Origin of the sequence: Dietzia sp. B32 (assembly GCF_024732245.1) — a bacterium.
GTDB lineage: Bacteria > Actinomycetota > Actinomycetes > Mycobacteriales > Mycobacteriaceae > Dietzia.
Window position 1 is genome coordinate 797,259 of the sequence record NZ_CP093845.1, and the last position, 57,671, is coordinate 854,929.

Consider the following 57,671-nt stretch of genomic DNA (forward strand, 5'->3'; position numbering starts at 1 on the left):
ACGGCACCGTCGTCACCACCGACGACGGCCCCCGCGCCGGCACGACCTACGAGAAGGTCTCGCAGCTCAACCCGGTGTTCCGCCCCGACGGCACCATCGCGGCCGGCAACTGCTGCCCGCTCAACGACGGTGCCGCCGCCCTGGTGATCATGTCCGACACCAAGGCCAAGGAGCTGGGCCTCACCCCGCTCGCGCGCGTCGTCTCCACCGGCGTGTCCGGCCTGTCGCCCGAGATCATGGGCCTGGGCCCGATCGAGGCCGTCAAGAACGCCCTGCGCATCGCCGGCAAGTCGATCTCCGACATCGACCTGTTCGAGATCAACGAGGCGTTCGCCGTGCAGGTGCTCGGTTCGGCCCGCGAGCTCGGCATCGACGAGGACAAGCTCAACATCAACGGCGGCGCCATCGCGCTGGGCCACCCCTTCGGCATGACGGGCGCCCGCATCACCGCATCGCTCATCAACAACCTGCAGGCCGAGGACAAGCAGTTCGGCGTCGAGACCATGTGCGTCGGCGGCGGCCAGGGCATGGCGATGGTGCTCGAGCGCCTCAGCTGATCCCACGCCCCCTCTCGCGGGGCCACGCGAAGAGCGTTCCGACCACGATTCCCCAGAGGAACGTGGTCGGGACGCTCTTCTCGTTGTGGCGGCGGTGTCGCCCGATGGCCGTCGCGTCGGAGCTTTCCGATGGACGTTCGCACAGACCGGGCGGGCGGAATGTCGCAGGTGCGTATTACTCTTTTGTCAGTCACCGCCATTCACATCGGAGTCCCATGTCCCCGCGTTCTTCCCTCCCCCACCGCGCCCTCGGCTCCAGCGCACTCGCCCTCGCCCTCGTCGCGGGCTCGGTCATGCCGGCCGTAGCCGAGGACGGGCAGGCCGGATCCTCGTCCTCCGTGGGCGAGGTGGCGTTCGACGCGGTCGCCGGGAGCCTCGAGCAGACTCCCGTCGGCTCCACCGCCGAACTGTTGGGCTCGGTCGGATCGGCGAACGTCCCGATCGTCCCCGCGTCCGTCGAGGAGGTCGGCGTCCCGACGAGGGTCGACCCTTCCATCAGGACGACCGAGTTCCTCGGCGTCGATCGCTACGACGGCCCGGACAACGTGTACGAGTACTGGTCCGTCCAGTCCGCAGCCATGCAGCGGGTGGTCACCGTGGAGGTCGTCAGGTCCCGCGGCACGGGGCCGGCACCTGTCCTGTACATGCTCGACGGCGTCGGGGCACCCGAGTACAGCACGGGCTGGAACCACGTCGCGGACATCCACGAGGTGATGGCGGACGAGAACGTCCATATCGTCAACCCGGCGGGCGCGTTCGCCTCCTTCTACTCGGACTGGGAGAAAGTGGACCCGGTGCTCGGCAACCACAAGTGGGAGACTTTCCTCACCGAGGAGCTGCCGCCCATCGTCGCGGAAGAGCTGGACACCAACGGCAAGTCGGCCATCGCGGGCAACTCGATGGGCGCCCAGGCGGCGATGCATCTGGCCGCCCAACATCCGGATCTGTACGACGCGGTGATGGCATTAAGCGGCAACTACTCGACAATGGACCCGCTCGGATATCAAACGGTGCGGCTGAGCGTCGTGACCCGTGGCGGCGATCTCGACAACATGTGGGGGCCGTACGGAAGTGAGCGGTGGCGGTATCACGACACCATCTCGCACCCGGAGAAGCTGCAGGACACGGCCGTCTACATGTCGGCCGGCACCGGTGACATCGGTCCGGCGGATCCGGGCGAGTACGGAAGCGAGAAGTTCGCGATGTGGTTCGGCATCGTCCTCGAGCGTGGCGTGCACGAGGCGACACAGGCGTTCTCGCGGGCGTTGACGGACGCCGGGGTCGACCACCGTGCGGACTACGGAGACAACGGCCTGCACAACTGGGCGACCTTCATGCGGCACTTCGACGCCGGATGGGAGTACATCGAGCCCGCACTCCGGGACTGACCCGGGGCGGCGGCGCACGGGTTTTCTCGGGCCGCGCCGGAACACTGCTCCCGAAATGCCGACGGCCCCGGCTCCCCTCGCGGGGGCCGGGGCCGTGGTGTTCGCGGGTCAGACCCGCGCCAGACGCGAACTCAGTCGCGGAAGTAGCTCATGAGACGCAGGATCTCGACGTAGAGCCACACCAGGGTGACCGTCAGGCCGAGCGCAACGCCCCACGCCATCTTGGACGGGGCGCCGGCGCGCACGAGGCGGTCGGCGTTGTCGAAGTCCATCAGGAAGCTGAAGGCGGCCAGGCCGATGCACAGGAGGCAGAAGCCGATCGCGATCGGGCCACCGTTGTACAGCGGGTTGGTGCCGGTGAACAGGCTCAGCACGATGCTGCCCAGGGCCGCGAACAGCACGCCGATCAACGCCGCCGACATGAAGCGGGTGAACTTGGGCGTGACGCGCACGGCGCCGGTCTTGTAGACGAAGAGCATGCCCACGAACACGCCGATGGTGCCGAGGATCGCGGCACCCACCGCGCCGAGGACGCCGCCGGTGCCCTGCAGGTCGATGGTGAACAGGTACGTCGCCGCTCCGACGAACAGGCCCTCGAGGGCACCGTAGGTCAGGGTGACGGGGGCCGAGTCCATCTTGCGCGCGAAGGTGGCGATCAGCACGGTGACCAGGCCACCAATACCGCCGACCAGGATGAACGGGAACAGGAGTCCCGGGTTCATGGTGATCAGGTAGAAGGCGATCGCGCCGACGATGCTGAGCAGACCGAGGGTCATTCCGGTCTTCGCGACGACGTCGTCGATCGTCATGGGCCGCGTGTCGGCGGCGAACTGCGGGTGCGCCTGCGGTGCACCGTAACCGGCCTGGCCGCCGAAGCCCTGCTGGCCGTACTGGCCCTGCTGGAACGCGCCGCGGCCGGCACCACCGAGGTGAGTGGCGCCACGGGCGCTGTCCGTGGACAGTGAACTGAAGACCGGGTTGCTGCTTGTGCGCATCGAGGTCCCTTCGGAATTGTCGGGGAAGGTCGTTGATCGAGAGTCCCCGCCGGGTCACCGACGAATCACTCGTACCAGTGCAACGCGCGGGCCCACCTGTGTGTTCCCGGCGCCGGAACCCATCCTGCCGCACGAGCACGACGGGCGGATGGTCCTCTATCGAGACCTGCGCTAACGATATGTCGTTGACAGTCTTTGTCATGGCGTGGATACTCGTCGCAAGAGGACTCGACTCCCGAGTCCGCACCCCAGAGGAGACGACGATGCGTGACTACGACATCAGTCATGACCCGGGCGAGTACGACCGTCCGGGACCCCGCGGACACGGAGGCCACCCCCGCCGCGGCGCAAGGCCCGGCCACCACCGCGGCCACCAGCGCGACCGTCGACACGACCACGGGCACGGTGGAGGCCCGTTCGGTCCGGGCGGCCCCTTCGGCCCCGGGGGTCCGTTCGGCCCGGGCGGCCCCTTCGGACCCGGAGGTCCGTTCGGTTCGTTCGACCAGCCACGAGGGTCGCGGCGCGGCCCCCATCAACGACGACGACGAGGAGATGTCCGACACGGCGCTCTCCTGCTGATCGCCGAGAGCCCCCGCAACGGTTACAGCATCATCCGCGAGCTGGCCGAGCGCAGTGGCGGGACCTGGCGACCCAGCTCCGGCGCCGTGTACCCCGCCCTGTCACTGCTTGAGGACGAGGGGCTGATCGAACCCGCAGAGGACGCCGGCCCCAAGCACTACCGACTCACCGACGCCGGTCGGGACGAGGTCGACGCACTCAAGGACCGCCCGGCGCCCTGGGAGGACGCCACCCAGGAAGCCACCGCCGGACTCGGCGGGAGCGTGGAGTTGTGGAAGGCGCTCGGCGATGCCGCCGTGGCCGTGCGGGCCGTGGTGCAGACCGGGGACGCTGCCGCCGGCTCCGCCGCGACCGACGAACTGGTCGCACTGCGCAAGCGCCTCTACGGCCTGCTGGCGGACGCCGGCGAGTAGGCCCCGGCGTTCTCGCGCACCGCCGTCACTCGCAGGCGACACCGTCGTTGTCGCGGTCGAGCTTCGAGGCGTACCCGGGCTGGCCGCGGTAGAGCGGGGCTGCCCCGGCCGCGCGGGCCGCGGAGCAGTTGGGGTAGTAGGTCGCCTGCTGGACCGGCTCCGCCAGCGGGGCGGGCGCGTAGGTCTGCGGCGGCGCATAGGTCGGCTCGGGGGCGGGCTCCGGAACCGGCGCGTAGGTGGACTGAGGGACGCCGGTCGCGACCGGCGTCGCCGATTCCGGTGAGCTCGCCGGGGCCTGGCTCAGGGTGGTCGGCGCGGTTGTGGTCGGCGCGGTGGCCCGGGCCGTGGTGGTGACGGTGCTGGTCGCGGCCACCGGACTCGAGGCCGGGGTCGCTGCCGGCTCGGGAGTGGGCATCAGCGCCGCGCCGAGGACGAGCATGGCGACCGAGACCGCGCCGACCACCGGCCAGCGGCGGACGAACGGGGCCAACGGGGTACTCCAGGTCAACGGGCTCAGCGCATCCGGGGAGACGTAGCCGGACATCGACCGGGCGGCCTCCGCCGACTGCCGGTCGAGCAGGAAGTCCTCCTCGGCGCGCGTGCGGTCCTCGCGCTCGCAGTGGACCCACCAACCGCCGGGCACTGCCATGGCCAGGCCGATCAGCGCCATCGCGACCGACTCGATGACGCCGCTGCCGAGCGTGCCGAGCGCCGCCACCACGACGAGCCCACCCACGACCAGGCCGGCCCAGGCCAGGACCGGCTTCCAGGCCGGGGGCGCGACGTAGGCCGGTTCGGTGAGGGTGGGACGCGCCATGGAGGGCAGGACGATCGGCATGTTCGCGGACTTTCGAGGGAGGTGAGGGGCCCGCGGTAGCGAGAGGACGACGCGCGGTGAGAATGTGAACATTACTCCACCGCGCGCCGTCCGCCAAAGATTCCTTATCAACCCGGACGCGTCAGCCCATCCCCGTCAGCAGCCCATCCCTGTCAACCGAGGGCCACCTTGCGGTTCCACGACCGCGCGGTGCGCCACAGGCAGTACGCCGCGAGCGCCACCAGCGAGACCACGAAGCCGATCGGCATGACCTCGCTGGTCGCGTTCCCCGCCGCGAGCTCGCCGACCAGGTCGAACCTCACCAGGCCCAGCGTCTCGCCGTCGGCCTCCCCCACCCCGAACGGCAGCACGAGCATGCCGAGCAGGGCGAGCGCCTGGGTCGCCAGGTAGACCACCACGAACACCACCACGGGTCCGCCGGCGCCGAGCCCGGCCAGTCGCCGCTCGTGCCCCACCGAGATCGAGAAGTAGTAGTACACCGGCCACACCAGGACCGAGGCGACCAGCAGGACGACGCCCGCCACGATCATCCACGCCGGGGACACGGCGGTGAGGGTCGCCCACGCGTCGCCCAGTATCGACCACGACGGCGGGGCACCCCCTGACCGCTGCGCGTTCGCCCACCACGCAAGCACCACGAGTACGACCGTCAGAACGATCGCGACCAGCGAGACGAGCATCGTCCACGCCAGCTTGGCCCAGAAGATGCGGGACCCACGGACCGGGATGGAGTGCGTGAAGTACCCGGTGCGGCCGTAGCCGGACCGCCAGTAGTCGGCGGCGAGCGCCAGCTGGACGGCCGGGACCGCGACAACTGCCGCGAGGATGCCCGCGGCCAGCCCGAGCTCGGACAACAGCGGCCATCCCGAGGCACCGAGCAGGCTGCCCACCACCCCGACCAGGCTGACCAGGCCGAAGAGGGTCGCGAGCGGACCGCGCGTGCGCAGCCACTCGTGCTTGAGGAGTGTTGTCGTCGTCGCTCTCATCGGTAGGTCTCCCTGAAGATCTGGTCGAGGCTGGCGCCGCGGCTGCCGCGGAGGTCGTCGGCGTCGCCGGAGAGCAGGACGCGGCCGTGGCGCATCATGACGGCGGCGTCGAGGATCGGCTCGAGGTCGTGGACAAGGTGGGTGGTGATGAGCAGGAGCGAGTCCTCGGAGAGGTTGCGTACGATCCCGTCGAGGATCACCTGACGCGCGGCCGGGTCGACGCCCGAGATGGGCTCGTCGAGGAGGAACACGCGCGCGTCGCGGGACATGGCCAGTGCGATCTGGACCTTCTCGCGCATGCCCTTGGACATCTGCTTGAGCCGCGCGGACTCGCTCAGGCCGAAGAAGCCGATGAGGTCGCGCGCCTTCTCGGGCTGGAAGTCGGCGAAGAAATCCGTGTACAGCTCGAGGCAGTAGCTCACCCGCGCGGCGTCGGGCAGGAAGCTGGTGTCGGGCAGGTAGGACACCAGTGCCTTGGACTCCGGACCGGGGACGTGACCGGCGATCCGCACGTCGCCGGAGTACCCGGCCAGGACGCCGGCGAGGATCTTGAGCAGCGTGGTCTTGCCGCAGCCGTTCTCGCCCAGCAGGCCCACGATCTGCCCCGGGGCCAGGGCCATGTCCAGGCCGTCGAGAGCGGTGGTGGCGCCGTACGTCATGCGGAGCCCGGTGGCCTCAACGAGTGTAGTGGCGGGGCTCGCGGTGGAGGCATGATCGGTGGCGCTCATGTCAGGCACCTCCGTCGTGCTCATCGGTAGTGGTGTGTTCATGGGTGTCCCATCTGTGGTCGAGCAGCGTTCGGGCTTTGTCGTGCGCCATTCCCAGGCCGCGGACGCGTCGGATATAGGCGTCGGCGGCGTCGGTGGCGAGGTCGGCGCGGACCTCGTCTATCCGCTCGGAGTCCAGCGTCACGAACCGCCCGGTCGCCCGCTCGGACCGGCACAGTTCGAGCCGTTCCAGTTCCGCGAGGGCCCGCTGGGCGGTGTTGGGGTTGACGCCGAGATCGGCCGCCAACTCCCGGACGCCGGGCATCTTGTCCCCGGCCTCCCATTCCCCGGTCACGATGCGTCGCGAGAACTCCTCGACGAGCTGCACCCAGATCGGGGACGAGTTGTCGAACTGCATCATCGCCCCACTTCCGTGTTGCTGTATTAGGTGATTAATACAGTGACATCCACCGGTGGTGCTTGTCAATAAATGGTTTCTGACGAGCCGTTGTGCGAGGCTCGGCCGAGGCGCAGACTGAGTTCAGGATCTGCGGAAAGGGCCAGCCATGAGCGCGCTCGTCGTGTACGAATCCGCGTGGGGGAACACCAGGCTCGTCGCCGAGGCGATCTGCGACGGCCTGTCCCCCCACCTGCCGGCGGAGGTGGTGGCCGCACACGAGGCCCCGCCACTGGCCGACCTACACGTGGACCTGCTCGTGGTGGGCGCGCCGACCCACGCGTTCGGACTGCCCAGGGACGGCACCCGCGAGGACGCGCACGCCCGCGGCGGCGAGTTGATCCCGTCCGGAGTGCGCGAGTGGCTCGACGCCGCCGGCTCCGCCTCCCTGGCCGTGGCCACTTTCGACACCCACGTTCGCCACCCCGATCTGCCCGGTCACGCCGGCAGGAAGGCCGCCAAGAAGCTGCGCAAGCTCGGGTGTCACCCGGTGGCGGATGCCGAGACCTTCTACGTGGACGGCTACGAGGGCCCGCTCCTGCCCGGCGAGCTGGAACGGGCGCGAGCATGGGGCGACGGCCTAACCCGCGGCGACTGGTGAGCTGGACCGGACGCGGCGAACCGGCAGGGTTGACCGATACCCCTAGGGGTATGTAATCTCGGGGCATCAGCCAGTCGGATCATCGGCCGGCGGTCGGCGCGATTCACGCCGACGACAACCCCACCCCCTGAGGAGTCTCATAATGTGCCGTCCCGCCACCTGCAAGAAGTGCGGCAAGACCACCTGGGCCGGATGCGGAATGCACGTCGACCAGGTGATGGCCGGTGTGCCCAAGGCCGACCGCTGCCCGGGCCACGAGTCGGACGTCCCCGCCGTCAAGGACGGCTTCTTCGCGAAGATGTTCAGCAGGTAGTCCCGGCCGCCGCCGCCGTCGAGCCTGGCGGAGTTCGATCCGTCTTCGATCCGCCCCCTGGATTTCGACCTGCACTCGATCCGCCCCTCGGATTTCGATCCACGCTGCGGCCCCCGCGAGCGGACGAACATCCGAGGGGCGGATTAATGCGTGCTGCCAAGGGCTCCGCGTCTGGTCGGCCGGGGGCCGTCAGTCGGGGCTCGTCAGCTGGCAATACCGAACCGAGAGGCCAGGTACGGGATCAGGCCCATGCACTCCGGTGTGAGAGCGAGGCACGCGGAGTCATCCGGCCCGGGGCCGAACAGAAAACGCAGCGGATTCTCGATCGAGCCGGCGGGAAACATCTCATCGGTCCTCTCGTCGTCAACGGGCGGGTCCACTAGGGCAATCGCGTGTGAGGTCGATCCTGTTATCGCCCTGCCAGCGTCGTCAAGGGCCCTTCTGCCGACACCGGCCCGATGCAGCTGTCCGGGATCGTGGCCAGCGAGCACCACGCCGCCGGCAGCACCGGACGGTATCCGTCGGGCACTCCCCCGCCCGCGATGATCTCGCGGTAGGCGTCGACCCCCGACGTGGGTTGGCGTGTCAGGGTCGGGTCTCCGAGCACGTCCACCCGGTACAGCCCGAAGCGGGCGGAGTAGTCGCCCCATTCGTAGTTGTCGACCAGCGACCAGTGGTTGTAGCCGATCACCGGGTACCCGTCGGCCACGGCCCGCTGGAGCCAGAACACCGTGTCGCGCAGGAAGTCGCCCCGCTCGATCCCGTCGGCGCGCCCACCATTGAGAGTCGGCATTCCGTTCTCGACGATGTAGATCGGTTTTCCCGGGTAGGCGTGGGCGTAGTGCGTGATCGCCTCGTAGATCCCCTCCGGCTGTGGCCGCACGGCCGCGAAGTCGTCCCACGCCGCGTTGATGGCGGTGAGGTTGTTCAGCGCGACGCCGTAGTAGTAGTCGATGCCCACGTAGTCGACCGCGTCGGCCACCCGGTCCCCGATCAGCGTGTCGGTGAACCCGGTGGCCATCGGAAGGTAGGCCTCGTTCATCGTGACCATCGCGTCCGGGTCGGCCCGGTGGGCGGCCGCATAGCCGAGTCGGTGGGCGGCCTCGATGGTGGCGAGGAAGCGGGAGAAGTCGGCGAACTGAACCCGTCCGATGGTCATCTCGTGCTTGAAGAACACCAGCGGCTCGTTGAACGTCACCCACATGGTGCCGTCGCCCGCCCACCGGTCGGTGATGAGGTCCGCGAAGCGGCCGAACGATTCCACCGCGTTGTCCGCGAGCATCCCGCCCCGGTCGGCCAGCCACCCGGGATAGACGAAGTGCACCATCGTGATCATGGGGGTCATGCCATGTCGGCGGACCGTGTCGATGATCCGGTCGTAGTGTCTGAGGGCCTCGTCGTCGTACTCCCCCGGCGCGGGTTCGATCCGCGCCCACTCCACGCTCAGCCGGAAGGTGTTCACGCCCATCGCCGCGGCGTTGGCGATGTCCTCCTCATAGCGGTTCCAGAAGTCCACCGCGTCGCCCACCGGGTCCGTCTGACCCCTTGGCGAGGTCGCGCCGACGTAGCGCTTCCAGTTGGAGTCCGGATTCGAGCCCTCCACCTGGAAGCCCGACGTCGCGACGCCCCAGTGGAAGCCGGAGCCCGGTTCGGCCGGTCCCCCACCAGGCTGGGCCGCTGCGCCCGGCTGCAACTGGGGGGCCACCGCCACGGCGAGCACGAGCGCCAGCAGCAGTGGAAGTGCCCTCCGGATGATCGTCGGATGTCCTGCCCGTCGCGCGCGCCCGCTCATGGGGTGAACCCTAGGAAGCACCCACGCGGACGGCAGCGGAATGATCCAAGTGCGCGAACCGCGAGCGCTCCCGCCGGTGGCATTCCCCGCACTTATGGCCACCTGGCCAAACCGAGTTGGCCAGATGGCCAACCCCGTGCCAGGATGGCTCTCGCCGGGCGCAGAACACCCCGGCATCGCTGCGTGCACACCGTCCCGCAGTCCGACCGCCCTGGAGAGGCGCCCGTGTCCCCCGTACGCCGCTGGACGGCCCTGCTCGTCCTCGTCCTTCCCGTTTTGCTGATCTCGATCGACATGTCGGTTCTCGGCATCGCCGTGCCGGCGCTGTCCGCCGATCTGCAGCCGACGTCCAACCAGCTGCTCTGGATCATCGACCTCTACTCGTTCCTGCTCGCCGGCCTGCTGATCTTCACCGGTTCGCTCGGGGACCGGATCGGTCGCAAGCGCATCCTCATGATCGGCGCACCGCTGTTCGGTGCCGCCTCCCTGGTCGCCGCCTTTGCCACCAGCCCGGAGATGCTGATCGTCGCCCGTGCACTGCTCGGCATCGGTGGCGCCACCCTCATGCCCTCCACACTCGGTCTGATCCGCGCGATCTTCCCGGACCGCACCGAGCGCCGCACCGCGATCGCCGTGTGGGCGACCGCGTTCTCCGGCGGCGCCGCCCTGGGCCCCGTCGTCGGCGGGTTACTGCTGGAGCATTTCTGGTGGGGCTCGGCGTTCCTCCTGAACGTGCCGGTGATCGTGCTGTTCCTCCTCTCCGCCCCGTTCCTGCTGCCCGAGGCGAAGGACCCGAACCCGGGACCGTTCGACCCGACCTCCGTGATCCTCTCGATCGTCGGCATGATCTCCCTGGTCTTCGCCCTCAAGACCGGTGTGAAGGGAGTCGATGCGGCGGTGCTCGCCGCCCTCGTCCTCGGTGTCGCCGCGCTGACCTGGTTCGTGTCCCGCCAGCGCCGCCGAGAGAACCCCATGATCGACGTCTCGCTCTTCGGGAACTTCGCGTTCACGTCGGCGGTGTCGATCAACGTGATCTCCGTGTTCGCGTTCATGGGGCTGATGTTCTTCCTCCCGCAGTACCTCATGCTCGTGCGCGGCATGGGTACGGCCGAGGCCGGCCTGTGGATGCTCCCGCTCGCGGTGGCCGCCGTCGTCGGCACTCTGCTGGCCCCCGCCCTGGCCCGGCTGGTCTCGGTGCGGACCGTGATCATGACGGGCCTGTCCCTCGTGATCGTCGGGTTCGTGATCGGCACCCGACTGGACACCGCCGAGACGATGCTCCTGTTCACGCTCCTGTCGGCCCTGTTCGGCATCGGCGTCGGCCTGGCCGAGACCCTCACGAATGACGTCATCCTCACCGCCGCCCCGAGCGACCGCGCCGGCGCCGCCGCAGCGATCTCGGAGACCGGCTACGAATTCGGTGGCGCGATGGGCACCGCCGTACTCGGCACAGCGGGGATGGCCGTCTATTCGAGCCGCGTGGTCGAGACCGCGTCCCTGCCCGGCATGGATGTCGACTCCGCGATCGCCGCCTCCCAGACCCTGGCCGGGGCCCACGAGATCGCGAGGACGCTGCCCGACGGGGGTATCAGCCTCCTCGAGATCGCGGACTCCGCCTTCCTGGCGGGCATGGACCTGGTGGCCGTGATCGGCATCGGCACGGCGGCGCTCACCCTGGCGTTGGCCTGGCGTGGCATGCGCTCGGAGTCGCGAGCGGCCCGGCCGCCGTCCGCGCCGGAACACGCCACCGCGTCCACCGCGTCCACCGCGTCCACCGCGTCCACCGCCGTTGCGGAGGTGCGCCGTGGCTGAGTCGCGCCGCGCACAGGTGCCGATCGAGCAGCGCCGCCGGGAACTCACCGAGACCGCGGTGACGGTGATGGCTCGGGACGGGGCGTGGGCGCTCACCACGCGGGCCCTGGCCAAGGCGGCCGGGGTGCCCCACGGGTCCGTGCACTACGCGTTCTCATCGAAGGACGAGCTGATGCGTTCGGTGCTGGGTCTGGACCTGACGCATCTGTCGGACCTGGTGCAGACGCAGCAGGACCGGCCGGTACACGGACGCGACGACGTGACGGCAGCCGTGGCCGAGCTCTTCGCGGCCTATGCGGATTCCGTCCTCGCCGATCCGACGACGGAGATCGCCTACTTCGAGTTGTCTCTGATGGCGGCCCGCGACGAGCAGCTGCGCGCTCTGTCCGTGCAGTCCCACCACGAGTACCGCCGGATCATCGTGACCCTGCTCAGCGATCTGGCCGAGCGTGCGGGCCTCCGGTGGGACGCCGACGTCGTGCTGGTGGCCGAACAGACCATGACGCTGATGTTCGGTGCAGCCCTGGGCTGGCTCGAGCAGCGAGACGACGCCCTGTTCCGGGCCGTGCTCGACGATGCCGCCGGCATGGTGGGCCGCCGACTCGTCTGAGCCCGAGTCGAACCAACCGTCCACGCGCCGCACCCGGTGCGCCGGGCTCCGCCCCCGGTGTCGGAACCACCACTCGGTGACGAGGATGACAAAGAGTACGACGACGACGAGGTCCTGCCTCGGCCGGCTCGACCCGCGATCGTGCCGGAGGACGTCCCCGGCAGTGGCCACGGCCGCGACCCCGAGGGACAGACCCATCACCGCCATCGCGCATCAGCCGATCTGCGGGATGAGCGGCGAGAACACCTCGGCGGAGATGCGCAGGGCCGGCCGTCGGCCAATCTGCCCGGTATCTCGACCGGTTACGCCGAGGCGGTCTCCTCCGCCGTGGCGGTCTCGGACCCCTCGGACTGCGGCACCGACGCGGGCCCCTCGGTCTGCGCGCTGTTGCGGACGAACCACACGCCGACCACGGTGATGAGCGAGATGCACGCGCCCAGCAACAGTGCGTTGTGGACGCCGGTCATCTGCGCGGCGACGTCGCCCAGGCCGGACTCGGCGCCGGAGACGATGCCCAGCGTCATGACGGTGATGAACAGCGCCGTACCCGCGGCGGCGGCGACCTGCTGCAGGGTGTTGAGCAGCGCCGAGCCGTGCGAGTACAGGTGCGGCGGCAGGGAGCCGAGCGCGGAGGTCATGAGGGGCGAGAACAGGAACGCCAGGCCCACGCTGAGCACGATGTGCCAGACGACGACCGTGACCAGCGAACTGTCGGCGGAGAAGAACGTGTACATCCCCCACAGGCCGGCGGACGCGAGGATGGAGCCGGGGATGATGAGCGGCCGGGGGCCGATCCGGTCGAACGCGCGGCCGACGAACCAGCCGAGCACGCCCATGATCAGGCCGCCGGGCAGCAGTGCCAGCCCGGAGTTCAGGGTGCTGGTGCCCACGACCTGCTGCATGTAGAGCGGCAGCAGGATGAGGGTGCCGAACAGCGACATCATCGAGATGAGCATGAGGGCCAGGCTCACGGTGAAGGTCGGGAACGCGAACGCCCGCACGTCGAGCAGCGCGTAGTCCTTGAGCGAGAGCTGGCGCCAGACGAACACGGCCAGGGCGACCACACCGATCGCCACGGGGATCCACGGCGAGATGAGGGCGTTGTCGCTGGCGGCCTCGCCGATCGAGCTGAGACCGAAGATGAGGCCGGCGAACCCGATCGCCGAGAGGACGCCGGAGAGGATGTCGAGCGGGATGCGCCGGGGCTCGGTGACGTTGCGGATCAGCACCGCTCCGGCCACGAGTGCCAGCACACCGATGGGCAGCACGGACCAGAACATCCAGCGCCAGCTGAGCACGTCCAGCACCAGGCCGCCCACGGTGGGTCCGATGGCCGGGGCGACGGCGATCACGATGGAGATGACGCCCATGGTGCGGCCGCGACGGTCGGCGGGAACCACGTTGAGCACGGTGGTCATGAGCAGCGGGATCATGATGGCGGTGCCGACCGCCTGGACGACCCGGCCGGCGACGAGCATGGGGAACACCATGGCCAGCGACGCCAGCAGGGTGCCCGCGGTGAACGTGCTCATCGCGATGACGAACACGGACCGCAGCGGCAGGCGCACGAGCAGCCACCCGGTGAACGGGATGACCACCGCCATCGTGAGCATGAACGCGGTGGTCAGCCACTGCGCGGTGGCGGCGGTGACCGCGAACTCGCCCATGAGCTCGGGCAGTGCCACGGACATGATGGTCTCGTTGAGGATCACCACGAACGCGGCGCCGACGAGCAGGGCGATGAGCCGCACGGTGGCGGCGGGCATCGGCGGGGAGGCCTGCGGGGCCCGGGCCGCCTGTGTGGAATGGGGGGTGGCGGAGACTTCAGACGTCACGGTCGTCCTCTGGGATTGCGGTGTGAGCAGAGAGCAGAATCCGGCGCCGGCGGAGCCGCGCACGGGAACCCTATGAAGCTACCGGAACCACGGTTCGGATGGCGGGTCAAGTGACCGGCGTTACCTCGGGGATGAGACGGGGGACGAGCCGAACGAGGACGACCATGGCGACGAGCTCGACGAGGGTCTGGGTGACGACGACGAGGGCTGCCAGATCGAACGCCGCGGGCAGTGCCAGGACCAGCGGGAGGACGACCAGGGAATTTCGGGTCGCGCCACTGAACGCGATCGCCCGCCTGCCCGGCACATCGAGGCCCGCCAGCCGCCCGGCCGCCATGCCCGCCGGCACCGTGACCATGACGAACGCCACATACACCGGGACCACCTGCACCAGCGCGCCGAGCCGCTCGCTGACCGCGCTGATCTGGGAGGCGACCACGAGAGCCAGCGTGGCGACCATGAGCGGGACCATCGCCGCGGCCGCGCCCTGCGCCACCGCCCTCGCGACGCGGGCACCCCGCCCGGCGAGATACTGCGTCAGCGCCGCGGCGCTGAGGGGCAGCGCGATGAGCAGCACGAACGCCTCGACGAATGGCTCAAGCTCCACCGCCGCAACCAATTCGGATCCGACGAACATCCACAGGTACAGCGGCAGTAGCGACATCTGGGCGAGCATGAGCAGCGGGGTCGCGGCCAGGAGCCGGTGCACGTCGGCTCCGGCGAGGCCGGCAAACACGAGGACGTAGTCGATACACGGGGTCAGCAGGACGAACAACACGCCCACCAGGAGCACCCGGTCGTGGTCGACGATCCGCGTCAGCAGCCAGACGATCGGCGGCACCAGCAGAAAGTTGACCGCGAGGATCGTGCCGAGGAAACGCCAGTCACGGAACGCCCCGCCGATGCGCGCGAACGGGATGCCGAGGAACGTCGCGTACAACAGCAGCGCGAGCACGGGCTGGATCGCGAGCCCCGCCGGGCGGGCCACCGCGGGCGCGAGCACCCCGACGACCCCGCCCACGAGGAGGCCCGCCAGGTAGAGCGACACCTGGTGCCGCTCCATCCACTCCACGCTCGCGCGCATGCTCCTCCTCACGCCGGCCGCCGGGTCCCCGCCGGTCAGATCAGGTCTACCCTGGCCGCGTGGAGACGCGCACACTGCCCGTGTACGAGGCGGGCGCGGTGGTGATGCCGTTCGTCATCACGGGCATGGCCGAGCGCGTGGACCGCGACACCGTGTGGAAGCCGCACTCGCACCCCACGCACGAGCTGCTGTGGAATCGCGCCGGGGCGTCGACCGCGACCATCGGCGCGCGCACCTGGACAATCACCCCGTCGATCGGTCTGTGGATCCCCGCGGGGGTCCTGCACTCGGCCACGGCCCCGGCAGGCACGTGGTACCGCACGGCCCACGTCGATACGCGGACCCGCTCTCCCCTGCCGGAAGAACCCGTGGCGGTGGAGGTGACCCCGCTGCTGACCCTGCTGCTCGAGCGCCTGGTCGACCAGACACTCCAACCGGGCTCGCGGGAGCTCACCGAGCAGATGGTGTTCGACCTGCTCGAGCCCTCACCGCACGCCCTGCTCGTGCAGCGCCCGGACTGCGCGCTGCTGCGCCCGATCGTCGACGCACTCGAGGTGAACCCCGGCGACACCCGCTCGCTCGGTGAGTGGGCGGCCCGGCTCGGGGTGAGCGAACGGACCGTCACCCGGACGTTCCGCGCCGAGACGGGGCTGAGCTTCGGTGCGTGGCAGGCGGCGCTGCGCGCGCAGCACGCCGCCGTGATGCTCGGCGGCGGGATGCCTGTCGACGAGGTCGCGGTGCGGGTCGGTTACAGCTCCGCCAGCGCGTTCGGCGCCGCGTTCCGCCGGACCACCGGCCTCACCCCGGGGCATTTCCGCGGGGCGGGCGACCCCGCCGGGGCCCACGCCGCCTCCGCCCTGTCCGAATCGCTATACCCGGCGTCCTGATCAAGCGATTGCGCCGCCCACCAGCCGGGTCGTAACGTCTTAGGCCAGCCTCACCTAACGCCGATGGTGGTGTCGGGTGGGCCGCCCTGTCGACCTTTTTGAGAGTGAGAGAGCCGCCCTGATGCGTTCTCGCGGTATTGCCTCTGTCCTGATCGCCTCCACGGCCGCGCTGGTGTTGACCGCGTGCGGGTCGTCGTCCGAGGCCGATTCCCCCGGCGGTGCCGCCGCGTCCGGCGACTCCGGGGCGTTCCCCGTCGTCGTCGAACACGCCCTCGGCACCACGACCATCGAGCAGGCACCCGAACGGGTGGCCACCGTCGCGTGGGCCAACCACGAGGTGCCGCTCGCCCTCGGCGTCGTGCCCGTGGGCATGGCCGCCGCGAACTTCGGCGACGACGACGGCGACGGCCTGCTCCCGTGGGTCGAGGAGAAGCTCGAGGAGCTGGGCGCCGAGACCCCGGTGCTGTTCGACGAGACCGACGGGATCGACTTCGAGGCCGTCGCCGACACCGACCCGGACGTCATCCTCGCCGCCTACTCGGGCCTGACGCAGGAGGACTACGACACGCTCAGCGAGATCGCGCCGGTCGTGGCCTACCCCGAGGAGGCGTGGGCCACCTCGTGGCGCGACGTCATCCGCTTCAACTCCCAGGGCCTCGGGATGCAGGCCGAGGGTGACGAGCTCATCGGACGGATCGAGGGCGAGATCGCCGAGGCGACCGCCGAGTACCCGCAGCTGGACGGCACCGCGACCATGTTCATGACGCACGTCGACCCCACCGACCTGTCCACGGTGAACTTCTACACCGCCGCCGACACCCGGGCCGCGTTCTTCGAGGATCTGGGCCTGGCCACCCCGAAGGCGGTGGCCGAGGCGTCGGCCGGCGGGAAGTTCTCGGGCAGCGTGAGCGCCGAGCAGCTCGACATGTTCGACGACGTCGAGCTCATCGTCACCTACGGCGACCAGTCGCTGGTCGACACGCTGCGCGCGGACCCGCTGCTGTCGCAGATGCCGGCCGTGAAGAACGACGCGATCGTGTTCCTGGACGGCAACGGCCCCATGGGCACTGCGGCCAACCCCACGCCGCTGGCCATCTCGTGGGTGCTCGACGACTACGTCGCGCAGCTCGCGGAGGCCGCCGGCAGGTGACCGCCGACCCGGCCACGGCCCCGGACGCAGCCCCCGCGTCGGGCGTCGCGAGGTCAGCCGTCCAGGCCGTGCGACGCCCGGCGCGCGTGCGTCTGCTGTGGCTCACGGTGACGATCGCGGTCCTCGTCGTCGTCGTCATCGCCTCGGTCACCATCGGCTCCCGCACCGTCTCCCCCGACGAGATCGTCGCGGCGCTGGGCGGCTCCACCGACGGCCTGGGCGAGGCCGCGGTGACCAAACGCGTCTGGCGCACCGTCCTCGCCGTGCTCGTGGGCGCGGCCCTGGGCGTGGCCGGCGCGGTGATGCAGGGCGTGACCCGCAACCCGCTCGCCGACCCCGGGATCCTCGGCGTGACCATGGGCGCCTCGCTCGCGGTGGTCGTGGGTATCGCGTGGTTCGGACTGTGGAGCTTCACCGGCTACATCTGGACCGCGATCGCCGGCGCCGCCGTCACCGCCGTGTTCGTCTACGTCGTGGGCTCGCTCGGCCGAGGCGGCGCGACACCCCTCAAGCTCGCGCTGGCGGGGGCGGCCACCTCGGCGGCGGCGTCGTCGTTCATCAGCGCGGTGGTGCTGCCGCGCGGGGACATCGCCGGCGGCGTGCGGTCCTGGCAGATCGGCGGCGTCGGTGGGGCGAGCCTCGAACCCATCGAGCAGGTGCTGCCGTTCCTCGCCGTGGGCGCACTGATCTGCTTCCTCGCCGCCCGGCCGCTCAACTCGCTCGCGCTGGGCGACGACCTGGCCGCCGGGCTCGGTGAGCACGTGCTCGCCACCCGCGCCGTGGCCTCCCTCGGTGCGGTCCTGCTGTGCGGCGCCGCGACCGCGGTGGCCGGGCCCATCGCCTTCGTCGGCCTCATCGTCCCCCACGCCTGCCGGCTGCTCGTCGGCGTGGACCACCGCTGGCTGCTGCCGTTCTCCGCGCTCACCGGCGCCGTGCTCGTCACCGCCTCCGACGTCCTCGGCCGGATCGTCGCCCGGCCCGCCGAGATCGACGTGGGCATCATCACCGCACTGGTGGGGGCGCCGTTCCTCATCGCGATCGTGCGCCGGCAGAAAGTCAGGGAGCTGTGACCGCCGTCGTGGGTCGCGGCGCGCGGGCTCTCGCCCCCGTGCACTCGTCCGCCGCCGAGGTGGTGGCCGCGGGCCGGCGTGCCCGCGGTCGCCGGCGTCGGCTGGTGATGGGCCTGCTCGTCGTGGCGGCCGTCGGCCTGGTCGCTGCCTCCCTCATGGTGGGCAAGACCTTCTACTCCCCCGCCGAGGTACTTGGCGTGATCCTCGGCCACGACGTCGACGGGGCGACCTTCACCGTCGGACGCCTCCGGCTGCCCCGCGCGGTGCTGGCCGTGCTCACCGGCGCGTGCTTCGGGCTGGGCGGCATGACGTTCCAGACCATGCTGCGCAACCCCCTGGCCTCCCCGGACATCATCGGCATCAGCTCCGGCGCGAGCGCCGCAGCCGCCTTCGCGATCGTCGTGCTGGGCCTGGGCGGCGCGCAGGTGTCGGCGTTCGCGATCGTCGCCGGCATCGCGGTGGCACTGGGGATCTACGGGCTCGCCTACCGCGGCGGCGTGGCCGGCACGCGGCTGGTGCTCATCGGCATCGGGATCGCCGCCACCCTCAACGCGGTCACCGACTACATCCTCAAGACCGCCCCGCAGTGGGAACTGCAGGAGGCCATGCGGTGGCTCACCGGCAGCCTCAACGGCGCGTCGTGGGAGCAGGTCCGGCCCGTGCTGGCCGCGACCGTGGTGTTGGCGCCCGTGCTGTTGCTGCTCGCGCGCGACCTGGGGCTGCTGCGGCTCGGCGATGACACCGCCTCCGCGCTGGGGGTGCGCACCGAACGCACCCGGATCGTGCTCATCATCGCCGCCGTTGGCCTGATCGCCTTCGCCACAGCGGCTGCCGGACCCATCGCCTTCGTCGCGTTCCTCGCCGGCCCCATCGCCGCGCGGCTGGTCGGTCCACACGGCTCGCCGCTCATCCCGGCCGCGCTGGTCGGCGTGGTGCTGGTGCTGGCCGCCGACCTGGTGGGCCAGTACGCGTTCGGCTCCCGCTACCCCGTCGGCGTGATCACCGGGGCCCTGGGCGCCCCGTACCTCGTCTACCTCATCGCCCGCACCAACCGCACCGGAGGCTCACTGTGACCGCCGACCACTCGCTCGAGGCCACCGGGTTGGACCTGGGCTACCGGGACCGCGCCGTCATCCGCGACCTGGACCTGCAGGTGCCGCCGGGGACGATCACCGCGATCGTCGGCGCCAACGCGTGCGGCAAGTCCACCCTGCTGCGCTCGATGTCCCGACTACTGCGGCCCCGCGGCGGGCAGGTGCTCCTCGACGGCGAGCAGGTCCACCACATCCCCGCCAAGAAACTCGCCCGCACCCTGGGGCTGCTCCCCCAGTCGCCGATCGCGCCCGAGGGCATCACCGTCTCCGACCTGGTGGGGCGCGGTCGGAACCCGCACCAGGGGATCTTGTCGAGGTGGTCGAGGGACGACGACGAGGCCGTGGCCGCAGCCCTCGAGGCGACCGACACCCTCGAGCTGGCCGACCGGGCGGTGGACGAGCTGTCGGGCGGTCAGCGCCAGCGCGTGTGGATCGCCATGGCCCTGGCCCAGAACACCGACCTGCTCCTGCTCGACGAGCCCACCACGTTCCTCGACGTGGCGCACCAGGTGGAGGTGCTGGACCTGCTGGTGGACCTCAACCGCGACCGCGGCACGACCATCGTCATGGTGCTGCACGACCTCAACCTCGCCGCCCGCTACGCCGACCACCTGGTCGCGCTGGCCGACGGCCGCGTGCACTGCAGCGGTGCGCCCGACGAGGTGCTCACGCCGGAGATGGTGCGCGCGGTGTTCGGGCTCGACGCGGTCGTGATCGAGGACCCGACCTCGAGCCGGCCGCTCATGCTGCCGCTCGGGAGGCACGGGGTGAGGGGCGCTGCGGGCGCAGCCGGGCCGGGCCGGGCCGCGCCGCAGCCCTCAGAGCTCCGGCAGCCGGTCGGCGCCCCAACTGCCGTGGATCAGGTCGGTCACCCGCGAGATCTCCTCGGCCGTGACCGATGCGGTCTCGCCGGGTTCGAGGGTGTCGAAGTGGAAGATGTACAGCCGCGAGACGAACTCCTCGAACGGCAGTGACGACTCACCGAACCGCTCGCCGCTCCCGGCGGTGCTCACCACTACGCCGTTGCCCCAGTCCTGCCCGCTGTCGTTGTTGGGGTTGAAGAAGTAGACGCGCATGGTCTCGTCCGGGTCCAGCGCGACCCGCAGGATCGTGATGGCGTGCCACCCCACGAACCTCGCGGAGGAATCGGTGACGGCCACGCCCGCGGGCTGCGGGTGGATCAGCGGCTGATTGCCGTTGTGGAAAGGGTGGTAGCTGCCGTAGAAGTGGCGCAGGAAGTCCTCGAGCCCGGTCAGCCTGCCGGTCTCCACGTCCACGTTGATGCGGAAGCCCCGGGCCGACCACCAGCCGTGGAACTCGGGGTTGACCCACCGGTGGGGGTCGCCCGGGCGGTCCGCACACTGCCGACCCATCTCGGCGTAGATCCGGTCCAGGTGCGGCACCACGAGCAGCGAGACGGGGTCCAGGTCCACGGGCAGCGTGGTGGCCAGGCCCGCGTCGAGTTCGCGGGAGGAGATCGGCCGCCCCTCGAAGTGCATGACCACCTCGTTGTCCCGCGCGGCCCACGCGATGATCTGCAGCAGGTAGTCGGGGTCGTTGTACGCCCAGATCGACAACGCCCGGGCGGACTGGCAGGTGGGGTTGTCGCCCTGGCCCACGCCCAGCGGCTGGCCGAGCATCGACATGGTCCCGGCGAGCAGCCACACGCGCCCCTCGTGGGCGGGGCCGCAGGAGAGTGCGAGCCGCTCGGCCGCGTAGTCGGACAACGGAAGTGCCGACAGCCGCCACAGCGCCGGCGCGACGGGCGGCTGGAAGAGGATCCCCCGCTCGAGCAGCAGCGCCAGCCCGTACACGGATTGCGCGGTCTCGGGGTGGACGGCCGCGTCGATGAGGGCGTCGACGAGAGCGTGGAAGCAGAGCAGGCTCTCGCGCCCCGTGCTGGACAGTCCCAGCGCCTCGCTGAGCAGGAAGCTGCCCTTCTCCCGGAGGAACCGGACCAACACCGGGTGGTACGGGGAGACGAGCCCGGTGTCGTGCATGGACCGGGCGAACCCGGTCGCCTCGTACTGCAGCGAACCCTCGTCCATCGACTCCAGCCGGGAGAGGTAGACCTCCACCCCGGGATCCTCACGGCTCGCGTCGGTGGTGCCGTAGATGCTGCTGATCAGCCGGTCGATGCCCACGCCGCCGCCGCTGGTGTCGACCTGCGGGTCCCGGCGCGCGATCGCGATCTGGGTGATGGTGTGTTTGATCTGGTCCACCTGGATGGGGCGTTGCCGCAGGATGCGCCAGATCTCCTCGACCAGTTGGTCGAGCACGCCGTCGAGGCCGATCTCCGCGGCGATGTGCGCCAGCGCGGCGCGGGTGACCGTCGCCATGCGGCCCTGCTGGCTGCGCTCGGCCTCGGTGGCGACGGTGAACAGCAATGAGGCGTTGACGGCGAGGACCTCGGTGAGGTGCTGCCGCGCCTGCTCGGGTGTCACCTCCGGGTGCTCGTACTCGCCCAGCGCCACGGCGACGAGCCGCAGGTCGCTGACGATCTCGATGACGACCTTGTCGGAGTCGGGACTACGGAGCGTGCCCGCACTCAGTGCGGGGATCAGCGACGCCGGCGACGCCCAGTCGGTGCCGTCGAAGAAGCCGGCGGCCTCGAGGTCGTGCGCCATCGACTGCACGGCCCGCGCTCCCCCGCCCCGGAGAAGCACCAGACGCACGCCGTCCAACACCCGTCGCAGTCGCGACGCCTTGGCCACGTCGCCGGCCTCGGCGAGCGATCGGGCGGCGTCGACGAGCGAGGCCACCCGCTTGTCGAGCACTCGCGCCGCGTCGGGCTCGTCGTCTCCCACTGGTCCACTCTCCGTCCTTCGCGGCGGCGTCTGCCACGTCGCCCGACCTCTGACCACGTCCGCTCGCCGGTACCGTACCCGCGCGGGCACCCGGCCGAGGCGTCACACGTAGAAGTCGAGGTCCTCCTGGCGCCGCAGCACCGAGCGCATCTCGTAGGCGTCGTCGCCGTGGAAGTAGACCAGGCCCCAGTGGGTGCCGAAGGCGGTGCGTTTGGTGACGGTCTCCTCTACGGGTGCGGTGAGCTCGTGGGATTCGAAGTACTCGTGGTCCTCCGTCTCCTCGGGGATCGCGAGCGTGGAGACCACCCGACGCCGCGGGTAGACCCCGAAGCAGCCCGCGTGCCCGGACGCGTCGACCACCTCGCGGGGGAAGAACGCCTCGATCTCCTCCTCGGTGGTCCTGGGGTCGAACGCCAACACGAGGCCCTGGTAGGCGTTGAACCCGTAGACGCGCTCGAGCAGCTCGAAGACCTTGAACCCCGGCGGCCGGTAGGCCACCTCGCCGAAGTACATCTCGCCGTCGCTGGTGACGAAGTACTCGGGGTGCACGAACCCGAACTTGATGTCGAAGGTCTTGATGAGCTTCTCGATCTGCCGGGTGATCTCGGGCCTGTACTTCTCCAGCTCGGGCGAGGCGGGGACGAACACCGAGTACCCGAGCGTCACGTACTCGGAGATGTTGAGGAAGACGATCTTCCCGTTGTGGATCCAGGCCTCCACGGCGAACTCCCAGCCGTCGAGGTGGGACTCCATGAGCACCGGGAACTCTTCGTCGGGGATCGTGTCGACCTCGTCGGGCGTGCGGATGACGCGGTGGCCGAGGCAGCCGGCCTTGTCGAACGCCTTGAGGTGGATGGGGTCGTTGGGGTCGCCGTCGAGCTTGAGCAGCGTCTGGTTGACGCGCTTGAGGAACCGGATGACGTCGTCCCGCTCGTGCGCCTCCTCGAAGATCCCCACTCGGATGCCGCCGAGCTGCGCGCGACGCTTCATCAGGGCCTTGTCGCGCAGCAGCAGCGACTGCCCGTACAGCGTCGGGTTGTCCATGAGCATGGAGTTGATGGCGCCCGCCCACTCGACGGTCTCCTCGAACAGCGGTATCGCCACGTCCACGCCCATGTCGCGGAGCGTCTCGGCGATCTCCATCGAGCGGTCGTTGAGGCGCTCGAAGTCCCACGGGACGAACGGGATCTGGTGCTCGCGGCAGTAGTCGGCCGCCCAGATCGGGGCCACCACCACGTAGCGCCGGTCGAAGCGGCTGAGCGCGTCGACGGCGTTGGGCACCCAGCCGAGCAACGCCACGTAGCCCTTGTCCGGGTCGCGCAGGCGCTCGTGGGGGTCCTGCACGGGATGGGCGGCCGTGTCCACGGCTGCGTCGGTGGCGAGTGCGGTGGGAGTCTGCAAAACCGGTGGTCTCCTCGGTTGGTGATGGGCGGCGGGTGACGCGCGGGGGTCGTGGGCCACAAACGTACCCAAGTGGGGCGCTCGCGCAACTGGTCGCGAATCACCGAACCCCGGGGCTCGCGGCGGCGTGCTCCCTAGGCTTGCGGCGAGAGGTCGACCGCCCTGGCGGGACCCGATTGCGAGGAGAGCGACATGAACCTTCAGGAGACCATCGAGGCCGTCGGCGAGGTGATCGATGCGCTCGGGGTGGCCGCGATCGTCATCGGCATCCTGGCGGCCACGCTCATCGCCACGTGGCGTCTGCTCAGCCGACAGCCGGACACCTACCGGCATTTCCGCCGGTTTCTCGGCAGGTCGATCCTGCTCGGGCTGGAGATCCTCGTGGCGGCGGACATCATCAAGACGGTCGCGGTCACCCCGACGCTCGAGAGCGTGGCGGTGCTGGCCGCGATCGTCGTGATCAGGACCTTCCTCAGCTGGTCGCTGGAGCTGGAGATCTCGGGCCGCTGGCCGTGGCAGAAGTCGCGGACACCGGAGCCCGCGCCGCGCGACGCCGCCGTGTCGCCGGGGCCGTCCGACCAGGGTCACCGCGGGGAGTGAGGGGCGACGACGACGACAACGACAACGACGACGAGGCGTTCACCGGCCGTCCGGGGCCCGCTCACCGCACGGTCAGCGCCCGCCTCTCCGCGACGGCGGCGAGGCGGTCCTCGTACTCCCCGGCCAGCTGGTCGACGATTCCGGCGACCGGGTCGATCGCGCGGATGGACTGCAGCCCCTGGCCGGCCGCCCACAGGTCCTTCCACCTCTTGATGCCCTCGTCGCCGGAGGTGTAGTCGCGGTCGGCGAGCAGTGGTCGCAGGTCGTCGGGGTCCATCCCGTTGGCCACCAGGCTGGGTCGCAGCCACGACGCCGGGGTCCCGGTGATGGCGTTGCTGACGATGAGATCATCCGGGCCGTGGTCCACGACCATCTGCTTGTACGGCTGCTGCGCGTGACTCTCCTGCGCCGCGAGGAAGCGGGTGCCCATGTAGACCAGGTCGGCGCCCGCCGCGACGGCTCCGGCCACCCCGGCGCCGTCGGCGATCCCGCCGCCGATGATCACCAGTCCGTCGAAAAACTCGCGGACGGCGGAGATGAACGCGAACGGGGACATGTGGCCGGTGTGCCCGCCGGCGCCGGCGGAGATGCAGGCCATGCCGTCGACGCCGGCCTCGGCCGCCTTGTGCGCCAGGGACATGTTCACGACGTCGGCGACCACGATGCCGCCGTAGCCGTGGACCACCTCCATGACCGGGCGCGGTGACCCGAGGGCGGTGATGACGATGGGCGGCTGGTACTCGGCCACCAGTCGCAGGTCGTCGGCGAGGCGGCGGTTGCTGCGGTGGGTGACGAGGTTGACGGCCCACGGCGCCGCGGCGGGGCCGGCGTCCTGAAGCTGGTCGGTGATCTCGCGGAACCACCGGTCGAGCTCGTCGACCGTGCGGCAGTTCTGGGTGGGGAACGAGCCGATCACGCCGGCCCGACAGGCCGCCACCACGAGTTCCGGTCCGGAGACGAGGAACATCGGCGCGGCGACCACGGGGATCCGCAGCCGGGACAGCAGCTCCGCGTGCTCGCTCTCCGCGTGCTCGCTCTCCACGTGCACTGCCCGGCTCACTTCGATTCGCCGCTCACGGCGACGGGCTGGCGGCGCAGGTCGCGCTTGAGCAGTTTGCCCACGGCGTTGCGGGGCAGCTCGGGGCGCACCTCGAGTCGCTCGGGCAGTTGATACGAGCCGATCCTGCGGTCCCGCAGGAATGACACCAGCTCCTCGAGCGTGAGGCTCTGCCCTTCGCGCAGCGCGACGACGGCGGCGACCCGCTCCCCCAGGACCTCATCGCGGTCGCCGATCACGGCGACCTCGGCGACGGCCGGGTGCTCGGCGATCATGGCCTCCAGCGCCACGGGGGCGATGTTCATGCCGCCGCGGATGATGAGGTCCTTGTTGCGGTCGACGTACTCGAGGAACCGCCCGTCCTCGCCGGCGATCTCGAACACGTCTCCGGTGCACAGGCGACCCTGCTCGTCGAAGGGGCTCGAGAGGTTCTCGCCGTCGAGGTAGCCGGCGAACACGGTGGGCCCGTCGATGCGCAGCTCGCCCGGGACGCCCGCGGTGGTGATGTCCTCCCCCGTCTCGAGGTCCACCAGGTGCACGCCCACGCGGTCGCCCAGGAACACCTCCCACTCCACGCCCGGCGCGCCGTGGCGCGGGAAGAAGCGGGCCCGCTCGTCGGGGTTCGGGAAGTCCTCGGGCAGCGACTGCAGGGCCAGGCCCTCGTTGGAGCCGAAGTTGTTGATCACGCTGAGGCCGAACCGGTCCTGCCAGCCGCGCACCATGGCCGGCTGCAGCGGCGCCGAGCCGGAGCCGAGCTGTTCGAGGCTGGACAGGTCGACCTTGGCCAGCAGTGCGTCGTTGTTGAGCAGCATCCACAGCAGCGCCGGCGGGGCCAGCGTGTAGGTGACGCGCTCGCCTGCGATCTGCGCGAAGAAGGTGGGCGCGTCGAACGGGTGGTGCTGGACCAGCAGGCTGCCGGTGAACAGCCAGGGCAGGAACATGCCGCTGATCCCGGCCATGTTGATCATGGGGAACGGGTTGAGCAGGACGCTGTCCACGGTGACCTTGGGCCCGGAGGTGGTGCCGTCGCCGATGGACACCCACTCGTAGTCGGCGCGCGGGACGCCCTTGGGCTCGCCCTCGGTGCCGGAGGTCCAGCACAGGGTGACGCAGTGGTTGGGGTCGTGGGAGTGCTCGGCGCGCCATGCCTCGACGCGGGCGCGGTCCGCGTCGCTCGCGGGGCCGGAGACGATGTGGGCGTCGGCGACCTCACCGGCCTCGGAGGCGGCGCCGACGGTGAGCACGACCGGCTGCGGGGACATGGCCGAGCGGGCGGCGATCGACTCCGCGGCGGGGCTGCGGTCCTGGAAACGGCTGGTCGTGAGGATCGCCCGGAAGCCGGCCTTGCGGCCCATGGTGCTCAGTTCGTACTCGCGGTACTGCATCGCCAACGGGGAGGCGACCGCCCCGATCGCCCAGGTGGCCAGCAGGGCCTCGGCCAGCTCCACCGAGTTGGGCATCTGGATCCCCACGACGTCACCCGCGCGCACCCCGTGCTCCAGCAGACGGGCCGCCAGGTGCACCACCTCGTCGTCGACCTCGTTCCAGGTGAGCCGCCGCGGCGGCGAACCCACCAGGGACTCGCGGTTGAGGGGGTCGACCACGGCCACGGCGTCGCCGCGCTCGGCGACCCGGGCGAGGAACTCGCCGTACAGGGTGCGGTCGTCCCACCAGCCGCGGGCGCGGTAGTCGGCCACGCGCTCGGGTGAGTGCATCCCCTCGGTGAACTGGACCATCTGTCTGTCTCCTTGAATCGGACGTGCGTGGATGGGGGGTGGAACCGGTGCGGGCCCGTCAGAGCCGCAGCGCGTCGGCCATCGAGTCGTGGGTGCGCCAGCCGGGGATCTCCGCGCCCGACGCCCAGGTGGAGTGGGTACCGGAGGACACCCGCTCGGGCAGGCGAACGCGCGCGATCGGCCCGTCCTCGACCCGCTGCGCGTCGAGAACCAGGCACTCGGACAGGTCGCGGTTCATGTCGACGGTGATGGTGATGAGGTAGCCGTCGTCCTCGGCGGTGGCGCCGACGCGCGGGGCCATGGCGGTCTCGCTGCAGAACACGCCCTCCTCGAACTCGTAGGAGGTCTCGGCGCCGGTGAGCAGGTCGTGCTTGACCACGCCGTTGAACAGGAACCAGCCGGGCTTGTTCTGCGCGGCGTAGGTGTAGCGGTACTCCTGCCCGCGGAGGCGGTCGTTGATCATCCCGAACTCGGTGACGCGGTCCGACAGGTCGTACTCGCGGACCTGCCCGGTACGCATGTTGAGGTGCCAGCGGTGCAGGCGGGTGCCCATGCGGTCGGCGGCGAGGAAGCGGAACGCACGCTCGTAGGCGGTGCCCACGCCGGTGTCGCCCGGTAGGGGGAACTTCTGGAAGAAGCCGTCGAGGATGACCTCGTCGCCACTTTCGTAGGCGTTGGTCCAGTGCAGGACGAAGGTGGGGTCGGCCTCGAACCACACGATGTCCTCGGCGCTGCCGCGGCGCGGGATCACGGCCAGGCGGGTGGGGATGTCCGGGTAGAAGCGGTTGGCGTACTTGCCGTGGGCCAGCGCTTCGGGGTCCCAGAACAGCGGGCAGTCGTTGAGGATCGCGTAGTTCTCGGTGTACGCCATGTCGTGCGGCAGACGCGGCCCGGGCAGCGGGACCTCGGTGTAGTGGACCAGCGTGTCGTTCGAGTCGACCACCCCGTAGTGCATGTAGGGGGCCTCGGTGCCGTAGTTGAAGAACAGCATCTCGCCGGTGGCCAGGTCGACCTTCGGGTGCGCGGACACGCCCAGGTCGGTGGGGAACGCCCCGTCCCAGGTGGCCTTGCCGCGGGTCTCCAGGGTGAGCGGGTCGAGCTGGTACAGGTCGCCGCACTGGTAGAAGCTGGTCAGCGCCCGGCCGTTGTGGACGGTGACGTCGGTGCTGGAGGAGTCCTTGAGCAGGCCGCGCGCGCCCCACCCGTGGTCGACCCGGGCGGCGGTCGGCTTCTCGGCGATGCCCGGCCACAGCGGCCCGCCGGCCTCCTGCTCGGCGAGCAGCCCGTCGGTGCGGACGAAGCGGTTGCGGTAGAACGCCTCGCCGTCGCGGAAGCCCACGACGTGCATCATCGCGTCACCGTCGAAGGGGTGGTAGATGCCCGACAGTGCGTTGTGCACCGGGTTCTCGGTGTTGCGCAGGTAGACGCCGTCGAGGTCGTCGGGCAGGTCGCCGATCACCTCGAGGTCGTCGGCCGCGCGCTCGGTGTGCTGCGGGCGCCAGGGGCCGGTGCGGTAGGGGTGGTCGTCGTCGGCGGGCAGCGTGCTGAGGATGCGGCCCAGAACCTCGGTCTCCATGGGGTGGTCCTTTCGGTCAGAGAAGTGGGGGGGTGCGCGGTGCGAGCGGTTCGGCGCTCAGCGGGCGGCCTCGAGGATCAGCGCGGTGCCCAGCCCGGCGGCGCCACTGACGGCGGCGGTGGCGTAGCGGCCACCACCCACGCGCAGCTGCTCGACGGCCTGGATCGTGAGGATCGCGCCGGTGGCTCCGAAGGCGTGGCCCATGGCGATGGTGCCGCCGTTGACGTTGAAGCGGTCGTCACCGAAGCCGCACTCGCGTTGGATCTTCAGGCAGAACGCGGAGAACGCCTCGGCGAACTCCACCACGTCCATCTGGTCCGGGGTGAGGTCGGCGCGGGTGAGGGCGCACCCGATGGCGGCCTGTCCGGCGCCGAGCATGCGCACCGGGTCGGCGCCGACGGAGGCGCCGGCGACGATGCGCGCCAGGGGTGTGAGGCCGGCACGCACGGCGGCGGCGAGCGTGCCGACGACGACGAGGGCCGCTCCGTCCGCGAGCGAGGGCGACGTTCCCCGGGTGTGCAGGTGGTCGATCCTGTCCAGTTCCGGGAGGTGTTCCAGGGCGAGGGCGTCCTGTCCGTCGGCGCCGAGGGCGGCGAACGCGGGCTCCAGGGTGGCGAGCTGCTCGGCGGTGACCGGGCGCATCAGCTCGTCGCGGCTGAGCACCACCCGGCCGTCGGCGTCGCGGACCGGCATCAGGGTGGAGTCGAAGAACCCACGGTCCCACGCGCGGGCCGCCAGCTCCTGGGTGCGGACACCGTAGGCGTCGAGTTCTTCGCGGGTCAGCCCGAGTTCGGTGGCCCCGATGTCAGCGGCGATGCCCATGTGGACGCTGCCGATGGACGAGATGACCTCCGCATCCGCCCAGAGAGGGCCGCGATCGGCGAACATCGGCGCCTGGGAGACCGACTCCACTCCCCCGGCCACGATGAGGTCGGCCTGCCCGGAGCCGATGAGCCCGGCCGCGTTCTTGATGGCGTCGATGCCGGAGGCGCAGAAGCGGTTGACCGTCTGACCGGCGACCGAGTGGTCCCAGCCGGCGGTGAGCGCGGCGGTGCGGGCCAGGTTGGCGCCCTGGGCCCCGGTCTGGGTGGCCGAGCCGAGGATGATGTCGTCGACCGCCGCCGGGTCGAGGCCCACGCTGTCGACCAGTCCGTTCAGGAGCTGCTCGACCAGGCTCAGCGGGGTGATCCCGGCGAGCGCTCCGCCGGCGTGGCCCTTGCCGCGCGGGGTGCGCAGCGAGCCCAGGATGTAGACCTCGCGACCGGCGCTCATCGGACACCCCGGGTGAGGACGGTGGCGACGGCGGTGGTGAACGAGCCGCCCACATTGACGGTCATGGCGGTGCGGGCTCCGTCGACCTGTTGCTCGCCCGCACGGCCGGTGACCTGGTTCGCGGCGTCGAGCACCATGCGCACGCCGGTGGCACCGACCGGGTGGCCGTCGGCGAGCAGTCCGCCGCCCGGGTTGACGGGCAGCCGGCCGTCGCGGTCGATCGCACCCTCGGCGACGGCGGCACCGCCGGCGCCGGGTGCGGCCAGGCCCATGTGTTCGATGGTGACGATGCCGTTGATGGAGAAGCAGTCGTGGATCTCGGCCACGTCGAGGTCGTCGACCCCGTCCAGACCGGCCCGGCGGTAGGCGTCCTCGACCGCACCCGCCAGGTGCGGGAACATGTGCTCCGCTCCTGCGCTCTGGGCGAGCTTGTCGGCCAGCAGCAGGGTGGAGGTGCGGTGGCCGAATCCCGCGAGCACGGCCTCGTTCCCCAGATCCGCGCCCGTGCGCTCGGCCCAGGCCTCGGCGAAGCGGCGGCTGACGAGGACGACGCCGGCGGCGCCGTCGGTGATGCGACCGCAGTCGGTCTTGCGGAGCATGCCCTCGACGAGTGGGTTCGCATAGTCGTCCGGAGTGAACGCGGCCGGCTCGAGGTCCCAGGCCCGGGTCTGGGCCTGGGCGTTGCGGCGGCCGTTGGCGAAGGCGATCTCCGCGAACCGGCCCAGGTGTGCGGGGTCCAGGCCGTAGCGGGTGTCGTACTCGGCGGCGATCTCGGCGAACAGGGCCGGCCAGGCGAACTCGGCATCGAGTGCCTCGCGGCCGGCCCACGCGGCGGTGCCGAGGTTGTCGGCGGCCTGCTTGGCGGAGACGTTGCGCATGAGTTCGATGCCCAGCACGAGGGCGACGTCGTATCGGCCCGAGGCGATGTCCGCGCTCGCGGCGAGCACGGCGGTGGACCCGGAGGCGCAGGCCGCCTCGTGCCGGGTGCTGGGCACGCCGTCCAGGGCGGGCTCGGCGGCCACGACCATGCCTCCGAGCTGCGCCTGTCCGGAGAACAGTTCGCCGGCGAGGTTGCCCACGTGGATCACGTCCACGTCGCTCGCGTCGATCCGGGCGCCGGCGAGTGTGGCCGGGATGACCTCGGTGAACATGTCGAACAGGCCCAGGCCCTCCGACGACCACTTGCGCGCGAAGTCGGTCCGGCCGCCGCCGAGGACGTACACGGGCTCACTCATCTGGTCCTACCTCCACCCGACGGGAACGCTGTCCCGCCCGCATCTGTTCGTCTCTTCGCTCCGTGACCCGACGCCCGGCCCGACACGGACGAGAGTGGCGCAGGTCACGCCTGTCGTCAATGTAGCGCCACCCGGCGATTACTACAACAGTGAAAGCGTGATGACCACCGTAAGGCCAGCTGAAGCAACAGTCGGCAGTAGATCACTTCACATGCGCGAGCACTGCGCCGCGGCTGATACGCTGGCCCGAGTCGCAAATCGGGAGGTGGTGGCGGCATGGCGGTCCCGACCGCGCAGGACCAGGCCGCGTCCGTCCCCGGCCTGGGGCGGGCCCTGGTGATCGTGGGCGATTCGTGGGGCCTGCGGATCGTGCGCGCGATCTTCGTGGGCCACCGCAGCTTCGGCGCGCTCCGCCAGGCGCTCGGCATCTCCGACGCCGTCCTGGCGCGGCGCCTGGCCGACCTCGTGGCCGACGGCGTGCTCACCCATCCGGACGACGATCCCGACCCCGGATCGCGGGAGTACCGGCTGACCGACGCCGGCAAGGACCTGTGGCGCGTGATGGTCGCCATCCGCTCGTGGGATCAGTCTTGGGCCGGCCCCGCCCACGGCGACTCGGAGATCGAACTGCTACACCGCCCGTGCGGGCAGGCCACCCATCCGGTCCTGGGCTGCGGCGCGTGTGGTGCCATCGGGCTCCGCGCCCGCGACATCACTGCCCGGCCGGACGCGAACCTGCTGCGCGACGTCCGTGCCACCCGCTCCCGCCGCGCGACCCGCTCGGATGGGCCGATCGACTCCTCCCGCGTCCTGGGCGACCACTGGGCCTCGCTCGTCCTGGCGTGCGCCCTCATGGGCGACGTCCACTTCCAGGATTTCCAGGACAGCCTGGACATCTCCCCCGCCACCCTGACCAGCCGGCTGAAGGACTTCGTCGACGCCGGGATCCTCACCCGGGAGTCGCACCGGGAGGGCGGGCGGCGGCAGGTCTACCGCCTCACCCCTGCCGGGCAGGACTTCTTCCCCGTCTCGGCGATGCTCAACGACTGGGCGAGGAGTTGGCTGGCCGACGACGGCCACTCGGGGCTGTCCATGATCCACCGCGCATGCGGGGCGGAGCTCCTCCCGCAGTTCACGTGCAACTGCTGCAACGGGGTCCTCGAGCGCAGCGAGGTGCGGTTCCGGGGCGGCAACCTCGTGGGCGCGCCCCAGCCCTGAACGGGGCACGAGGGCCGGGGCACGCCGGGAATTGGGATTAACCTGACGTGACACTCACCTTCAGGAGGTTGGCATCGCCACCACACACCCGGGCCCCGGCTCCCCCGCCCTCTCTTCGCCCGCAATCACCTCGTTCCTTCGTCGCCACACCCTCGAGCAGCCGGGGCGCACCGCGCTGATCGACGGTGCCACCGGCGAGTCGCTCACCTACCCCGACCTGCTCGGCCGGGTCCTGGCCCAGGCCGAGCAGTTCCGCGCGGCGGGCATCGCACCGGGCGACCGCGTGGGCATCCTCGGGGTGAACTCCCTGCCCTACGCCGTCACGCTTCTCGCCCTGTCCGAGGTGGGCGCGATCGCGGTGCCCCAGAACACCCGGCTCCACGCCGCGGAGCTGACGACCAACCTGCAGGATGCCGGGGTCACCGCGCTCGTCGCCGACTCGGCACACCGGGAGGCGGCGACGTCGATCGCGGACGACCTCGTCGTCGTCGCCCGGTTCCTCCTGGACGGCACCGCGGAAGGATGGACCCCGCTCGATCGCGCCGCCGCCACCGTAGATACGGCGACCCTCGCCGCCACCCCGGTGCCGGACGAGTCCCACGGCGAGGCCACCTCCACCATCCTCTACACCAGTGGGACCACTGGCCGCGCCAAGGGCTGCATGCTCGCCCAACGCACGTGGGTGGGGTACGCGCAGAACATGACGAGCTCCCTGCGGATGAACCGCGACGACACCTACCTCGCGTTCCTGCCGCTCTTCCACGTGGCGGGCCTCGGACTGCTCCACTCGCAGCTCATCCTCGGCGGCACCGTGGTCACGCAGGCCGCCGCCGACCCGGCGCAGATGCACGCCGCCGTGAAGAAGCACGGCGTCACCATCGTCATGGTGGTCCCGGGCATCTCCGGCCCGTTCGTCACCCACCCCGACGCGGCCCCGGCCGGGGACACGACACTGCGCCTGCTCGTCTCGGCCGTCGGGCTGGAGTCACGCGAGGTCATCGAGGCCACCCGTACCCGCCTCGGCGTGGAGTACATGGGCATCTACGGTCAGACGGAGTCCGGGACCAAGACCACGTGGGCCACCCAGGATCAGGTGGACCGCAACCCGTCGACGTACGGAACCGTGATGCCGGCTCTGGCCTACCGACTCGTCGACGACGCCGGCCGTGACGTGGCGCCCGGCGAGCCCGGCGAGCTCTTGCTGCGGGGCAGCACGGTGATGCAGGGCTACTGGAACCGCCCGGCTGCCACCGCGGAGACCCTCGCCGGCGGCTGGCACCACACCGGCGACGTCTTTGTCCTCCAGGACGATGGCACGCTGCGGATGGTGGACCGGACCAAGTACCTCATCAAGACCGGCGGGGAGAACGTCTACCCGCAGGAGGTGGAGAACATCCTCAAGGTGCATCCGAAGGTCGCGGACGTGGCGGTGGCCGGAATCCCCGACGCCGAGTGGGGCGAGACGGTCAAGGCGTTCGTCATCCCCGAGCCCGGCGTCGAGCTGACCCGCGCGGAACTCGACGAGGCCGTCCGCACGGAGGTGGCCGGGTACAAGGCCCCGCGGTTCATCGAGTTCGTCGACCAGATCCCCCGCAACGTCTCCGGCAAGATCCTCAAGAACGAACTCACCGCCAGGCCCACCGACGAGTCTCAGCGCGTGGCGCGGAAGGGACGCTCACGTGACGGGCACTGACAGAACAGACGCTGACCAGACCATGCCGTTGGTCGACCTCTTCCCGCACTCGGACCAGATCGCGGTGCTGAGGATGCAGAGCCCGCCGGTCAACGCCTGGACCGACCCGTTCGTCGAGGCCATGGAAGCGGCCCTCACCGAACTGGAGTCCTCGGCGGCCCGCGCCGTGGTCATCACCGGCACCGGCCGACACTTCAGCGCCGGCGGCGACTTCCACCGGTTCCAGCAGATCACCGACGAGACCACCGCCCGCGAGTTCGTGGAGCGGGTGCAGGGGCTCATGGACCGCGTGGCCGCGCTACCGATGCCCGTCATCGCCGCGGTCAACGGCACGGCCCTCGGCGGCGGGTGCGAGCTGGCCCTGGCCTGCGACGTGCGGGTCGCCGGCGCGCGCGCGAAGCTGGGCCAGCCCGAAGTTAGGTGGGGAATCCTCGCCGGGGCCGGCGGTACGCAACGCCTCGCACGGTTGGTGGGGCCGGGCATGTCCAAGCTGATGATGTTCACCGCCCGGCCCGTCGACGCTGCCGAGGCGCTGCGCATCGGGCTGGTCGAAGCGGTCTCCGACGGTTACGACCCGCTGCCGCTCGCCCTGGAACTGGCCGAGACGATGGCGGTCAACAGCCCGCGAGCGATCCGCAGCGTCAAGCAGTGCGTGGATCGCGGCCTGGACGTCGACCTGCCCGCCGGGCTCGAACTCGAGCGCGAACTGTGGATCGACCTCATTCCCGACGGTGACCTGCAGGAGGGTGCCGCGGCGTTCTTCGACGGACGCGATCCGCGGTACCCCGACTGACTGATGGCGGGGCGCCCGGGGTCGGGACCACGGGCGCCCGCCTCCCCATCCGATGTCCGTCCGGTGTCGAATCCTCATCATGGACACGGTTCCGCGCTCTCCTCGGCAGGCGAGCTTCCACGTGAAAGCGTCCGAATCGGACGTATCGGGCCTGCTCGCGGGCTCACCGCATGCTGGGCGCGCCCACGATCCGAACGACGGCACCACCTCGCGGCGACTGCTGACGCTGTCCCGGCGCCGGAACTACGCCCGCGACGCCAGCATGTGGTGGGAGAACTGGGTGCCGGTCGCGGCCACCGGGTGGGGCGCGGTGTTCGTCATCGCGCCGCTGCTGGTGGCCGATGTCCTCATCAGGACGACCACCGGGCTTCTCCGCAAGAACCACCCGTCGGGCCCGCCTGACATCGACGCCGGCGACTGAATACCTCTGCTGTCCCGCTGCCGGCGGACGAAGTCACCCAGCCGCCCCCGCGCGGGCCGTCACGAGGGCCGCGCGGCCAGTCGCCACAGGATGGTCCGCTCGCGGGACCGGGCGGCGTGCAGTGGATCGGCGCTGTCGGCCGCGCGCGGGTGGCGAGGCGTCGTCTCGTGCGTTCCCAGAACCGTCAGCCCGGCGTCGGCGATGCGGTGGAGGAGCTCGTCGCTGGCTCGTAGGCCGAGCTGCTCCGCGAGGTCGGACAGGATCAGCCACCCTTCGCCCTGCGGCGTGAGGTGGTCGGCGAGCCCACCGAGGAAGCGGCTGAGCACGTCCGAGCCCGGGTCGTAGATCCCCTGCTCCAGTGCCGAGGTCGGACGACCGGGAATCCACGGCGGGTTGCACACCACCACGTCGGCTCGCCCGGCGTCGCCCACCTCGTCGTCGTCATAAGGCCACAGGTCGGCCTCCACCACGTCCACCCGGTCCGCCAACCCCAGCCGACCCACGTTGTCGCGCGCGCACTGCACCGCGCGCGGGTTGATGTCGGACGCCACGACCTGCCGTGCCCCGCGCCGGGCCAGGACGGCCGCGAGCACACCGGTGCCCGTGCCGATGTCCCACACGATCGGATCCTCGACACCCTGCGGCCAGGGGGCGTCGGCGACCAGGTCGATGTACTCGTCTCGGGTAGGGGCGAACACGCCGTAGGCGGGATGGATCCGGGCCCCCAACGCGGCGACCTCGATGCCGCCAAGGTGCCACTCGTAGGCACTGATGACGCCGAGGAGCTCGGGTAGCGAGACCAGCGTCTCCCGACCGGTCGAGTCGTTGCCGTTGTGGGTCGGCGGCCCGTAGGCATGGGTGCAGGCGTCGCGTACGTCGGGCGCTCGGCGCAGTCTGACCGAGTAATCCTGCTCGAGTGGGATGAGGATCTTGCCCAGCGTCTCCGCCCGCTGCGCGCGTGCCTTCCGGTCGGCGAGGAACACCTCCCCGGGTTCGGAGCTCTGCGGCGCCCGGGACGCCCGCTTCTGCAGTCGCCGGTCGAGGGCGCGCATGAGCTGGCGGGCGTTGTGGAAGTCGCCTCGCCAGAGCAGTCCGGTGCCCCGCCGGATCATCCGAAGCGCCTTGTCCGCGGCGATGTCGTCGTGGATCACCACGATGTCCCGCGGCGGCGGCGCGCCGTTCTCGGAGTGCCACCCGGCAGTGCGGTCCTCGCCCTTCTCTCGCCAACTGACGGTGGTCACAGGCGACCCGGGGGCGGCAGGAGAAGACACGTGAGTCCTTCGGACGGGCGCGCCCTCGACCGTAGGGAGGAATGACGCGCGAGAGCAAGCTACCCGCGAACCGGGCCGCACCCAGTGTCTCAGCTCCGCCGCCGACCGGTCACGGCCAGTCGATCTCATACGGCTCGGCCCGGGCCGAGTGCATCCGTCCCCCGCTGATGAAGTAGCCGTCGGTGTAGGTGGCCGTGTCGGACGGGATGCCGTGGGCGAGCGCGTAGAGCTGGGCCGCGAGATCATCGGCATCGAATGCGCCGGAGCTGTCGCGATGGGGTGTGACGATCGCGGTCCTGTCGGCGAAGACCCCGGGCGCTCCCCTCAGGGTGATTCGGCGAGCGCGGTAGTCCCCGGCGCGAACGTAGGCGAGGGCCTGGCGGAGCACGGTGTCGTAGCGAGTGCCAGAGATGGGTGTGGCGATGTGCATGGCCGACAGCGTCACACCCGTCGGCGGCGTCCTCGCCCGCGTCACGGTCCCCGGCACCGCAGCCTGTGGAGAGTCGCGTGCCCTGTGAGTGTGGTGCCGCTGCCGTGAGGGTTCCGGTCGCCTCTCCCCGGTTCTACGATGGGAGTCGAGGCATTGGAGCTCATCATGAGTGCATCGCAGGCCGACCTCTGGAGTGGTCCCGTCGGGCAGTCGTGGGTGCGCAATGCGCTCGCGTACGACACGATTCTCGAGCCGCTCGGTCGCGCGGCCCTCGACCGCCTGGACCTCGGCCCACCGCAGCGGGTGCTGGACATCGGGTGCGGGACCGGGACAACGACCTTGGAGATCGGACGCCGGGTGCGCCCGGACGGGTCGGCGGTCGGCGTGGACGTGTCCCGACCGATGGTCGAGTGCGCGCAGGCTCGCCTGGTGGACGAGGCCGATGCGGAGAACGTCGAGTTCCTCACCCTCGACGTGGAGAGCGAGCCGTTGCCCGGCCTGTTCGACGCCGCGTTCTCGCGGATGGGCGTGATGTTCTTCGACCGACCCGAGGTGGCGTTCTCCGCCGTCCGGGCGGCCCTCCGACCGGGCGGCCGGCTCGCGTTCGTCTGCTTTGCCGCGCCCGCCGCGAACCCGTTCATCACCGTCCCCACCGGCGCCGCGTTGGCCCGGCTCGGTGGTGCCCCTGTGCCTCCGCCGGGCGCGCCGGGACCGTTCTCGTTCGCTGACCCGGACCGCGTGCGCAGCGTGTTGGAGACCGCCGGCTTCGAGTCTGTCGAGGTGAACCCCGGCCCCGACGAGGTCACCCTCGGCCCCGCCGACCGCCTCGAACAACTCGCCCGGCAGGCGCTGGAACAGAACCCCCAGGCCATGATGGCGATGGCCGCCAACCCCGACGCCCGCGACTCCGCCGTCGCCGCGGCCGTGGCCGCGCTGGGTGAGCATGTCACCGACGGCGAGGTCCGTCTGGGTGCCGGAACCTGGGTCGTCGAGGCCCGCGCGCCCGGGGTGTGACAGGGCAGAAGCAGCAAGGGCCGCTATCGATAGACCTCGCGCCGATGGGCAATATCGACAACGAGGACGGTCACCCGTTGATCCTCGATCGAGCAGATGATCCGGTAGTCGCCCACGCGGTACCGCCAGAGGTGCTGGTCGCCGCGAAGTGCCTTCCCGAGATACCTGGGGTCTTCGCACCCGTGTATTCGCTCCTCGAGGAATGCCCGGATTCTCTGCTGCGCAGTCCTATCCTGTCGACCGAGTTTGGTGATGACCTTCTGGACGTGCGGCGTGACCTCGACCAGATACGCCACCTCAGGACCAGTCCACCTGGTCCAACGGGATCGCGGAATCGTCTGACTGCCTGAATTCCTCCAGACGGTGCCGGGCCAAGTACCAGTCCTCCATCTCGTCGAGTCCGCTGCGGATGAACTCGCTCGCGTAGAACGACTTGGACCTGCCGGTGATTCGAGCCAGATGGTCCAGACGGGCGATGGTTTCGTCGTCCAACTTGGTGTTCAGCTGTTTGGCCGTCATGACACCCCTTCCGCCGCTATACGAGTATAGACCCAGTGACCACCCTGAGACCGTGACCATCCGGCCGGTCGATGTCGAGAGCGTCATTGACGACAAGCGTGGGGGCGAGCCACTGCGAGGCGCAGCGTCGATCTGGCAGCCTCCAGGCAACTAGATTCCTGCCGGAAACCCCTCCCCTTCTCAAGTTATAGCTGGTAGGAGGTCTTGCGGCAAGACCCCGGTGGGGGCGCACACTTGCGCAATGTCCCCCGAGGCACCCGGCATCTTCGCCCTCCCCGACCACCTCGCCCACAAGGCTGACCCGGCGCACATCGACGACGACGAGCGCCACCTCGCCGCCATCTCCCGCGCCCTCGACCAGAAGATCGCGGTGCTGTCCGCCCGTCTGGACGCCCGCCGCCGCGACCCGGCCGGCCGCGGCGCGCAGACCATCGAGCGCGACGCCGACATCCGCCGCCTCGTCGCCGAGCTCGCCACGCTGCGCCGCTTCGGGCTGGACGTGTGCATCGGCCACTACGCCACCGCCGCCGCCTCCCGCGCCCCTCAATTCGACTCCAGCCCCACCGCAGCCGAGGCCGCGCCGGTGTACGTGGGCCGCATCGGCCTCACCGATGCGGCCGGCACTCCCCTCCTCGTGGACTGGCGCACCCCGGCCGCGGAGCCGTTCTTCGCCGCGACGCTCGCCGATCCGAGGGGTGTGACGTATCGCCGGCGGTACCGGTGGTCGGGCGGGCGCATCGTGGATTACTGGGATGAGGTCTTTGGCGACGACGACGAGGTCTTCGCTCACGTCAGCCCCGACGACCTCTCGGCGTTCGTCTCGAGCTTGTCCGAGGCGCGGACCGGCCGAATGCGCGATGTGCTCACCACGATCCAGGCCGATCAGGACGCCATCATCCGCGCGGACTCCCGGGGAGCCCTCATCGTGGACGGCGGGCCCGGCACCGGCAAGACCGTCGTGGCCCTGCACCGGGCGGCGTATCTGCTGCACGCGCAGTCCCGTGAGGGGCTGCGGCGCGGCAACCTGCTCCTCGTCGGGCCGCACCGGCCGTATCTGGACTACGTGGCGGATGTACTCCCCTCCCTCGGTGAGCACAGCGTGCAGACGGCGACCGTGGCCGATCTCGGCGTCGCCGCGCTCGGCGGGACGATCGCGGCACCGCCCGGCGGACTGCCCGACGAACCCGATCCCGAGGTCGCCCGACTGAAGTCAGAGCTCCGCATGGTCGAGACGATCGAGGCCGCGGTGCGCTTCTACGAGCAGCCGCCCGAGCAGTCGATGGTGATGCAGACCGAGTGGCTGGACCTGCGCCTGACGCCGGCCGACTGGGCCGAGGCATTTGCCTCCGTGGAGGACGGCACACCACACAACGAAGCTCACCCGCAGATCCGCGAAACGCTCGCCGAGATCCTCGTTGACCGGGCCCTCCATAACAGTGCAGGCGGTGGCGTGCCGGCGGACATCCTCCGCGCAGAGCTCGCAGCACACCCGGACCTGCACCGTGCCCTGTACCGGGCATGGCCGATGATCAACGCCACCGATCTTGTCGGGGACCTGTGGACCGTCCCGGCGTACCTGCGCCTGTGCGCACCGTGGCTGACCACCGAGCAGCTGCAACTCCTTCAGCGACCCGCGGCCGACTCATGGACGACCGCGGACCTGCCGCTCCTGGACGCGGCCCACCACCGGCTGGGTGATGCCGACCGGAAGCGCAGAACGCAGCGTCACCGGGCCGAGCGATCCGCAGAACTCGCAAGGCGCCAGCGGGTGATCGACGACCTCATCGCCGCCGATGACGATCCCGAGGGGGTCTCCCCCATGCTCCGCCACGCCGATCTGCAGGAATCCCTGCTCGACCCGTCGACCGACGACGACCCGACTGCTGGCGTGTCCCGCCTCGCGGGCGTGTTCGGACACATCATCGTCGACGAGGCTCAGGAGCTCACCGATGCCGAGTGGCGGATGATCCTGCGCCGCTGCCCGTCGGGCAGCCTCACGGTGGTCGGCGATCGCGCGCAGTCCCGCCGCGACTTCGACGAGTCCTGGCCCGGCCGGCTGGAGCGCATTGGCCTCTCCCCTGCCCGCATCACTTCCGTGCATCTGAGCATCAATTACCGCACCCCCGCCGAGGTCATGGAGGCCGCTGCACCCGTGATCCGGTCGGTCCGTCCCGACGCCAACGTCCCCGAGTCGGTGCGCCGCAGCGGGATCCCCGTCGAGTACGGCCACGTCGAGGATCTCCAGCACGTGATCGACGGGTGGCTCGCTACCCACTCCGAGGGCACGGTCGGCATTATTTGCGGGTCCGGCGCTACCGTTTCCGAATTCAACGGATCCGACCGCGTCCGCTCGCTGACCCCCGCGCAGGCCAAGGGCCTCGAGTTCGACCTGGTGGTCCTTGTCGACCCGGGTTCGTTCGGCTCGGGCGTCACCGGTGCAGTCGACCACTACGTGGCGATGACGCGAGCGACGCAGCAGTTGGTCGTTCTCAGCTCGTAGGTTCTCGCCGGGCGCGCAGCGTCACAACGCCGACGCCTGCCTCAGCGCTACGTCCGCGATAGGTCGCTTGAGCAACTGCTCGGGGAAGATGTCGATGTCCTCGCGACCGAAGAGCATACGAACTTCTTCCAACAAGCCAGAGGCTCGCATGAGGAGGTTGCCGTCGGCTGGGTCCATATCGACCAGGATGTCCACGTCGCTCCCGCCATTCGCAGTACCGCGGGCGACTGATCCGAACAGCATCGGATTCGTCGCAGCGTACTTGGCAAGGAGGGCTCGGAACTCGTCTCGACGCGCCTCGATGAGCTCACGCAAGGCGAGCGATTCGGGAGTCGGGGCGGTGCTCGTCATAGCCTCAGGATTTTGGCTGCATTTGCTGACGGAAGACCCATGCGCTCTACCGCCTGTGCCTCCGTCGCCGGAATCGCCACCGGGCAGTCACAGGTCGCTTGACTCCAGACGCTGCACCACCCGGGGAGCCAACTCGCCTTCCGCGAGCCTGTACTTCGACCACTTGTCGCCACTCTCGGCGGACATCGAAGCCGAGAAGACGCGCCGACCCCGTGCGTTCACAGTCGTGTTCGCCTCGAAAACGGGGCTCGGCACCATCCACGACTGCGCGATCGACCCCCGCGTCACGTCTACGTAGACGAACAGCATGTCCAGGTCGCTGCGTGGGTAGAAGGACGAGTCGCGGACAACAGCCTGAAAACGGCCGCGTTGCACCACAAGCCCATCCGACATTCGCGCCTTCACTTGGACGGCCAGAGTGGCGGTGTGCTCGCGCAGGTGGAAAACCAGGTCGACGCCCTCGTCGTCGATGATCGACGTCGACACGTTGAGCTTCGCGCGGGACTGCAGGATGCATGTGGCGGCGACGAGCAGCTCCGCCGCCTTACCCATTCGTCCAGAGTCCGGGGACTTCTCAAGGTAATCGTCGGGTCCCATTGCCGCACTATAGAAGCCGCTGTTCGAGCCGACGTCCCTTAACTCAGAAGAGGCCATCAGTCGGCAGGCACAGCGGCAAGCAGAATGGATAGACCCGTGGGCGCCTTCAACCTCGCCACCGCTGTTCTTCACACGACGCTGGATGTCGACCCGTGCCCGCGGCGGTGCACTCCGCCGATTCCACACCCATCTACCGCACGCGCGCCCTGGGCGACCGCGATGTCGTCCCACTGGCCCTGGGAGGGCAGCCGAGCCACACGGTTCGCGCCCGCGGGCACGGGGTCGGGAATGGGCGACGACGACGAGGAGTACTCCCTCGCGATCCGTCCGCATTGTCGGAAGGCACCGACCTGGCGCTGTTAGCGTCACACAGACATGGACCCGACCGGAGGAGACACAGCGTTGAGGAAGAAGACGTTCGCGGCGCTCGCGGGCACCTACGGGATCCTCTTTCTCCTCACGACCGCGTGGACGGCGTGGCAGATCGCTACTCACGGGGCCGCGAACGTCAGCGCCCCGGTTTTCCCGGCGATGGCACTCGGGGCTCTCGTCGGCGTCGTGGTGATAAGAATCCGTGGCAATCGGCAGGGACAGGCGACCCTCGCTACTGCACTCGCCGCGATAGTGTCCTTCGCTGCGGTCGCCGCCGCCGGGCTCTGGGGGTGGTTCATCGTCGCGGGGTAGCGCCAGGCCGCTGACCAGGGGCGCCCTGAACGCCCCGTGCAGGGCACCCCAGGTCACAGGCCGTCGTCGACCTCCCGCGCGAGCGCGCGTGCCGCAGTCGTCTCTAATTGCCCAGCACTGACCGCCTCCGCTCGTCGGTAGATCGGGGCCCCGGGCGCGGATAGCACTCGAGCCCGGCTCCCCCATCAGGGAACCGGGCTCGAGTGCGTGTGTAGCGGGGACAGGATTTGAACCTGCGACCTCTGGGTTATGAGCCCAGCGAGCTACCGAGCTGCTCCACCCCGCGTCGATTGCCTCACTGACAGTACGTGCGACGGACCAAAGGTCCAAATCGATAGACGAGTAGCTGCGCATCGTTGCGGTATCACCAGCGGTAATTGCGGCCGGGCGGGGCACAGCGGGGGCTACTCGGATCAAGTTTCTGATGACGACGGGGAGATCGCCTCCCGCGCCAGCCCCGTTGCTTCGACATAGCATCGGGCCATGTCTCCTCACTCGACGAGCATGGGCGGCTTCGTCACGGCTCTCCTGCCCTCGCTATCGAAGAGCTTGGCCGAGCAGTTCAACATCTTCCGGGTGATGCACCACGGCACCCACGAGAAGCAGCTCTCGAACGTCTTCGCCTGGTTGCTGACCACTGATGCGACCCACGGTCTCGAAGACACTTTCCAGCGGATATTTCTCGCCCGCATCAATGCTGCGCTCCCCGTACAAGGCACGCTGCCGGACTCTGGATACCGGGTTGTCCAGGAGGTCGACACACGAGCAAGTGATGAGATCGCGGCTGGCGCAGTCATGGACATCGCCGACATCGTGCTCTCCCGGCCTGATGCAGCCGTAGTGGTGGAGAACTTCGAAACCTCCGACGGACACGGGCACGACTACCAGCGCTACCTCGCCCACGGAACCGCGGGCGGACGACCGGCGGCGGTCGTTCTGCTCTGTCACAGGCACGACTTCCACCGTCTTCGTAACGGTTGGGAGCAAGCCATTGTCATCACCTACGCCGATCTGCTCACAGAGTTGCACGCGCACGTTGACGGCCATCGGCGATGGCAGGATCGCCACCCTGACCAACTCTTTTTCCTCCGCCAGATGATCGAGTACTTCGTGGAAGGTCCAGCCGCAGTGAACGTCGACGAGCAGATCCGCTTCATCAAGACGATGTGCGAGACCGGAGAGTCCGCGCGATATGGACACCGGCCCCAGGAGCGAGCAGCCCAGGAGTTCGCGGATCTCGTGGCGGAGCACGCTCGGCGGCAATTTGAAGACAGCCGGGCAACGCTCGCATCGGTCAAGGACAGGCTGCGCACTTTCGCCCGTACAGTGCTGACAGACCAGCTCAACGCGTCTCTCAGTCACGGGACGATCGATAAGGTGGCAACACGGTTCGTCGGGCAATGGGAGTGGTGCGTTGAACTGCAGCGGCGCGACGAACTGCCCGCGGTCTTCCTCGAGTTCGGCCCCACTGCGGTCGTGGAAAACGCCCGCATTCCCCTACCGCTCAACGACCCGGACTACTCCCGAGTGTTCGTCACGCTTCAGGCCCCAACCGGCGAAGGGATCTCGCGAATCACGCAGACGGATGTCAGCCTTTCGGGCGTGCTCGACGGGCTCGAACCTGATGACCTTCGGCTTCGGGATGCAGTCCTGTCGCTCATCGACAACGCGTGAGCATCAATTATCCAGAGCTCCCTCCAGATTATCCAGAATACCGCGAATATCAATTTCCGAGTTTTAGCGAGAGATGCCATGGCCCTATACGATATAACGCACATTAAACAATCTTCCAGCGATTCGAGTACGCCCCTAATAAAATTGCGGAGTACATCATTCGCCGAGCAGGGAATTATGGAAAGGCAACACATCCAAGCCGCCCTGAGGGACTATATAGAGGTAATCGATAGTGAACTTCTCGTAGTATCTGAGGAGTACAGCGAATTCGAGGGAGTTTCGCGACGTATCGACCTCCTCTGCGTAGACAGGTACCGCAGACTAGTCGTGATCGAGATTAAACGAACGGTCGACGGCGGCCATATGGAGCTACAAGCACTTCGCTATGCGGCAATGGTCTCAACCATGACGTTTTCTCACCTTGCAAAGGTCTATGCCGCATATCGTGTGCGCCGCGGAGAACTCAATACGACCGCTGAGGAGGCGGCCTCCGATCTCCTGGAGTGGTTCGACGAATCGGAAGAACCAGTTGAAGACGGCGAGCTTTCGAGGGACGTCGGAATCATCCTGGCTTCGGAAGACTTTAGTCAGGAAATCACAACTACAGTCTTATGGCTGAATGAGTTCCATGATTTCGATATCCGCTGCGTTCGCCTGACACCATACACGTTGGAAGATCGAATTATCCTCGATGCCCAGCAGGTTATACCGTTACCCGAGGCATCGGACTATACAGTCAAAGCCCGCGAAAAGGAGACTGCAAGCAAACAAGCTAAGAGGCAATCGGTAGACCGAACCAAGTTCATCATAGAAACTCCCACGGGGCGTTCAGAGCCGCTCCCAAAGCGCTGGGCCACCTTGGAATTAGTCCAGAGACTCATCGAATTCGGAGTCCCGATGTCTGAAGTTCGCAAGCACCTGCCCCCGAGCAAGACGCTAGTTATCGATGGCGTTTACGACAACGAAGATGAACTATGGGCCGCTGCGCGCACACAACACGGCCGTTCTCATGCGAATAGGATTCGGTGGCACCTCGCTTCACCAATTGTCGAAAACGGTAGAACATGGTTGATTGCGAACAACTGGGGCAGCGGAACCAGAACCGTTTATAAGGATCTGGTATCGGCCGGTCCAGCGGGCTTCCAGGTGCACGAAGAGGGCCACGAACCCGTCGACTGAGCACGAGAATCCCCCGCTCCGTCCCTCCTGTAATCCAGGGCACGGAGTCCCGCCAGCCGCTTCTCACCCCACCGCCGCCACCTTCCACGCCGAGTGGATCGCGCCGTGGATGTAGCCCACCTCGCCGGCGTCGCCGATGACCTCGCAGTCGATGCCGGCCGTGCGGAGCTCGTCGGCCAGCGGGGCCGCGGCGGTGGTGCCGTCGGCGTAGATCACCATGTCGGCAGCGGCGGACTGGGCGCGACCCTTGGCATCGGTCCAGGCCACCGTCGACTCGGTGATGTGGCTGACCTTCACCCGGCGCTGGATGTCGACGCCGTGCTCCTTGGCGTGGCGCACCGCAGTCCAGCGGCGCGGCATCGCCAGCGGCAACCCGAGCTGCTGAGACTCGTGCAGGAGGGTGACCTTGCGGCCGCGCTCGGCGAGGAACTCCGCGAGCTCTAGGCCGACCAGCGAGCCGCCGATCACCACGACGTTCTTGCCCATCGGCAGCGCGATCTTGGTCAGTCGCCGGATCCACGAGGGGCGCTTGGTGATGGTCGAGAGCCTGCCTAGCCGGCCGACGGTCCGCAGGAAGACCCCGGCCTCGTTGGCCGTGGCGGTGCCCAGCATGGTGGCGCGCAGCGAGTCGCCCGTGTGCACGTGGGGCAGGTCGCCGCCGGGGATGGCCGGGGCCGGACGCTTGGCGCCGGTCGCCACGATCACGCGGTCGGCGCCGAGGGCACGGATCGACTCGACGGTGGCTTCGGTGTTCAACCGCACGTCGATGCCCAGCCGCTTCACCTCAGCCTCGAAGAAGCGGATGAGCGGCTCATTGTCGGGCGTGGTGAGGGTGGAGAACCACATGGTGCCGCCGAGGCGGTCGGCCTTGTCCAGCACGGTGACGCGGTGCCCACGCTCGGTCAGGACCAGGGCCGACTCGAGACCCGCGGGTCCGGCGCCCACCACCACGACGTGCTCGCGCTTGGGTGCGGGCGTCAGCGGCAGCAGGGTCTCGTTGCCGAGCGCCGGGTTCACCGCGCAGAACGGGGTGTCGTCGAAGAAGTTCTCCGCCACGCAGAGGTAGCAGTTGATGCACGGGCGCACGCGCTCCGGCGTTCCGGCGGCCAACTTGTTGGGCAGGTTCGGATCGGCGAGCAACTGCCGGCCCATGGCGGCGAAGTCGACCTTGTCGTCGTCAATCGCCTTTTCCGCCACCTCCGGCAACATGCGGCCCACGGCGATGACGGGGATCGACACGGCCTTCTTGATGGCCGCGGCGTTGTCCACGTACGCGCCGATCGTGTCCGGGAGGGGGCCGTCGGTGAAGTTGTCGAAGGGGTTGCGGCCCCAGCCGGTCACGTGGATGGCGTCGGCGCCCGCGCGCTCGAACAGCACCGCGGCCTCGGTCGCCTCGGGCAGGGTCAGCCCGCCCTCCTGTCCGTACTCCTCGCCGGACACGCGCACCAGCACGGCGAGCTTGTCGCCCACCCGCGCCTTGACCGCGGCGATGACCTCGCACGTCAGCCGCGCCCGGTTGGCCAGCGACCCGCCGTACTCATCGGTGCGCAGGTTGTCGCGGCGGTTGAGGAACACGCCCAGGATGTAGCCGTGGGCCACGTGGATCTCGATGGCGTCCGCGCCGGCCTTGGCGATCCGCTCGGCGGCGTCGGCCCAGGTCTCGATGAGCCACGAGATGTCGTCGTGGTCCATCTCCTTGTAGACCGTCTTCTTGCCGCCGGTGGCCGCGCCCATCCGACCCAACTCCTCGCCGGTGCTGTCGGCCAGGGCGGAGTAGTCGTAGTCGTAGTCCGGGGTGCTCGGCGCGATGAGGGGGCGGTCGTTGGCGATGTCCACGCGCGCGACCTTGCCGTGGTGCGTGGACTGCACGCACAGCTTGGACCCGGCCGCATGCACCGCGTCGGCCAGCGCCTTGAGGCCCGGGATGTACTTGTCATCCGACAGACCCGGCTCCTTCATGGACGCCGCGCCCACGGGGAACGCGATCGCGCACGCACCGGTGATGATGAGCCCCGCTCCCCCGGCCGCGCGGGCGACGTAGTGGTCGATCTCCCGCTGCTCGATCTCGCCGTCCTCGGACACGTTCATGTCCATGGCGGGCAGGACGATGCGGTTGGGCGTCTCCATGGGGCCGATGCGGCCGGGCGACATGAGGCGAGGGAATGAGGTGAGGGTCGTCACGTCGATCATGATACGCCCGAGTTGACGGGTGTCGAGAACAGGTTCCAGTTTTTGGGGCGGTGGGTTGTAGTTGACGGGGTGAAAGGGACGACGACGACGCCAGCGAGTGCGTCTTGCAATCCCCTACCAGGTGCTGCCTTGCCGGCTCAGTCGGCTACGAGCAACTACTCGTCATCGGCACCGAGGGCATCACGCAGACCCACAGTCGGCAAGCCAATTCCAGCCGCCCGGTCGATCGCCGCCCCAGCCAGCAACCCGTTGTGCGCATCGGCGTACCGCCCAGAAACCCGGCCTCTACGAGTTCTGTCCAGGGAGTACCTCGCCGCTGCGGAGCGAATCTTGTCGGACTTCTTCATCGCCTTCACGAACGCAGTTGGAGACCTAAAGATGAGATACTCCGCGTTGGGTCCCGAGGACTTGTGCACGGGACCAGCCATCGACGCACCGCGATGCTTCAGTGCCCACCACGTCATGCGGGCCGGAAGTACGGTGCTGTCCGTCGCGACACCGAGTTCCAGCCTCCCGCCCGGTAACTCGTTGAGGTAAAAGACCTCGAGCATCCCCATATTGAGCGTCACCAGACGCTTGACTCCGCCTCCCATTCTCAGGCTCGGGAGACACGACAGGGACCAGAACTGGCCCTGCGTGCGCCTCGGGAAGAGCACGCACCCGTGCAGATACGTCGCAAGCGCTTCCAGAATCGACTCGAACTCAGGGTGCGAAGAAAGCTCTTCGAACCTGACCTTCGAGCGCACCTCCGCCGATTTTCCGCCGAGGACAGACCGATCGGCTTCGCCAGACCGAAGATCAGCGAGATTGGCTTCCGCAGGGCTGTTGAACCATGCCTTCTGTTCCTCCACCGAGACGAGCTCGTCTAAAACGGACGTCCCGTAGATCACCGCGCTGTGCTCTCGGTTGAAACAGGTGAACCCGTTTCGGCAGAGGTCGTAAATCAGTTCGCGCTCTGCCGCCCTCAAGGTTGCCGTGTTCGCAGATTCCGGCATATATCGGAACGACTGTATATTCGCGTGATCATAGTCCTTGACGTGCTGCCGCAGCCTCGACACCACCGACGTGCTCGAGATTCCTACGTACACCTCGTTGGCCTCACCCTCCCACATGTACAGACCCGCCAGCTTACCGCTCCGCCTTTTCGCTAGAGCTCTGAGCGACTTGTCAGACATCTGGGTCGCCGGCCCGAAGCCCTGCTGATCTGCCCACGTGGCGACAGCGGGATCGGGCACCCAGTTTGGGATAAGCGAGTTATTAAGAGAGGCCATTGGTGGAGAGTAGCTTCTCAGTAAGACACTCGTTCGGGAGCAGCGTCTAAGTGGGTCTGGCCATGCTGAAGGATCCCGGCTTTGTAGCGGGGATGCGAGCGACGACGAGATCGGCCCGGCGGGGGCGGACAGCCGCAAGTCGCGGAGCTATCCGCTGGATCTTCTCGGTGCCCGTGCTGCACCCTCTACCCTCGGAAGCACCATGCCGCCCAACCCTGACATCGTCTCGGCCGCGCTCAAGACAGCGACGTCGTTCGTACTGAACGCGGTCGAGGTCGTGCGTTTCGGCGGCCTTCAGACAGACGAGGAGCAGTCTCCGTTCGAGATCGTCGCACGGCGCCCAATGTTCCGGCTGCGCCGCTACTACCCGCCGGCGGCGGGGCCTTCCGGTGATGGTGGCGTCGGCATCAGTGAGGTCGGCACGCCGCGGCCGCCGATCGTGCTCGTTCCGCCGATGATGATCTCCGCGGAAGTCTGGGACGTGTCACCCTCGACCAGCGCAGTGGCCGCACTGCACGAGGCAGGCATGGACCCGTGGGTGATCGACTTCGGCGCCCCGGACCTCGAGACCGGCGGTCTCGAGCGCACTCTCACCGACCACGTAGTGGCTGTGAGCGACGCCGTCGACCTCGTCACCGCGGCCACCGGCCGTTCGGTGCATCTCGGTGGGTACAGCCAGGGCGGCATGTTCTGCTACCAGGCCGCGGCCTACCGGCGCTCACGCGACCTGGAGAGCATCGTGACGTTCGGCTCCCCCGTTGACTGGCGCGGCAATGCCCCGCTCGGCATTCCCGAGCAGGTGGTCGTCACCATCGCGCGCCTTGTCGCCGACTACGTCTTCAACGAACGCCCACTGCCCGGGTGGTTGGCCTCGGCGGCATTCCGCCTGCTCGATCCGATCAAGACCGCCCGCTCCCAGGTGGACTTCCTGCGCCAGCTTCACGACCGCGATGCACTTCTCGGCCACGAACGGCAGCGCCGCTTCATCGGGGGCGAGGGATTCGTAGCCTGGTCCGGCCCGGCGCTCGTCGACATGTTGCAGCAGGTGATCGTCCAGAACCGGATGATGGTCGGCGGCTTCGTCGTCGGCGACCACGTCGTCTCCCTCGCCGACATCACCTGCCCCGTCCTCGCCGTCTTCGGCGAGGTCGACGAAATCGGCGTCCCGGCCGGCGTCCGCAAGATCGCGTCCGTCGCTCCCGCGGCCGATGTCTACGATTTTCCGGTCCGCGCCGGGCACTTCGGCCTCGTCGTGGGCTCGACCGCCGCCTCGCTGACGTGGCCCACCGTCGCCAAGTGGGTCGACTGGATCGAAGACCGAGGGACTCGACCGGACGGCATTACCGAGGTCGACCCCGACTCCGTCATCGACTCCTCCCCCACCAAAGCGATCATGCTCGCGGCAGATGGCGCGTTCCAGGCCGCCGGACTCGGGGTCGGCGTGGTGCGCGGTGCGGGGCAGCTCGCCTTGGGCGCGCTGCGGACGACGCGAGCTGTCGGATACGAAGCGGTGCGCGCGGCACCGCGTCTCATCCGGCTGGGTCAGATCCAGCCCGCGACCCGGATCTCCTTCGCCAAGATCATCGACGAACGCGCCCGGAACCAGCCGAACGACGCGTGCTTCCTGTTCTCCGACCGCGTCCACACGTACTCGGCCGTCGACACCCGGATCACGAACGTGGTCAAGGGCCTCATCACGGTCGGCGTGCGCCAGGGCGACCACGTCGGCGTGGTCATGGAGACGCGGCCCTCGGCGCTGGTCGCGATCGCCGCACTGTCGCGTCTCGGTGCCGTGGCCGTCCTACTGCCCCCGTCCCAGTCCCTGCCCGAACTCCTCCAGCTCAGTTCCGTGACCGACGTGGTCGCGGACCCCGAGCACGCGTCCAAGGTCACCGATGCCGGGGCGCGGGCGCTCGTGCTCGGCGGTGGTGGCGGTGAGCGCGACCTGCCTGCGGACCTCGGCGAGGACGTCGTCGACCTCGAGCGCATCGACCCCGAGGCGGTGGAGCTGCCCCGCTGGTACCGGCCGAATCCCGGCCGAGGGGGCGACCTGGCCTTTGTGTTCTTCACCCGCTCCACGGGCACGTGGCAGACCAAGCTCGTCACCAACCACCGGTGGGCGGCGTCCGCGTTCGGCACCGCCAGCGCCGCGCGTCTCACCACCGAGTCCACCGTCTACTGCCTCAGCCCTCTCCACCACCCATCGGGGCTGCTCACCACCGTCGGCGGCGCCGTGGCGGGAGGAGCCCGGATCGCGCTCTCCCGCGGTTTCGATCCGGCGACCTTCGACGAGGAGATCCGCCGCTACGGCGTGACGGTGGTGTCCTACACCTGGGCGATGATGCGCGAGTTGGTGCGCGGGCCAGTGCATCCGCGCGAGACGCTCCCGACACTCTCACTGTTCATGGGGTCAGGCATGCCCCGTGGGCTGTGGCGGCGGGTCCTGGACCGCTACCCGGGCACGCGGGTCCTTGAGTTCTATGCCGGTACCGAGTCCGATGTGGTCCTGGCCAACCTCACCACCTCCAAGCCGGGCGCGCGCGGACGTCCACTGCCCGGCACCGCCGACGTGCGTCTCGTCGAGGTCGATCCCGACACCGGCGCGATCCTCGCCGGCCCCGACGGCTTCGCCATACCCAGTGAGGTCGATGCACCCGGCGTACTTCTCGCCCGGCCCCGGCTCGGATTGGACGCTTCCGTGCGCCAACTCCGTGGGGTGTTCCGCCCCGGCGACACGTGGGTGTCGACCAATGACATCTTCGAGCGTGACAGGGACGGGGACTTCTGGCTGCTCGGCTCAGCGAGCTCGGTCGTCCACACCGAGCATGGTCCCGTCTACCCGGTCCAGGTCGCCGACGCACTCGGGGATCTGCCTGAGGTAGACCTCGCCGTGCTGTACGAGGTGGATGGCGCTATGGGCCCGGTCGCCGTCGCCGCGGTGAACCTATGGGGCTCAGATCCGATTACCGCGGCCGACATCGGTGGCGCGCTGGCCTCGGTCCCGCCCGCCGGACAACCGGACATCGTCCACGTCGTCAAAGACATCCGGGTGACCAACTGGTACCGGCCCGACCCCAGGACGCTCGCAGCCCGGGGGCTGCCGAAGGCCGGCCCGCGTACCTGGATCCGCGATCCTGACACGGGTGAGTACGTTCGGCTGACGAAGGCGGTGCGGGACAGGCTGACTGCGCCGAACTAGAGCTTGGAGGGAGCGACGCCTCGGAAGTTGGTGGGGCGCGCGGAGGGTGAGGAGAAGACGACGACAAGAGACCCAAATCACCGAGAGCCGCCCCGCAGAGCGCGAAATGAGCGACGAAAATTCAAGTGGAAGTTCTAGGCTGTTTCCTCCGCCCCGGGCTGGTTGTGAGTCGGTATATGGTGAGCGGGTTCGAGAATTATCTGCACTTCGCAACCCCCTGACTCATGGCGAAAATGGGACGATCCGGCTGTGCCGCGCCCGATAGCTTCAACCAATCTCCCGTGACTGCCGTAGCGGTCACCGCAGGTGCCATGGCGGTGTGCGTCCGGAAATTCGGCGACGCTGTCACCGTTGCCGCCACGGTCATTGGCGGTGAGATGCCTCAGGCAGCCCGGCCGAGAATGCCGCTAGAAGGGCTTCTCGAATTTCACGAGGTCGAGAAGAGAGATCAATCTGGCGGACCGTGAACGGAATGCCGTCGAGCACAAAGTCGAGATTCCGCCCAGACGATCTATCCACGAGGGCACCCAGCAGGAGTGCGCATGTGCGCCCGTTGAACCCGTGGCTGAACACGGATGCATACGAGTACAGCTGACGCAGGTAGCCAGGATCCAGCATCACCTTCCCTTGGCGTTCCACGAAGATGGGAGCAAACTTGCACTCGACTACCGTCTGATGGCCGGGCCCGCGGATCAGCACATCAGCGTTCAGTCGGGGCAGGAACGCGAGCGCCGTGTTTTCCCCTGCAGCGGGCCATGCCGTGGACTTGGCACTCACCATGTAGCCGGTCGGTACGAGATGGTGTCGGTAGAAGCCACGAATAGCCTTTTCAAAGAGGCCTCGAAGAGCATGCTCGTTTCGAAGAATCGCAGGAAGCTCGTCCATGCCAGAAGAGTGCTCTGGTGCACACATCTCCCTCACCAGCGTGCTCACTGCCATCAGCTTGCGGTCAGGCTGGTCGAAGTGCCCGTAATGTTCTTTGGATATTTCGCTCGGCGTCGGGTCCATGGATGACACACCGCTGCGTTCAAGCAATTGCGCAGTCGTAAGACAGCGACGGCTCACACTCTCCGAAACCGCACCGCGCGCCGCTCGGCGGAGGGTAACTAACATGAAGCGATACCTTGGGAGGTTGACAGTCTGCTCCATGTAGCGGCACTGAATCTTGCCAGATTCCATGAGCCGGCGCCTTTCCGTACCGAGGTGGTCGATGCGGCCCCGTACTCGCGCAAGAGGCTCACTTCTACTTTGATACCCGCGGGCCAGCATCGACCGAAGGCGTACCTCCACTTGAGCTGCCAAGACATCGGCGAGGGCATCAAGCAGGTCGTTATCCCGGTCGCCCCCGGCGAGCTTCTCCTTTTCAGATGCCGTGAGAATATCCAGAAGATCGGACGCGTAGAGGAGCAAGAACCACACGCTTCGTACATTGATGAGTGTGGAGCCAACGCCGGCTGCGAACACGTCAGAACTCTGCCAAGAGCTGACCGGTTATCTCATTGACCGTGTCTGGGTCATCGTGCCAGTACTCTGCCAACTGTGGGGCGACCGAAGTTTGCACCACTGAACGGAACCACGGTTGAAACTCGCTTGCTTCCTTCTCTGCGGAGAAGTAAGAGTGACCGATCTGAAAAGACGGCCCGAGGGTGCGGTCGCTCGCGATACGGCGGTTCATAGCGTTAACACGCTGTGCCGCTTCATTGATGTGCCGGCGCGGTTCGGTGCGGAAGCGCGCACTCAAGTGCCCCTTCCACTTCTCGTTCAGCTGAGGCTCAATTTCGAAGAATGCGAACCTACGTCGAAGAGCGAAGTCAACCAACGCCAGTGACCGGTCGGCGGTATTCATAGTCCCTATAATGTAGAGGTTCTCGGGGAGCCAGAAGGCCTCCTCGTCTTCGAGCATATAAATTAGCTCGAGGGCGTCTTCCTCGTTGCGCTTAGTTCGCTCAAGCAGGGTAAGCATTTCACCGAGAGCTTGCGCTGGGTTTCCGCGGTTGAACTCTTCGATGATCATCACGTGCGGGATGTCCGGGTAGTCCCGCGCGCGCTCAGCATGCTGGAGGAGGGGTCCGTCCACCAGCGTGAGTTGGCCGTCCCCGCCAGGCCGCCATCCGCGCACGAAATCTTCGTACGACGTTCCGGGGTGGAACTGAACCGTACGTACGGCGTCCTTGAGCTTACGGCCAATTAGCGCGAAAGCGAGCCGCTTCGCGAGCCACGACTTCCCCGTGCCCGGAGCCCCCTGCAACACCACGTTGCGAGTGGCCGCCCACCGCTCGACGATTGCTCGGAGGTCCTCGGCTGCATGAAAGGCACCGTCTTCGACAATCGACTGAATCGTATATTCAGCAACATCTTCGTCATCAATAATTACTTCACCTTCATCGCCGTCTTCATCCTCTTCGTCTTCTCGCCAATAAAGCGCAAGTGGCCCGTTGTAGAAATCCGGGGTGATTCCGCGATCTGACGTTAGCCAATCTCGAATTGCAGCGAGATCGATATCGAAATCGCCCGTGGGCTGCCGGTTCGTTACCTCTGGGTAGAATGCATCGACTATCTCCTGCTTGTGCCACTCCGCGACGATGGGAAAAAAATACTCCGGATGCCCCATGTAGACGAGGGACCCTCGCAAAGAAGGTTCAGGTGTTCCCGGCGCATTCCTCACGAGTTCGCGCCATACGAGAGGCTCGGCAAATGCCGCGTCAAGTTCTTTTTTGGAAAGCGTGCGCAGGTAGCGAACAAACTGGATCAGCATCGACAATTGGAAGTAGCGACGAACGCCGTAGGCTGTCCCGCCGTTGAAAACTGGGAAGTCGAAAGCTTCTAGAATTTCTGGGGGAATTTCATAGGCCCCCTTTGCGTCCCGCAAAACGCGATTAATGTTCCGAACCTTTGTTTCCTTACGGAATTGCGTAATCGGCAGCATCTGGAGCAAGAAAATTTCGGCGAACAAAATCCGGACGTCATCATCAGCGCCCTCGAGCTGCCCATCGAGCTTAGTGAAAAAGGACTCGCCAGAGGCATCGGGTTGCTTTACGAACCTCTCAACGAGAGTCTCGATGTTCGCGTCAGTCCAGACATCCCGATCTGTCAGGACCGACCCGCCGTTCCGGACGATTGAAAGAAGCTTTCCTGCTTCTCTTCGCACTGGGCCGTCATAGTCGATCACAGAGAACTCAGGCACCTCCGCGTCGATCGAGCCTCGGTTAGCAGAATTTCCGGACTGTGACGGCGTGTCGACACGATTCAGCATGTTGTCTCCCAACAGTTCGATTCGAAATCTGGGCACCTTGCCGCCGCTCCAGCTTGCGGTTTTGCTAGGCCGATCCTGGAAAATGCCGCTGTATGTCGTCGCTGATGCTACAGACGGCACCAATAGCGAGTGCTTGAACTGTGCAAAATCTCCTCGAAACTCAGGACCGGAGCCGCTGCTAGTTGTATTGAGAGCCAGTGGCCGGAGAGCGGGGCCACCGGCTCTCGTGCGCCGATACCGGGGGTTAGTTCGCGGCGTTCCGCTGGAGTGCGAAGTGGCTCTGATGTGGAGTTACGACGGCCTAGCTACAGCCGGTGGCGGCCAGCAGCGCTGCTTCTCATCGGCCGCTACTGCCCCCGCGCAGCTCGTGATACTCCTCGGTCGTCATCTGCACCAGCCGCGAACAGCGGCCGTCCACGTTGTCCACGTAGCCGATCGACCGCACGTAGGGCGCGATCACCTGCACCTTCTGCAGCGGGGTGACGATCAGCAGCTGGATGCCGAGTTTGGCGAACAGCTCCAGCGCGTAGCGGGTCGAGGAGTCGGAGCCGCGGCCAAAGGCCTCGTCGATCACTGCGAAGCGGAAGTCGCGGGCCTTGTCGGCTCCCCATTCCAGCCCGAACTGGTACGCCAGCGACGCGGCCAGGATGGTGTAGGCCAGCTTCTCCTTCTGCCCGCCGGACTTGCCGTCGGAATCCCGGTAGTGCTCCCATTCCTGATCGGTCTCGCGGTCCCGCTCGGAGGCAGAGAAGGTGTACCAGTTGCGCACGTCGGTGACCCGGGTGCGCCAGGCGCGGTCGCCGTCGCTGTGACCCTCTCGGCCCCGCAGCCGCTCGAGGATGGCCCGGACCTGCTCGTACCGCTCCTCGGAGTACTGCCCCTCGCCGCCGAACGCCTGGTCGGTGACCCCGCGCAGGTCGGCGCGGAACTGGCGGACCTCCTGGTTGACCGTGTTCTCCCGGTCCAGGCGCACGTACCGGCCGGGGTTGAAGTCGATCGCCCCCAGCGCCTCGTTGGTCTTCTCGATCTTCTGACCGATGTCGTCGGCCTGGCGCAGCAGCCAGTTGTGGAAGCCTGCCAGCTCGCGGATCGTGTTCTTGCGAAGCTGCTCCTCGAACTCGCCCACGAACCGCGGGAGGTCGTCGTCGGCCAGGCGGGCGTGGAACCGCACGAACTCGTCCCGCGCGGCGATCGAGGCGTCCATCTCTTTGGTCTGGTCCGGCCAGCGCCGGCAGATCTCGGCCATGGCCTGCTGGATGCGGGTGGTGAGCGCGTTGAGCTCCCGCTGGGCCCGCTCCACGTCGGCGTCCACGGCGTCGGCCAGCGCCTGCTCGGCGGTGTGGGCCTCGTCCGCCGTCTGGGCGTACTCGGCACCCTTGTCCTCGGTGTAACCCAGGCGCTCACGCAGCTGCGGGTACACCTCCCGGGCGGCGTACAGCAGCTCGTCGTCGAGCTCGGCCAGAGCGCGCTGGTCCCGCGCCATCTGCCGCGTCTCGTGGTCGATACTGCTCTGCCAGCGGCTCCGGTGATCGGCCAGCTCCCGCTCGTCCTCCGCCAGCGCAGCCCGACGGCTGTCGAGGTCGGCCAGCCGGCGATCGATCTCGGCCATCTCGCTGCTGCCCTCGACCAACCGGCGCCGCTCCGCCTCGGCGGACTCGGCCCGCGCCTTGGCCTCGGCCCAGTCCAGGTCCCGCCACGTGGTGTACTCCGCCAGGCGGATCAGCGCGGTGCGCGCCTCCCCCAGCGTGGCCTGGTCGCGCACCGCGGCGTCCAGGCGGGCGGCCCGCTCGGCGACCTCGCCCTCCAGCTGGGCGCGCCGGGACCGCAGCGCGGTCACCTTGTCCGCGGTCCGCCAACCCAGCACCCAGCCGCGGGCGTCGGTCGCCGACTGCCGGTCGTCCTTGACGTGCCAGCCCCGGGAGCGGATCTGCCCCTGGATGGTCACAGCGCGGTCGGCGGCGCGGAACTCCTCCATGGTGTCCGCGCACCGGTGGTCGGCGCGGGCGTAGAGCTCCTTGGCCAGGTAGCCCCGCAGTGGGGAGTCGGCGATCTCGATGGTGTCGGCCAGCAGCAACCCCGCCGCCTGCGGCCGCTGCAGCGGCACGTGCCGCTCGGGCACCCGCTCGTAGACCAGGCGGACGCCCACCTCGCGCCCGTCGGAGCGGCGGGCGGTGAGCCGGCGCGAGTTCACCCACTCGGACACGCCCGCGTACAGGCTCTCCGGCACCAGCAGGGACAGGGCGAACCCGCGCAGCACCCGCTCGGCCGCGCCGCGCCACTGCGCGTGCTCCTGTGCCACGTCCATCAGCTCGCCCGCGAAGGGCAGGTCGACGGCGTCCACGCCGAGTTCGGCGCACAGCTGGTCGCGGACCTGCAGCTGCTCGGTGGGGATGTTGCTCGAGCGCGCGGACGCGCTCTCCAGCTCCTGAGTCACCTCGCGCAGCAGTCGCCGGCGCTCGCCGTGGTCCATGACCAGGGCGTCGTGCCGGGTCTTGAGGTCGGCGGCCAGGGCGTCGAGCTCTGCCTGGCGGGCGGTGACGTGCTCGGCCAGGCGGGTGAACC

49 protein-coding genes, 1 tRNA gene and 1 pseudogene (2 of these 51 cut by a window edge) are annotated in these 57,671 nt (G+C 68.8%); 24 read left to right on the forward strand and 27 right to left on the reverse strand.

The window, feature by feature from the left end:
• Positions 1-557: the 3' end of an acetyl-CoA C-acetyltransferase gene (locus L8M95_RS03815; protein ID WP_260488094.1), read on the forward strand. The gene continues 664 nt to the left of window position 1, outside the view; 557 of the gene's 1,221 nt are visible here — the last part of the coding sequence; its start codon lies beyond the left edge, outside the window; it ends in the stop codon at positions 555-557.
• A gap of 215 nt (positions 558-772) precedes the next feature.
• The gene (locus L8M95_RS03820; RefSeq protein ID WP_260488096.1) at positions 773-1,945 is read left to right on the forward strand and encodes an alpha/beta hydrolase family protein; all 1,173 of its coding nucleotides are present in this window, start codon (positions 773-775) and stop codon (positions 1,943-1,945) included.
• Positions 1,946-2,076: 131 nt separating this feature from the next.
• Here L8M95_RS03820 and L8M95_RS03825 read toward each other — a convergent pair whose 3' ends face one another.
• The gene (locus L8M95_RS03825; protein WP_260488098.1) at positions 2,077-2,940 is read right to left on the reverse strand and encodes a Bax inhibitor-1/YccA family protein; all 864 of its coding nucleotides are present in this window, start codon (positions 2,938-2,940) and stop codon (positions 2,077-2,079) included.
• A 267-nt stretch (positions 2,941-3,207) separates the two neighbouring features.
• On the opposite strand from L8M95_RS03825, the gene L8M95_RS03830 reads away from it, so the two are divergent.
• Positions 3,208-3,519 (forward strand): hypothetical protein, encoded by a 312-nt coding sequence (locus L8M95_RS03830; RefSeq protein ID WP_260489308.1) that lies wholly within the window; start codon positions 3,208-3,210, stop codon positions 3,517-3,519.
• 41 nt (positions 3,520-3,560) lie between these two features.
• A complete protein-coding gene (locus L8M95_RS03835) occupies positions 3,561-3,932 on the forward strand; it encodes a PadR family transcriptional regulator (protein ID WP_260489148.1) in 372 nt (123 codons plus the stop codon).
• Positions 3,933-3,957: 25 nt separating this feature from the next.
• Here the strand turns inward: L8M95_RS03835 and L8M95_RS03840 are convergent, their stop codons facing one another.
• The 4 genes from L8M95_RS03840 to L8M95_RS03855 all read right to left on the reverse strand — a co-directional run bounded on the left by L8M95_RS03840 (position 3,958) and on the right by L8M95_RS03855 (position 6,884).
• On the reverse strand, positions 3,958-4,770 hold the full coding sequence (locus L8M95_RS03840) for an excalibur calcium-binding domain-containing protein (protein ID WP_260488100.1): 813 nt from the start codon (positions 4,768-4,770) through the stop codon (positions 3,958-3,960).
• Between the two features lie 152 nt (positions 4,771-4,922).
• A complete protein-coding gene (locus L8M95_RS03845) occupies positions 4,923-5,756 on the reverse strand; it encodes a hypothetical protein (RefSeq protein WP_260488102.1) in 834 nt (277 codons plus the stop codon).
• On the reverse strand, positions 5,753-6,484 hold the full coding sequence (locus L8M95_RS03850; RefSeq protein WP_069390093.1) for an ABC transporter ATP-binding protein: 732 nt from the start codon (positions 6,482-6,484) through the stop codon (positions 5,753-5,755). The genes L8M95_RS03845 and L8M95_RS03850 overlap by 4 nt, the downstream gene beginning before the upstream one ends.
• A gap of 1 nt (position 6,485) precedes the next feature.
• Positions 6,486-6,884, reverse strand: a complete 399-nt coding sequence (locus tag L8M95_RS03855; RefSeq protein WP_260488105.1) for a GntR family transcriptional regulator — start codon at positions 6,882-6,884, stop codon at positions 6,486-6,488.
• Positions 6,885-7,029: 145 nt separating this feature from the next.
• On the opposite strand from L8M95_RS03855, the gene L8M95_RS03860 reads away from it, so the two are divergent.
• Together L8M95_RS03860 and L8M95_RS03865 are read left to right on the forward strand one after the other, a co-directional pair.
• Positions 7,030-7,521 carry a flavodoxin family protein gene (locus L8M95_RS03860; RefSeq protein ID WP_260488107.1) on the forward strand — a complete coding sequence of 164 codons (492 nt, stop codon included), beginning with the start codon at positions 7,030-7,032 and terminating at the stop codon, positions 7,519-7,521.
• A 142-nt stretch (positions 7,522-7,663) separates the two neighbouring features.
• Entirely contained in the window at positions 7,664-7,834 is a 171-nt protein-coding gene (locus L8M95_RS03865; RefSeq protein WP_096905156.1) for a hypothetical protein, read from the forward strand.
• A gap of 409 nt (positions 7,835-8,243) precedes the next feature.
• Here L8M95_RS03865 and L8M95_RS03870 read toward each other — a convergent pair whose 3' ends face one another.
• On the reverse strand, positions 8,244-9,626 hold the full coding sequence (locus L8M95_RS03870; RefSeq protein ID WP_260488110.1) for a family 1 glycosylhydrolase: 1,383 nt from the start codon (positions 9,624-9,626) through the stop codon (positions 8,244-8,246).
• A 225-nt stretch (positions 9,627-9,851) separates the two neighbouring features.
• On the opposite strand from L8M95_RS03870, the gene L8M95_RS03875 reads away from it, so the two are divergent.
• Entirely contained in the window at positions 9,852-11,438 is a 1,587-nt protein-coding gene (locus tag L8M95_RS03875) for an MFS transporter (protein WP_260488112.1), read from the forward strand.
• Entirely contained in the window at positions 11,431-12,048 is a 618-nt protein-coding gene (locus L8M95_RS03880) for a TetR/AcrR family transcriptional regulator (protein ID WP_260488114.1), read from the forward strand. The genes L8M95_RS03875 and L8M95_RS03880 overlap by 8 nt, the downstream gene beginning before the upstream one ends.
• A gap of 302 nt (positions 12,049-12,350) precedes the next feature.
• Here L8M95_RS03880 and L8M95_RS03885 read toward each other — a convergent pair whose 3' ends face one another.
• Together L8M95_RS03885 and L8M95_RS03890 are read right to left on the reverse strand one after the other, a co-directional pair.
• Positions 12,351-13,814, reverse strand: a complete 1,464-nt coding sequence (locus tag L8M95_RS03885) for an MDR family MFS transporter (protein ID WP_260489149.1) — start codon at positions 13,812-13,814, stop codon at positions 12,351-12,353.
• Between the two features lie 175 nt (positions 13,815-13,989).
• Positions 13,990-14,967, reverse strand: a complete 978-nt coding sequence (locus L8M95_RS03890) for an arsenic resistance protein (protein ID WP_260488116.1) — start codon at positions 14,965-14,967, stop codon at positions 13,990-13,992.
• A gap of 59 nt (positions 14,968-15,026) precedes the next feature.
• Here L8M95_RS03890 and L8M95_RS03895 point away from each other — a divergent pair, with 59 nt between their 5' ends.
• The 5 genes and pseudogenes from L8M95_RS03895 to L8M95_RS03915 form a co-directional block, all read left to right on the forward strand.
• Complete coding sequence (locus tag L8M95_RS03895) at positions 15,027-15,854, forward strand: AraC family transcriptional regulator (RefSeq protein WP_260488118.1); 828 nt, start codon at positions 15,027-15,029, stop codon at positions 15,852-15,854.
• 121 nt (positions 15,855-15,975) lie between these two features.
• The gene (locus tag L8M95_RS03900; RefSeq protein WP_260488119.1) at positions 15,976-17,004 is read left to right on the forward strand and encodes an iron-siderophore ABC transporter substrate-binding protein; all 1,029 of its coding nucleotides are present in this window, start codon (positions 15,976-15,978) and stop codon (positions 17,002-17,004) included.
• A gap of 92 nt (positions 17,005-17,096) precedes the next feature.
• Positions 17,097-18,074: a FecCD family ABC transporter permease gene (locus L8M95_RS03905; RefSeq protein ID WP_396119741.1), complete on the forward strand. Its 978-nt coding sequence runs from the start codon at positions 17,097-17,099 to the stop codon at positions 18,072-18,074.
• 38 nt (positions 18,075-18,112) lie between these two features.
• Positions 18,113-19,147, forward strand: coding sequence for an iron chelate uptake ABC transporter family permease subunit (locus tag L8M95_RS03910; RefSeq protein ID WP_260489151.1), 1,035 nt, complete (start codon positions 18,113-18,115; stop codon positions 19,145-19,147).
• A pseudogene (locus tag L8M95_RS03915) lies at positions 19,144-19,938 on the forward strand (ABC transporter ATP-binding protein); the annotation flags it as partial. The gene L8M95_RS03910 and the pseudogene L8M95_RS03915, both read left to right, overlap by 4 nt.
• A 48-nt stretch (positions 19,939-19,986) precedes the next feature.
• On the opposite strand, the gene L8M95_RS03920 reads toward L8M95_RS03915, so the two are convergent.
• Complete coding sequence (locus tag L8M95_RS03920) at positions 19,987-21,975, reverse strand: hypothetical protein (RefSeq protein ID WP_260488121.1); 1,989 nt, start codon at positions 21,973-21,975, stop codon at positions 19,987-19,989.
• A gap of 102 nt (positions 21,976-22,077) precedes the next feature.
• Positions 22,078-23,376 (reverse strand): acetyl-CoA carboxylase biotin carboxylase subunit family protein, encoded by a 1,299-nt coding sequence (locus tag L8M95_RS03925; RefSeq protein ID WP_396119405.1) that lies wholly within the window; start codon positions 23,374-23,376, stop codon positions 22,078-22,080.
• Between the two features lie 192 nt (positions 23,377-23,568).
• Here L8M95_RS03925 and L8M95_RS03930 point away from each other — a divergent pair, with 192 nt between their 5' ends.
• On the forward strand, positions 23,569-23,976 hold the full coding sequence (locus tag L8M95_RS03930; RefSeq protein WP_260488123.1) for a DUF1622 domain-containing protein: 408 nt from the start codon (positions 23,569-23,571) through the stop codon (positions 23,974-23,976).
• A gap of 61 nt (positions 23,977-24,037) precedes the next feature.
• On the opposite strand, the gene L8M95_RS03935 is transcribed toward L8M95_RS03930, so the two are convergent.
• The 5 genes from L8M95_RS03935 to L8M95_RS03955 are packed head-to-tail and all read right to left on the reverse strand — an operon-like array spanning position 24,038 to position 30,852.
• Complete coding sequence (locus tag L8M95_RS03935; RefSeq protein ID WP_260488124.1) at positions 24,038-25,036, reverse strand: nitronate monooxygenase family protein; 999 nt, start codon at positions 25,034-25,036, stop codon at positions 24,038-24,040.
• Positions 25,033-26,769, reverse strand: coding sequence for a class I adenylate-forming enzyme family protein (locus L8M95_RS03940; protein WP_260488125.1), 1,737 nt, complete (start codon positions 26,767-26,769; stop codon positions 25,033-25,035). Before L8M95_RS03940 ends, L8M95_RS03935 begins: the two co-directional genes overlap by 4 nt.
• A gap of 58 nt (positions 26,770-26,827) precedes the next feature.
• Positions 26,828-28,345: a carotenoid oxygenase family protein gene (locus L8M95_RS03945; protein ID WP_260488127.1), complete on the reverse strand. Its 1,518-nt coding sequence runs from the start codon at positions 28,343-28,345 to the stop codon at positions 26,828-26,830.
• A 57-nt stretch (positions 28,346-28,402) separates the two neighbouring features.
• Positions 28,403-29,617, reverse strand: coding sequence for an acetyl-CoA C-acyltransferase (locus L8M95_RS03950; protein WP_260488128.1), 1,215 nt, complete (start codon positions 29,615-29,617; stop codon positions 28,403-28,405).
• Positions 29,614-30,852, reverse strand: a complete 1,239-nt coding sequence (locus tag L8M95_RS03955) for an acetyl-CoA acetyltransferase (protein ID WP_260488129.1) — start codon at positions 30,850-30,852, stop codon at positions 29,614-29,616. Before L8M95_RS03955 ends, L8M95_RS03950 begins: the two co-directional genes overlap by 4 nt.
• A 276-nt stretch (positions 30,853-31,128) precedes the next feature.
• Between L8M95_RS03955 and L8M95_RS17490 the strand changes: the two genes are divergently transcribed.
• The 4 genes from L8M95_RS17490 to L8M95_RS03980 all read left to right on the forward strand — a co-directional run bounded on the left by L8M95_RS17490 (position 31,129) and on the right by L8M95_RS03980 (position 34,977).
• The gene (locus L8M95_RS17490; protein ID WP_312027443.1) at positions 31,129-32,070 is read left to right on the forward strand and encodes a helix-turn-helix domain-containing protein; all 942 of its coding nucleotides are present in this window, start codon (positions 31,129-31,131) and stop codon (positions 32,068-32,070) included.
• Positions 32,071-32,194: 124 nt separating this feature from the next.
• Positions 32,195-33,763 (forward strand): class I adenylate-forming enzyme family protein, encoded by a 1,569-nt coding sequence (locus tag L8M95_RS03970; protein WP_260489154.1) that lies wholly within the window; start codon positions 32,195-32,197, stop codon positions 33,761-33,763.
• Complete coding sequence (locus L8M95_RS03975; protein WP_260488131.1) at positions 33,750-34,556, forward strand: enoyl-CoA hydratase/isomerase family protein; 807 nt, start codon at positions 33,750-33,752, stop codon at positions 34,554-34,556. Before L8M95_RS03970 ends, L8M95_RS03975 begins: the two co-directional genes overlap by 14 nt.
• Before the next feature lie 121 nt (positions 34,557-34,677).
• Positions 34,678-34,977, forward strand: coding sequence for a hypothetical protein (locus L8M95_RS03980; protein ID WP_260488133.1), 300 nt, complete (start codon positions 34,678-34,680; stop codon positions 34,975-34,977).
• Positions 34,978-35,036: 59 nt separating this feature from the next.
• On the opposite strand, the gene L8M95_RS03985 is transcribed toward L8M95_RS03980, so the two are convergent.
• Both L8M95_RS03985 and L8M95_RS03990 read right to left on the reverse strand, forming a co-directional pair.
• Complete coding sequence (locus L8M95_RS03985) at positions 35,037-36,218, reverse strand: class I SAM-dependent methyltransferase (RefSeq protein ID WP_260488135.1); 1,182 nt, start codon at positions 36,216-36,218, stop codon at positions 35,037-35,039.
• 139 nt (positions 36,219-36,357) lie between these two features.
• A complete protein-coding gene (locus tag L8M95_RS03990; RefSeq protein ID WP_260488137.1) occupies positions 36,358-36,678 on the reverse strand; it encodes a hypothetical protein in 321 nt (106 codons plus the stop codon).
• Positions 36,679-36,843: 165 nt separating this feature from the next.
• On the opposite strand from L8M95_RS03990, the gene L8M95_RS03995 reads away from it, so the two are divergent.
• The gene (locus L8M95_RS03995; protein WP_260488139.1) at positions 36,844-37,692 is read left to right on the forward strand and encodes a class I SAM-dependent methyltransferase; all 849 of its coding nucleotides are present in this window, start codon (positions 36,844-36,846) and stop codon (positions 37,690-37,692) included.
• 23 nt (positions 37,693-37,715) lie between these two features.
• On the opposite strand, the gene L8M95_RS04000 is transcribed toward L8M95_RS03995, so the two are convergent.
• Both L8M95_RS04000 and L8M95_RS04005 read right to left on the reverse strand, forming a co-directional pair.
• Positions 37,716-37,988, reverse strand: a complete 273-nt coding sequence (locus L8M95_RS04000; protein ID WP_119192872.1) for a type II toxin-antitoxin system RelE/ParE family toxin — start codon at positions 37,986-37,988, stop codon at positions 37,716-37,718.
• Position 37,989: 1 nt separating this feature from the next.
• Positions 37,990-38,211 (reverse strand): ribbon-helix-helix protein, CopG family, encoded by a 222-nt coding sequence (locus L8M95_RS04005; protein WP_119192871.1) that lies wholly within the window; start codon positions 38,209-38,211, stop codon positions 37,990-37,992.
• Between the two features lie 241 nt (positions 38,212-38,452).
• Between L8M95_RS04005 and helR the strand changes: the two genes are divergently transcribed.
• The gene (gene helR / locus L8M95_RS04010) at positions 38,453-40,711 is read left to right on the forward strand and encodes an RNA polymerase recycling motor ATPase HelR (protein WP_260488141.1); all 2,259 of its coding nucleotides are present in this window, start codon (positions 38,453-38,455) and stop codon (positions 40,709-40,711) included.
• Between the two features lie 21 nt (positions 40,712-40,732).
• Here the strand turns inward: helR and L8M95_RS04015 are convergent, their stop codons facing one another.
• Both L8M95_RS04015 and L8M95_RS04020 read right to left on the reverse strand, forming a co-directional pair.
• Positions 40,733-41,062 (reverse strand): nucleotidyltransferase family protein, encoded by a 330-nt coding sequence (locus L8M95_RS04015; RefSeq protein ID WP_260488143.1) that lies wholly within the window; start codon positions 41,060-41,062, stop codon positions 40,733-40,735.
• An 87-nt stretch (positions 41,063-41,149) separates the two neighbouring features.
• Positions 41,150-41,659 (reverse strand): hypothetical protein, encoded by a 510-nt coding sequence (locus L8M95_RS04020; RefSeq protein ID WP_260488145.1) that lies wholly within the window; start codon positions 41,657-41,659, stop codon positions 41,150-41,152.
• A gap of 375 nt (positions 41,660-42,034) precedes the next feature.
• Between L8M95_RS04020 and L8M95_RS04025 the strand changes: the two genes are divergently transcribed.
• Positions 42,035-42,343: a hypothetical protein gene (locus L8M95_RS04025; protein ID WP_260488147.1), complete on the forward strand. Its 309-nt coding sequence runs from the start codon at positions 42,035-42,037 to the stop codon at positions 42,341-42,343.
• Between the two features lie 212 nt (positions 42,344-42,555).
• Here the strand turns inward: L8M95_RS04025 and L8M95_RS04030 are convergent.
• Positions 42,556-42,629: transfer RNA gene (locus tag L8M95_RS04030), tRNA-Met, on the reverse strand.
• Between the two features lie 197 nt (positions 42,630-42,826).
• Between L8M95_RS04030 and L8M95_RS04035 the strand changes: the two genes are divergently transcribed.
• Positions 42,827-44,017, forward strand: a complete 1,191-nt coding sequence (locus L8M95_RS04035) for a PD-(D/E)XK nuclease family protein (protein WP_260488149.1) — start codon at positions 42,827-42,829, stop codon at positions 44,015-44,017.
• A gap of 78 nt (positions 44,018-44,095) precedes the next feature.
• Positions 44,096-45,196: a hypothetical protein gene (locus L8M95_RS04040; RefSeq protein ID WP_146776293.1), complete on the forward strand. Its 1,101-nt coding sequence runs from the start codon at positions 44,096-44,098 to the stop codon at positions 45,194-45,196.
• A gap of 63 nt (positions 45,197-45,259) precedes the next feature.
• Here the strand turns inward: L8M95_RS04040 and L8M95_RS04045 are convergent, their stop codons facing one another.
• Positions 45,260-47,386, reverse strand: coding sequence for an NAD(P)/FAD-dependent oxidoreductase (locus L8M95_RS04045; RefSeq protein WP_260488152.1), 2,127 nt, complete (start codon positions 47,384-47,386; stop codon positions 45,260-45,262).
• Between the two features lie 155 nt (positions 47,387-47,541).
• Complete coding sequence (locus L8M95_RS04050; RefSeq protein WP_260488154.1) at positions 47,542-48,657, reverse strand: hypothetical protein; 1,116 nt, start codon at positions 48,655-48,657, stop codon at positions 47,542-47,544.
• A 202-nt stretch (positions 48,658-48,859) separates the two neighbouring features.
• On the opposite strand from L8M95_RS04050, the gene L8M95_RS04055 reads away from it, so the two are divergent.
• Positions 48,860-51,856 carry an AMP-binding protein gene (locus L8M95_RS04055; protein ID WP_260488156.1) on the forward strand — a complete coding sequence of 999 codons (2,997 nt, stop codon included), beginning with the start codon at positions 48,860-48,862 and terminating at the stop codon, positions 51,854-51,856.
• Positions 51,857-52,219: 363 nt separating this feature from the next.
• On the opposite strand, the gene L8M95_RS04060 is transcribed toward L8M95_RS04055, so the two are convergent.
• From L8M95_RS04060 to L8M95_RS04070, 3 genes are all read right to left on the reverse strand, one after another.
• A complete protein-coding gene (locus tag L8M95_RS04060; protein WP_260488158.1) occupies positions 52,220-53,320 on the reverse strand; it encodes a 5-methylcytosine restriction system specificity protein McrC in 1,101 nt (366 codons plus the stop codon).
• A 1-nt stretch (position 53,321) separates the two neighbouring features.
• The gene (locus tag L8M95_RS04065) at positions 53,322-55,109 is read right to left on the reverse strand and encodes an AAA family ATPase (protein ID WP_260488161.1); all 1,788 of its coding nucleotides are present in this window, start codon (positions 55,107-55,109) and stop codon (positions 53,322-53,324) included.
• Between the two features lie 337 nt (positions 55,110-55,446).
• On the reverse strand, positions 55,447-57,671 hold the 3' portion of the coding sequence (locus L8M95_RS04070; protein ID WP_260488163.1) for an ATP-binding protein. The gene runs 1,213 nt beyond the window's last position; only the last 2,225 of its 3,438 coding nucleotides appear in the window; its start codon lies off the right edge, out of view; the stop codon is at positions 55,447-55,449.

Coding starts and splice junctions, on each gene's coding strand:
- L8M95_RS03820 (WP_260488096.1), top strand. CDS start 773: ATGTCCCCGCGTTCTTCCCTCCCCCACCGCGCCCTCGGCTCCAGCGCA.
- L8M95_RS03825 (WP_260488098.1), bottom strand. CDS start 2,940: ATGCGCACAAGCAGCAACCCGGTCTTCAGTTCACTGTCCACGGACAGC.
- L8M95_RS03840 (WP_260488100.1), bottom strand. CDS start 4,770: ATGCCGATCGTCCTGCCCTCCATGGCGCGTCCCACCCTCACCGAACCG.
- L8M95_RS03845 (WP_260488102.1), bottom strand. CDS start 5,756: ATGAGAGCGACGACGACAACACTCCTCAAGCACGAGTGGCTGCGCACG.
- L8M95_RS03850 (WP_069390093.1), bottom strand. CDS start 6,484: ATGAGCGCCACCGATCATGCCTCCACCGCGAGCCCCGCCACTACACTC.
- L8M95_RS03855 (WP_260488105.1), bottom strand. CDS start 6,884: ATGATGCAGTTCGACAACTCGTCCCCGATCTGGGTGCAGCTCGTCGAG.
- L8M95_RS03860 (WP_260488107.1), top strand. CDS start 7,030: ATGAGCGCGCTCGTCGTGTACGAATCCGCGTGGGGGAACACCAGGCTC.
- L8M95_RS03865 (WP_096905156.1), top strand. CDS start 7,664: ATGTGCCGTCCCGCCACCTGCAAGAAGTGCGGCAAGACCACCTGGGCC.
- L8M95_RS03870 (WP_260488110.1), bottom strand. CDS start 9,626: ATGAGCGGGCGCGCGCGACGGGCAGGACATCCGACGATCATCCGGAGG.
- L8M95_RS03885 (WP_260489149.1), bottom strand. CDS start 13,814: ATGCCCGCCGCCACCGTGCGGCTCATCGCCCTGCTCGTCGGCGCCGCG.
- L8M95_RS03890 (WP_260488116.1), bottom strand. CDS start 14,967: ATGCGCGCGAGCGTGGAGTGGATGGAGCGGCACCAGGTGTCGCTCTAC.
- L8M95_RS03900 (WP_260488119.1), top strand. CDS start 15,976: ATGCGTTCTCGCGGTATTGCCTCTGTCCTGATCGCCTCCACGGCCGCG.
- L8M95_RS03930 (WP_260488123.1), top strand. CDS start 23,569: ATGAACCTTCAGGAGACCATCGAGGCCGTCGGCGAGGTGATCGATGCG.
- L8M95_RS03940 (WP_260488125.1), bottom strand. CDS start 26,769: ATGGTCCAGTTCACCGAGGGGATGCACTCACCCGAGCGCGTGGCCGAC.
- L8M95_RS03945 (WP_260488127.1), bottom strand. CDS start 28,345: ATGGAGACCGAGGTTCTGGGCCGCATCCTCAGCACGCTGCCCGCCGAC.
- L8M95_RS03950 (WP_260488128.1), bottom strand. CDS start 29,617: ATGAGCGCCGGTCGCGAGGTCTACATCCTGGGCTCGCTGCGCACCCCG.
- L8M95_RS03955 (WP_260488129.1), bottom strand. CDS start 30,852: ATGAGTGAGCCCGTGTACGTCCTCGGCGGCGGCCGGACCGACTTCGCG.
- L8M95_RS17490 (WP_312027443.1), top strand. CDS start 31,129: ATGGCGGTCCCGACCGCGCAGGACCAGGCCGCGTCCGTCCCCGGCCTG.
- L8M95_RS03990 (WP_260488137.1), bottom strand. CDS start 36,678: ATGCACATCGCCACACCCATCTCTGGCACTCGCTACGACACCGTGCTC.
- L8M95_RS03995 (WP_260488139.1), top strand. CDS start 36,844: ATGAGTGCATCGCAGGCCGACCTCTGGAGTGGTCCCGTCGGGCAGTCG.
- L8M95_RS04005 (WP_119192871.1), bottom strand. CDS start 38,211: ATGACGGCCAAACAGCTGAACACCAAGTTGGACGACGAAACCATCGCC.
- helR (WP_260488141.1), top strand. CDS start 38,453: ATGTCCCCCGAGGCACCCGGCATCTTCGCCCTCCCCGACCACCTCGCC.
- L8M95_RS04015 (WP_260488143.1), bottom strand. CDS start 41,062: ATGACGAGCACCGCCCCGACTCCCGAATCGCTCGCCTTGCGTGAGCTC.
- L8M95_RS04020 (WP_260488145.1), bottom strand. CDS start 41,659: ATGGGACCCGACGATTACCTTGAGAAGTCCCCGGACTCTGGACGAATG.
- L8M95_RS04025 (WP_260488147.1), top strand. CDS start 42,035: ATGGACCCGACCGGAGGAGACACAGCGTTGAGGAAGAAGACGTTCGCG.
- L8M95_RS04035 (WP_260488149.1), top strand. CDS start 42,827: ATGTCTCCTCACTCGACGAGCATGGGCGGCTTCGTCACGGCTCTCCTG.
- L8M95_RS04040 (WP_146776293.1), top strand. CDS start 44,096: ATGGCCCTATACGATATAACGCACATTAAACAATCTTCCAGCGATTCG.
- L8M95_RS04045 (WP_260488152.1), bottom strand. CDS start 47,386: ATGATCGACGTGACGACCCTCACCTCATTCCCTCGCCTCATGTCGCCC.
- L8M95_RS04050 (WP_260488154.1), bottom strand. CDS start 48,657: ATGGCCTCTCTTAATAACTCGCTTATCCCAAACTGGGTGCCCGATCCC.
- L8M95_RS04055 (WP_260488156.1), top strand. CDS start 48,860: ATGCCGCCCAACCCTGACATCGTCTCGGCCGCGCTCAAGACAGCGACG.
- L8M95_RS04065 (WP_260488161.1), bottom strand. CDS start 55,109: ATGCTGAATCGTGTCGACACGCCGTCACAGTCCGGAAATTCTGCTAAC.